Below are 57,671 nucleotides of genomic sequence, written 5' to 3' on the forward strand. Positions count from 1 at the left end.
GAAGCGAAAGCGAGTCTTAACAGGGCGAATAGTTGGACTGCATAGACCCGAAACCACAGTGATCTACCCATGTCCAGGTTGAAGCACAGGTAAAAATGTGTGGAGGACCGAACCTATATCCGTTGAAAAGGGTTAGGATGAGGTGTGGGTAGGGGTGAAATTCCAATCGAACGTGGAGATAGCTGGTTCTCCCCGAAATAGCTTTAGGGCTAGCCTCAGGGTAAAGATTGCAGGCGGTAGAGCACTGATCAGGAGAGGGACCTACCCGGTTACCAAACCCAGTCAAACTACGAATGGCTGCAATTATACCTGGGAGTCAGACTACGACTTATAAGGGCCGTGGTCAAAAGGGAAACAGCCCAGATCATCAGCTAAGGTCCCAAATGCCGTGCTAAGTGGCGAAGGATGTGGCGTTTCATAAACAACCAGGATGTTGGCTCAGAAGCAGCCACCATTTAAAGAGTGCGTAATAGCTCACTGGTCGAGAGACGCTGCGCCGAAAATGTCCGGGGCTCAAGCACGGAACCGAAGCTATGGCATTGCTTAATGCAATGGGTAGGGGAGCGTTCTTATGGGGAAGAAGCATTACCGTAAGGAGATGTGGACACATAAGAAGTGAGAATGCCGGTATGAGTATCGAAAAGAAAGGTGAGAATCCTTTCCACCGAAAGCCCGAGGGTTCCTGAGCAACGATCGTCGTCTCAGGGTAAGTCGGGACCTAAGCCGAGGCACAGACGCATAGGCGATGGACAACAGGTTGAAATTCCTGTACCGGATGGAGTCATTTGAGCAATGGAGTGACGCAGGAGGGCACATGATCGCGCGACTGGAAGAGCGCGTCCAAGTGCGTATGTTGAATCGGAGGCAAATCCCCGATTCTGAAAGCAGAGACATGATGGGGAGTTATAAGCGATTATGACGAACTCATGGATCCCACACTGCCAAGAAAAACTTCTAGCGAGACGAAATCCGCCCGTACCGTAAACCGACACAGGTAGGCGGGGAGAGAATCCTAAGGTGCGCGGGAAAACCCTCGTTAAGGAACTCGGCAAATTGCATCCGTAACTTCGGGAGAAGGATGGCCCTGAGTAGGCGAAGTGCAGAAACGCACGGAACAGAAAAGGGTGGCAGAAAAGAGGCCCAAGCAACTGTTTACCAAAAACACAGGTGCCTGCGAAAGCGAAAGCTGAAGTATAGGTGCTGACGCCTGCCCGGTGCTGGAAGGTTAAGGAGAGAGGTTAGCGCAAGCGAAGCTTTGAACTGAAGCCCCAGTGAACGGCGGCCGTAACTATAACGGTCCTAAGGTAGCGAAATTCCTTGTCGGGTAAGTTCCGACCCGCATGAAAGGCGTAATGATTTGGGCGCTGTCTCAACGAGGGGCCCGGTGAAATTGAAATACCTGTGAAGATGCAGGTTACCCGCGACTGGACAGAAAGACCCCATGGAGCTTTACTGCAGCTTGAGATTGAATCCCGGTGGCAGACGCACAGGATAGGTGGGAGGCTTTGATGTAGTGACTTTGGTTGCTGCGGAGCCAATGTTGGGATACCACCCTTCTGTTGCTGGGATTCTAACGCGAAGATTAACAACCTTGCGGACCATCTCAGGCAGGCGGTTTGACTGGGGCGGTCGCCTCCGAAAGAGTAACGGAGGCGCCCAAAGGTTCCCTCAGGCCGGACAGAAACCGGCCGAAGAGTGCAAAGGCAGAAGGGAGCTTGACTGCGAGACAGACAAGTCGAGCAGAGACGAAAGTCGGGCTTAGTGATCCGGTGGTACTGCGTGGAAAGGCCATCGCTCAACGGATAAAAGCTACCCTGGGGATAACAGGCTAATCTCTCCCAAGAGTTCATATCGACGGGGAGGTTTGGCACCTCGATGTCGGCTCATCACATCCTGGAGCTGGAGTAGGTTCCAAGGGTTGGGCTGTTCGCCCATTAAAGTGGTACGCGAGCTGGGTTCAAAACGTCGTGAGACAGTTTGGTTCATATCCATCGCGGGCGCAAGAAGTTTGAGGGAGGCTGCTCCTAGTACGAGAGGACCGGAGTGGACGGATCGACGGTGTACCAGTTGTCACGCCAATGGCACGGCTGGAAAGCCGCATCCGGAAAGGATAAACGCTGAAAGCATCTAAGCGTGAAGCCCGTCCCAAGATGAGACTTCTCATCAGCAATGAGTAAGACCCCTTAAAGACGATGAGGTTGATAGGCTGTGAGTGGAAGAGCCGCGAGGCTTGGAGCGACGCAGTACTAATAGGTCGAGGTCTTAACTTAAATTTCACAAAAGCACGACCGGCTTGAAAGAGCCTTCGGAACTTCTTCTGTATAGTTTTGAGAGAACAGACTCTCAGATTCAGTGGCGATAGCTGTGAGGATACACCCGTACCCATGCCGAACACGGTAGTTAAGCTCACAAACGTCGAAAGTACTTGGCTGGAAGCGGCCTGGGAGGATAGGAAGCTGCTGATTAACCTAGAAGCATCAACCTTTACTGGTTGGTGCTTCTTACATTCTGTCAACAAGGGATATTCCCTTCACTGGAAATATCCCTTTCATATATATGCGAAGCCGAAAGGCATTCTCCATTCGCAAAATGGGGGACCTCTCGCGAGGACCCCATTCCATATATGTAAAAAGACCGGCATAGCCGATCGATGGCAACACGGACTTCCATAGGAACTCCGTTTGGCATAAAGATTCAGTGACGATAGCTGTGAGGATACACCCGTACCCATGCCGAACACGGTAGTTAAGCTCACAAACGCTGAAAGTACTTGGCTGGAAGCGGCCTGGGAGGATAAGAAGTTGCTGATTAATAAGGAAGGACACCAATCATTGCGATTGATGTCCTTTTTGCTTTGTATGAATACCTACTGCCGTTTCTTGGCCGGAATGGCTGAGAGGAACAAGTAGAGCTGATTAATAAAGAGGACACCAATCCATGCGATTGATGTCCTTTTTGCTTGCCTTTTTCGAGCGCAGCGAGGTTTAAGGGTGTCAGAGCTCGCCCCGTAGGAGGAGCTGGAGGCCTTTGACCTTGCCCTGGAAGGGAAGGTGCGCCGTATACCAGTTGATATAAGCGGTAGCAACACAAATGTCTCATAAGTTAGTGTGCGGGGCGGATGAGTTGCATTTCCACGGACGAAGTCTGGTTGTATGGTTTTAAAGGTTCATCTCCCAGCCTGCAAGGCGGCTGTATGGTTTTTATCATGCTTTTACTTACCGCTCCCGCAACACCGCCAAAATGCCAAGGTACGCTTTCTTATCAAAAGGCTCTTTCTTATCACACCTTCACAACCGCCAAGTATGGCGAATCGGAAAACATGCCAACCGAAAGGCTTCCCCACGGGGGAGCTGGCGCCGGAGGCGACTGAAACAGCAGTTCCTCAGCCGAAGGCTGGTTTAAGGGTGTTGACCTTGCGCCGAAGGAGAAGGTACCGGCGAAGCCGGGGAATACAGTAGTCCCTAGGCCATGGGCTGGCTGTGTGGTGTTATCATGTTTTACCACCGCTGCTACAGCACCGCTAAAGGGCTAAGGTATACTTTCTTATCAATAGGCTCTTTACAAGAATACCGTACAACCTCGCTGCGCTCGAAGAACCTTTTATAAAAGCCAATGAATAATCAACCCTATCCGCCCGGCATAAGAATGTGAGGCCGGGCACCTTCCCCGTCTGGGAAGGCGAGTATCGTTCCCCGACACTTCACGGTGGGCATAAGCTGCCGTCTTATTCTCATTTACTGTTATAAGTGCTCATCTCTTCATACATTTTGTTTAATTTTATACTAATATTAAAGATTTTCAATCACGCGTTTAAAAATATACCAAGGGCTGCATACATATCTAGAAAATCTCATTTGAGACTGTTTGGTTTCATTTGATACACTTAAGTCTTTCGTATAAGAGAAATAAAACCATACTTTTTTCATATGGCTCAAAGGAAATCAGGATAATTTCACGAAAAGATGACAATAAATTGCGTTTATTTGTAAGTTTCTGAACATTCCGTAAAACTGCCAGATTTCGACCTTGAGTTACATAGTATACATGCCTAAATTGATAATTTCTATAGATAATTTCGGATGATTTGAAAGAAAGAATGTATAAACATAGGATGAAGGGTATACTTTTTGCCACGTATGAATTTTGAGGTATGTATATACTATACAGATAGCATATACATCGCTAATACGCCATATGATAGAAAGTATTGAGCTTATCGAGGTCTTCTATTATAATTTAAGTATAGATAAATATCTCGATTTCCAGTCGAGAGGGTCGTTGATTTAGGCAGGAGTGTGGTAAGGCATTAGATATATATTTAACTTTTCTGCAGTAGTTGATCGTAACGGGGGAGCCGCTTCCGGGTGTCGGGGGACGCCGCGGAGGGGCTGAGCAAGAGTTTCTTGCATAAGGAATCATAGATGATCAAGCTGCGGGCTGAGTAGTCCCGGTGGGGGCCGGGATGATCTCTGGCAGTCAGGTAATTCAGTTTACCGTAAAAGCAGGTCTGACAGAACGGGGGAGCTGCTTCCGGGTGTCGGGGGACGCCGCGGAAGGGCTTGCAGGGTCTCTATCTTGCATAAGGGAATTATAATAATTGATCAGACTTGCGACTTGGGCAGATTTCGGCGGGGGCCGGGATCCGCCCAGTTTTTATTTCCGATTGCGGATCGGCATAAGGACCTATGATTCCTGAAAAATAAAGAATAACGGATTTTAACGGATTATGATTTTCATGCCTTCCCACATTTTTATATACCACTCAGGACAATCAGCCATCTTCACTCCCAGGAGATGGCTGATTGCCTTTTTAGGTGGAGACAAGGACGGAAGTTAAGGAAATCAGGACGCAGGACGGCGGAGTTGTAGGGGATGCAATGGATGAAAGGAGAAAGTGAGAACATGAAAAGATGAAAAGGTGGAAAGATGAAAAGATGATAAAACCACACAACCGGCTTGCAGCCTAGGAGATGAACCTCCTCAGGCGCTTCCGCGCCAGCTCCCCCTACGGGGCGAGCTCAAACACCCTTAGACCGAACTTCGTTCGAGGGAAAAGTAAAACCATACAACCGGACTTCGTCCGAGGAAATGCTGTATCCGTTTACACCTTCCCTTCCAGGGCAAGGTCAAGACCGGCCTACGGCCCTACTTCCCCGTCTGGGAAGGCGAGGGTTAGCGATGCCCGGAAAATGCCTATTTCCTCTTATATTGCTTTTACATAATTACTCGCAAAGGTTTGGATATCTTTGCGGGGTTCTTTTGCATATTCTGCATGCTTTTCCGTATGGATGATTATTTTAACGGACGAATTCTGCTTTCTTGTATACTATCTCTCTAGCTTATCATTTCTTTTGAAGTACCTATCATTATTGATTATATCTTGAAATCAATACAGATATTTAGATATGTTGTTTAAGTTGGCTGTATATACTATGATTTAGTTATAAAGACATATTTAGATATAGGCGGTAAGTATTGTCTGAAAGAAGGTACAGCCGCAGCGAATGGGCGTGGTTCTCCCGATGGACTGGGGGGTCTGCATGACGGGTGATGGAGCGCAGCGCTGCGGGATCGACGTTATTTCAGGCGTCTTCGGGCGTCGGAAACGGGGGAACGTATGAGAAAATGGAATAGAAAGACTATGTATGCCGCCTTTTGCGCGTTGGCACTGACCGGGGGGTCTGTCTTCGCGCAGACGGCTGTGAATCCTGCTGGCACGGCGGCGGATGCGTCGGGGGTTGCCATCGGGACGGGAAGTTATTCGCAGAATATCGGGGTGGCAATCGGGCAGAATGCGAGTGCAGTGACATCCAGTTCTGTGGCGATTGGTCCGAATACGAAGGCTGGCCGTGCGAATATGGATGATCCGTAGGATCCGCGTAACCGCACGACGGTGGGAAAGATGGCGAATGTGGCTATCGGCTCGGGGGCCGAGGCTGAAGGCGGCCGTATTATTTCCATCGGCGAGAATGCGGGCAAGGGTGTCCCGGATAACTGGAACATCCACAATGTCAATATCGGCACGCAGGCCGGCGGCGCTTCGAAGGAAAGCAACAGTGTAGCCATCGGCTATCAGGCAGGTTTCATGGAAAGCGCTGGAGCCAAGCAGGCACAGGCGGATAGGGCGGACGGTACGCGCGCGGCGAATCTGTATATCGGAAGCCAGGCGGGCCATAATTCGTATTCGTATGGAAATATCGCCCTTGGCACGCAGGCCGGAGATAATGTCAATGATACGCGCTCGAACAATAATATTTCCATCGGTTCCAATGCCGGTCAGTACATGAAGAGCAACGACGGCGTGAACGAGAAGTTCATAGGCTACGGGCCTGGTGGAAATATTGCCATCGGCGCGGCTGCTGCGCAGAGTCTTGCCGGCGACGACAATGTTGCTATCGGGGGCCTGGCAGGAAGAAATTCTAAGGGCGACAACAATGTGTTCATGGGCCATCTTGCCGGGTACCAATCTACGTACCATGCCTCGGTCGTTCTTGGCGGCCAGACGGGCGGCGGTGATCCGAACGCTGTCCATGACAAGGATGTCATGATCGGCAACTATGCGAATGGAGCGGCGACGGGAAATACAAGAAATGTCATTTCCATCGGCTCTTCTCCTATCGCAGAGGGATATGAATCCATTGCCATCGGCTTCAATGCGAAGGCAAAAGCAAACAATGCGAATGCCATGGGCCGCATGGCTACGGCCACAGCCCTCGACTCGATTGCCGTCGGCACAGCCACAGAAACGTCCGGTGAAAAGGGCATTGCCATCGGTTATCAGTCCAATGTATCCGGCGAGAATTCGATTGCCATCGGGCGCGAGCTCAAGGTCAGCGGCGCGAATTCCGGCGCGTTTGGCGATCCGAGCACGGTTTCAGGAAACGGGTCTTACTCGTTCGGTAACAATAATACGATTTCCAAAGATGGTACATTTGTCCTTGGAAGTAATGTAACAGCGTCTCAGGCAAACAGTGTCATCCTGGGGCAGAATTCGACAGACCGCGCAGCGACATCTGTCAATCAGGCAAAGGTAGGAAGCGTTACTTACGGCGGATTTGCAGGTGTTGGCAGCGAGGCGAATGGCGTCGTCAGTGTGGGCGCAGCCGGCAAGGAACGCCAGGTCATCCATGTGGCAGCTGGTGAAATCAGCGCATCGAGCACGGATGGTATCAACGGCAGCCAGCTCTACAGTGTGGCTTCAAAAGTCAGCGAAAACGCAGATGCGATTACTAATATCAACACGAAGATCGATAACGTGGCTGCCGCTTCTACCCATTACTACAGTGTCAAGAGCAGTGAGCAGGGCGATGGCTCCAACTACAATAATGACGGTGCCAAAGGCAGGAATTCACTGGCAGCCGGCGTGAATGCTTCGGCGAAAGGATTCGAATCCACAGCCATCGGTTATGGCGCCAAAACGACGCAGGATAATGCAATCGCTGTCGGCAACGGAAGCCAGTCCATCGGCAAGAATGGTATTGCCATCGGAACCGGAGCTGTAGCAGGCTCGACTGGCAGCAACTATATCTATGGCAATATCGCCATCGGTACAGGCGCCAATTCTGCTGGCGGCGTTGCTATCGGCGATAATTCCAAGGCCGGAAGTCTCAGCCTGGCAGCCGGGATTGGATCAGAAGCCGGTGACCGCGCGGCGGCTGTGGGCTATTCCAATAATGCGTCGGGCCAGTGGTCCACTGCTGTGGGCGTAGGCAATGAAGCTACGGCTCTTTCCTCTACGGCTGTGGGCAGCGGCAACAATGTATCCGGAGAAAACTCTGCTGCCGTAGGCGTGACAAATGTGGTGGCGCAGAAGGATACCTTCGTCCTGGGCAGCAATGTAACGACGACCCAGGAAAACAGCGTCGTTCTCGGTGCGAATTCCACCGACCGCGCTGCAACGAGTGAAACGAAGGGAACCATCACACTTTCTGATGGAACGACCCGTGAATATGGAAACTTTGCAGGTACGAGCCCGACCGGCGTAGTCAGCGTAGGTGATACAGGTAAGGAACGTCAGATCATCAACGTGGCTGCCGGCAAGATCAGCGCAGACAGCACGGATGCTGTCAACGGAAGCCAGCTCTACAGCCTGGCCGGTGAAGTCGGCAAGAATGCTGATACCATCAACAATATCAATACACAGATCGATACGATCAATACGCAGATTACGAATGTCACCAGCGAAGCAGGAAAGCATACCACCGTCAAGGCTGGCAATAACAAGAACCTGACTGTCACCGAAGGCACGAATGCAGCCGGCGGCAAGGAATACACCGTGGACCTTTCCGAAAATATCAATATCGGCGGACCTGGCAAAGACGGCAAGGATGGTCAGGACGGCCATATGGGCATTAATGGCAAGGACGGCGTTTCCGGTGTAGGCATCGACGGCAAGGATGGCATTTCTGTCAAAGGCGATAAAGGTGAAGTCGGCATCAATGGCAACGATGGCATCTCCATCAAAGGCGCTGACGGCAAAGATGCCGTATCCATCAACGGCAAAGACGGTGTCGGTCATATCGGACTCACCGGACCTGCCGGGACGAACGGCAAAGATGGCACGAATGCGGTAGATATTTCCGTCAAGAACGGTTATAACGGCGCAGACGGCGTCAATGGCGCAACGGGCGTAGACGGCAAGGACGGCATCACTCGTATCGTTTATGAAGACAAGACCGGTGAACATCAGGTTGCAACCCTCGACGACGGCATGAAGTACGGCGGCGATTCCGGTGACGTCATCGCCAAGAAACTGAACAACCAGGTCAACGTCATCGGCGGCATCAAAGATGAATCGAAACTGACCTCTGCTGATAATATCGGCGTCGTTTCTGACGGCAAAGACAACCTGAAGGTCCGTCTGGCCAAAGACATCGACCTTGGCAAGGACGGCAGCGTCAAGATGGGCGATACCGTTATCAAAGAAGGCAGCATCACGACCGGGGACACCACCATCAACAACAATGGCGTCACGATCAATAACGGCCCGTCCATCACGAAAAACGGCATCGACGGCGGCGGAACGACCATCACTAATATCAATGGCGGCAGCGTCGCACCGGGCTCCACGGATGCCGTGAACGGCGGACAGCTCTATAACGTAACAAGAAAAGTCGGAGACCTCGGAAACCGCATCAACAAAGTCGGTGCAGGTGCAGCTGCACTCGCTGCCCTCCATCCGCTCGATTTCGACCCGGATGATAAGTGGGACGTCGCTGTCGGCTACGGCAATTACAGAAATGCCAATGCGGCCGCTGTCGGCGTATTCTACCGTCCGAACGAAGACACCATGGTCAGCGTCGGCGGATCCATGGGCAATGGGGAGAACATGGTCAATGCAGGCTTCAGCGTCAAACTCGGCCAGGGCAACCACGTTTCCACATCCAGAGTCGCCATGGCCAAGGAAATCCTCGCACTCCGCGAAGAAAACAAGCAGCTGAAGAACCGCCTCGACGATATGGACAGGAAACTCAATGCCGTCCTCGGCATCTTCGATCCGTCCAAGGAAAAGACATTCCCGGACGTTCCGGCCAACCACTGGGCATACAAGTACGTCACCACCCTGGCTGGCAACGGTCTCCTCGAAGGCTATCCGGACGGCAACTTCGACGGCGACAGAACCATGACCAGGTACGAATGGGCCGCTCTCTTCTATAGAGCCCTCGAAAAAGGCGCTCCTGTCGATGAAAATATGAAGAAAGCCATGACCGAATTCGCTCCTGAAATGGCAGCCATCGGCGCAGGCCGCTTCAGAGTCGACCGGATCAGCGGCAAGGACAACGACAGAAACAAAGTCGAACGCGTCAGAGTCAACAACGAAGACAACCCGAAGGATAATGACTACAGAGACATCTACGGGGGAAGAATAGAAAAGAAATAAAAGGCCTGAATAAGGGGCGAACGTAAAAAACCGCGGCAGAATGGGAAAAATTCTGCCGCGGTTTTTGCGTGGGGGATGATGAAGAAAACCATACAACCGCAACTGTGCTGCGTGGTAATTAACCCCTTTCGGCGCATGCGCGCCACTTTCCCCTGACGGGGACAGCTTCTGCCGCTCGCACCGCTCAACTTTTTCGTCACTTTCGATGCTTGCCTATGTGAAGGATATGGTTTTCAGCGCAATTAGGCGTCCCCGTTAGGGGAAGCTGTCGAACCTTTAACTCTGATGTTCGACTGAAGGGGTTCAGTATTCATTGCACTTTCCAATCTAAAAAGGTTCATCGAGCAGAGCGAGGTTGTGTGGTGTCTTACATAACAGCTTTCTAAGATTTCCAATCTGAGAGCGAACCTTGGCTTTTTAGCAGAGATGGTGGAGCGGTGGTGAAAACATGATTAAAACCGCACAGCCGGCCCATGGTCTGGGAACTACTGTATTCCCGGTCTCCGACCGGACCTCCCCCTACGGGGCGAGCTCAAACACCCTTAAACCAGCCGTTGGCTGAGGAAAATCGCTAAATCGCTCTTTTCTCCGTATCAAATCCCTCTTTCTGGATCATATTTCCTATCTTGCCAGTCTCCTTTATCGAAGTATTTGAGTATACATCGCACGGCCTGAAACCTTATAAAAAAATCATATAAGAAGATAGAAGTATGCGTTAACGGTAAATATTTGCATTGACGCATACTTTTTTCGGTGATAGAATGCCATGTTAGTTAGTACAGGCTAACTAGTTTCATTAGTACCTGAAACATTGCATAAGGATATCTAAATTATTCGAATTAGGTGAGGTGTAATTTATTTTGAAGAAGTGGTTGATATTTATCCTGGCGTGCTGTCTTCTTGTGACTGCAGGATGCGGGGGAGATAAGGATGGCCGCTCCGCGAAGTCCGATTCAGAGATTGTTCTTGCCTATCCGGAGAGTATGAAGAAGATGGGATTCACGGAGAGTGTGGTGCTGCCGAAGGAGCCACAGCGTGTGGTGTCGCTGGCAAATACGCCGGTGCTTGCTCTGTATGAGCTGGGGGTTCCGCAGGTGGGAATCCCGGATACGAAGATTCTCCAGTGGCCTGAGGGGCTGAAGAAGGAGGCGAAGCTTTTCCAGACGGGGATGCGGTCTTCCATCGATATGGAATCGATATTGACGCTGAAGCCTGACCTGGTGCTTGTCGGCGCGCATGCAAAGGATACGTACGGGAAGATTTTCGAAAGGGAGAAGATTCCTGTGTACTACGTGGCAGCCGGTCCGACGGTTTCTTATCAGGATGTGAAGGATCTGACGCTGATCCTTGCGGATTCTTTGGGGAAGAACAGTCCGAATGCGGAGAAGATCAGGAAGGATTTCTCTTCGATGGAAGAAAGGATGCAGGCAGAGAGGAGCAGGAATCAGGGGAAGAAGGTCATGGTTCTCCAGTCGGCTCCGCCGCAGTTCTATATCCAGAATAAGAACGGGACTGTGGGTTCGATGTTTGATCTCCTGGGTTACACGAATGTGGCACCTTCTGCCGGCGGGACGATGGTTCCTATGAATCAGGAAGCGGCTCTTTCTTATGATCCGGACCTCATCGTCTGCGTGGGCGCGATGAATGGGGAATCGGAGCAGCGGGCGCTGATCGAGGGTGAATTCAAGGATCATGCGGATTACTGGAATCATTTCAAGGCGGTCCGCGAAGGGCATGTCATTTATCTTCCGAAGTGGTTTGCGGTTTCCGGCGGGCTCGATGAGCTCCAGCAGCTGGATGCATTGATGAAGACGCTGAAGGAGGCTGAAGGGAAAGCATGACAGGTCTGATGGAGAGGCGGAGTGCGGCGCTCCTTCTGATCCTTTTTCTGGCGCTGGCGGGTTTGTCTCTCCTGGCTCTGGGCATCGGAAGCGCGTGGTTTTCGCCAAAGGAAATCGTGGAAGGGCTGTGGAATGGTGACAGTACGATTCATCTGGTAGTGCTGAACCTCCGTCTGCCGCGGATTCTGATTGCGATCCTGACGGGCGCTGCACTCTCTATTTCCGGGGCGTTGCTGCAGGCAGTGATGAGGAATCCTCTGGCGGATCCAGGGATCATCGGTGTGTCTGCCGGGGCTGTAACAGCGGCGACGACGGTGATGCTCCTTGTGCCCGGCCTGCTTCTCCTGCTTCCGCTCTTTGCTTTCGGAGGCGCGCTTCTGGCCTGTGTGATTATTTACATTCTGGCATGGAAGGAGGGCGTGGATCCGGTGCGGATCGTTCTTGCCGGGGTGGCGGTGAATGCGGTGCTGGGGTCGTACACGTCTTTCCTGCAGCTTTTGAATTCGGATAACTTGGCCGGTGTCCTTGGTTTCCTGAACGGAAGTCTTTCAGGACGCGGCTGGGATCAGCTCTGGCTGGTAGCAGGATATGCGGGGATCGGCCTTTTCCTGGCGTTCCTCTGCATCAAGGGCGCGAATATCCTGCAGCTCGGGGATGAGATGGCGCTGAGCCTTGGCGTCAATGTGAATGCGTGGCGCATCATCATTTCAGCTGTGGCGGCCTTCCTCGCAGCGGCGACGGTCGCTGTGGCGGGGATGATCGGCTTTGTGGGGCTTGTCGTGCCGCACATGGCGCGCATGATGGCAGGGGCGGATTACCGCTCGCTGATCCCTGTTTCCGCTCTCCTTGGAAGTCTCATCCTTCTGGCGGCGGATACGGCGGGGCGCGTGCTGATTCCGGGCATGGAAATCCCGGTGGGCCTTGTGATGGCGATGACGGGCGGGCCGTTTTTCCTGTACATGCTTCGTAAGAAAGGATATGTGTGATGGAACTGTATGGCGCAAAGCTTGGCATCGGCTACGAAAGGAAACTGGTGCTGAGGGATTTCGACATTTCTGTAAAGAAGGGTGAAATCACGACGCTGATCGGGCCGAACGGGAGCGGCAAGTCTACGGTCCTAAAGACGCTGACGAGGCTGATCGGTGCAAGGAGCGGGACGGTCTTCCTGGACGGCAGGGATCTCAAGGAAATTCCTTCCAAGGAGTTTGCCCGCCATGTGGGCGTCCTTCCGCAGCAGCATCTGGCGCCGCCCAGTTTCAAAGTGAAGGATCTGGTGAGTTATGGCCGCGTGCCTTACCAGCGCTGGTATCAGGGAAATTCCCCGGAAGATGAGGCGGCGGTGGAGCATGCGATGCGCGCGACGGGCGTCTGGGAGCTCCGCGACAAGACGGTGTATGACTGCTCCGGCGGAGAGGCCCAGCGCGTCTGGATCGCGGCGGTGCTGGCACAGGAGCCTGAAATCCTCTTTCTCGATGAGCCGACGACGTTCCTGGATATTTCTTACCAGTACGAAATCATGAGCCTCGTGAAGCGGCTCAACCGGGAGCGTGGCATCGGCGTCGTGATGGTGCTCCATGACCTGGGTCAGGCGATGGAGGTAAGCGACCGGGTCATCGTCATCAAGGACGGCAGGAAGTATGCGGAAGGCCCTCCCGAAAAAGTGATCACATCAGAAATGATGCGGGAGGTCTACCGAGTGGATTGCGACGTGGTGAGCCTGCCGGACAGAAAAAAGCCTGTCCTTGTTTACCGGGAAATCCTGTAATCATCATCGCTTGAAGTCTCAGATTTCCTCTTTTGACAAGCGATGGTTTCCAGAGGAAATCGGGAATTGAACATAAAAGGAGTCGAAAATGAATTTGTTTGCAGCAGGTCTGGATTATTTCGTGAAAGGCGGCTGGGTCATGTACCCCCTGCTCCTCTGTTCGATAGCTGCTGTAGCGATCGGTGTGGAGCGTTTCCTTTTCTTCAAGAAAGCCGACAGCGGCAGGGCCTTCACCAAGGAGTTCTGCCATTACGTGGAAAAGAGTGACTGGAACCATGCCAAAGAGCTCGCGGACAGCACGCAGGGCGAAATCGCAAAGCTGGCGACGATTGTCATGGAGCGTCATGGAAATTATGAGTACCTGGAAAATTTCATCAGCTACCGCGCAGAGCGTGCGATGGATAAGTTCAGCAAGAATCTTTCTTATTTAAGTATGATTGTCACCCTGGCTCCGGTGCTTGGACTTCTGGGGACGGTCACGGGCATGATGGGCGCTTTCAATAACCTGACGCAGCGCATGGCCAATCCGTCGGCAGTCACAGGCGGCCTTGCCGAAGCGATGATCACGACGGTCTTCGGTCTCTGCATTTCCATCGTGGCGGTCTGCTTCCAGTGCTACTTCGGGCGCCGCATGAAGATCATCATGCTGAATCTGGAGGAAATGGGAAATACGCTTCTGGAAGCGGTCCAGAAGAAGTCGGAGCGAAAGACGCTGGGGTTTATGCAAAGAGGTAAGGAAGCATGATCAAGCTCGAAAGACGCAGGCACCATCATGTGGGAATCATGATCAGCCCGATGATCGATATGAGTTTCCTGCTCCTGGTGTTCTTCGTGGTGAATACCATGACGATGAGTGAAGTGAATACGGTGCCGGTCCAGCTGCCATCCGCTTCTTCGGCGCAGCTCGAGGAAAGCACGCCCTTTGCCGTTACGGTGAAAGAGGACGGGAGTCTCTACCTTGGAAAGACGCCTGTTACGAGGGATGTACTTCTGGCAAGGGCCAAGGAAAGGGCTTCGAAGGATCCGAGTTTCTCCATCGTCATTTACGGGGACGGGAAAGTCTCTTATGAGTCCATCGTCAAGCTCCTGGATGACTGCAAGGAAGCCGGCATCACCCGGGTGGGGCTTGCGGTAGAACAGGCGGCGCCGCATGAATCTTAATGATACGGAGAAGGGGATGGCCATCTCTCTGGCGGCGCATTTCCTGGCGTTTCTTCTGATCGGGATTGCGGGATTTCAGACGATGTCGAAGTGGCATGATGAGAGGGTCTATACGGTGGCCGTTGTTTCAGGGCGCCCCGCATCGGCCAAGAAATCATCGGCAAAACCCGCACCGGCGAAGGCCAGGGGAAGCCCGAAGAACTTGGAGAATACGGCTCCGCTTCCGGATGCGCCGGCCATGGCATCAGACATATCGGATGCATCTGAACCCGTTGAGGAAAGCAGCGCCTCTTTCAGCGAAAGCGGAGAGTCTGCCGCCACTGAGGCACAGGGCGGCAGTGAAGGAAGCGGAACGGCAGAAGAACCGTCGGGACCAAGCTTTGATACGGAAGCCATTCAGGCTGATGTATCGCCGACGCTTTCCGGTACCGTGCCGGCTGCTTATCCTGAAGCGCTTCGCCGCCGCGGGATCGAAGGCGAGGTCCGGGTGCAGATGGTTGTCGGAAAAGACGGCTCGGTCGAGTCGGCCACCGTCATTTCCAGCTCAGGCTACGGGCTCATGGACAAGGCGGCTGTCAACGCTGCCTATGGCTACACGTTCAGCCCGGCCTATAAAGAAGGGATTCCGGTACGCTGCTATGCAGTGCGGACATTCCGCTGCAGATTGACTTAATTTATTTCCTGCGGCTCGGGAGGCCGCAAGCGGAAGGTATGCAGCAGGGGAACGCTGCGAATATTTTTAAAGGAGAATGAGTGATGATGTATAAGAAAAATATGGCAAGACAGGCGGTAAGAATTTTATGCATGGGAGCGGCCGCAGGCGCTATCCAGATGGGAGCTGTGATGGCTGTCTCTGCAGCAGACGGGATGGATTCCTATGATGTGGGCGATACCGTCGTAACAGCGACGAAGACGAAGCTGGCTGAAAAGACCGTCCCGATGTCGACGCAGGTCATTACGGAAAAGGATATTAAGGAATCGGGCGCTTACAATGTCCGCGATGCATTGAAGACCGTGGCAGGGCTCAACGTCATGGAAGCAGGGATGACAGGAAATAAGGTGTCCATCCGCGGCATGGGCTCCTCCTCGACACTGATCCTCTTAGACGGCATGCGCCTTTCCGGAGAAGATTCGGGCAGCACGATGAATGTATACCAGCTGAACCGTATCAACCTGCAGGATGTGGAACGCATCGAAATCATCCGCGGTTCCAGCTCCGGCCTCTACGGCAGTGATGCAATGGGCGGCGTCATCAATATCACCACGAAGAAGAACAAGGCAAAGGGCGGCTACGTCGGAACGCAGCTCGGATCCCGTGAAAACTCCGTTTACGGCGGATTCTCGACCGGGGATATCGGAAAGCTCAATATGAACTTCAACTACAATCTGACGAAGGTCCGCGCGCAGACGACGAACGGGGAAACAAATATGTACGGGCCGAAGCGTTACTTCGATTTCCAGGGAAATTACAGCTTCAATGACCACAGCGGCCTCGACTTCGGTGCTTCCTTCCTGAAGGAACAGTTCCATGATTTCACGCCAGGTGCTGTTTCGTCCAAGGACATGACGGAATGGTTCGACAACAACCGCTCCGACTACCACGTGAAGTACTGGGGCTTCAACGATAAGAATGACTACGAATTCCAGACCTACTACAGCCGCCTTGGCAAGGAATCCAAGAAGAAGACACCGTCTGCATGGTCCGACTTCGACCACTCCGTATACAAGACTTACGTTGTGGAAGGAAAGAATACGTACAAGGCCAATGACGACCACACCATCACTTACGGCGCTGAATACAGGAAACAGGAAGCAGGCGGAACGAGACTCGGCTCCGGCGCTTTCAATGAATACACTGATACGTACCTGGGCATCAGCAAGCCGTACTCTTCAGCGAGCGTGGAATCCTACGCAGCATACCTGCAGGATGAATGGAAGATATCCGACAAGCTCTTCTTCGTACCGAGCCTCCGCTATGACCACCATGGCAGCTTCGGCGCCGCATGGTCCCCGCGTGCCGGCCTGACGTACAACATTGACGACCATACAAGAATCAAGACGAACTACGGCTATGGCTACCGTGCGCCGAGCATTTTCGAACTCTACTCCCATATGGACCGCAATATGGGCAGAATGCAGGTCCAGGTCTGGGGCAACAGCGATCTCGAGGCAGAAAAGTCCAGAACCTTTGATATCGGCCTTGAATTTGAAAGAGGAAACGGCGCCGGCAAGGTGACCTATTTCCATAACAAGATCAAGAACATGATCAATTCCAAGCTGCTCGGCCGCTTCGGAAGAATCGTCCGCTACCAGTATGTCAATATCGACAATGCTGTCATGGACGGTGTCGAAGGGGAATACAGCTACCGCTTCAACAAGCACTGGGATGCCAAGGTGAACCTGACCTACCTGGATGCGAGAGATAAGACGACGAATGAGCGCATTTCTGAAAACGCGCGCATGAACGGCCTCGTGCAGATTTCCTGGACCGATGCGAAGGAAAATCCGTGGACCGCATCCCTCTACAACCTCTGGTACAAGGATTACCTGGACGGCGAAGGAAAGAACTACACCTACAGCACGACCAATTTCATTGTTACCAAGGATCTTTCCAAGTCGACACAGATCTATGCCGGCGTCGACAACATTTTCGACAAGACATTCTCCGATGATGATGATTACTCCATTTACGGACGCACCTGGAGAACCGGCGTGACATTTAAATTCTAAGGGAGGACTTCATGAAAAGTATCGTTTTATATTCGACAAGGACCGGAAATACGAAGATGGTGGCAGAGGCGATCGCTTCTGCGCTGCCGGAGGGGACGCCCTGCCGCAATATCCGCGAGATGAACGAGTCTCTCTCTGATTATGACTGCGTCTTCATGGGCTTCTGGGTGGACAAGGGCACGGCCGATGATGCTTCCAGAAAGGTTCTGGAAAATCTCCATAACCGCCATGTAGCCGTCTTTGCCACTGCCGGTGTCAATCCGGCCAGCAGCCATGCGCAGGACTGCCTCAAGAACGGCGCTTCCCTTCTTCCTGAAGGAAAGAAGCCGGCAGGCACCTTCATCTGCCAGGGCAAAGTCGATCCTAAGCTGATCGAAGCGATGTACAAGCGCTTCCCGGCGGATAATCCGCATGGCAGAAATCCGGAAAGCGAGGCGCGCCATAAGGAAGCTTCCACTCATCCGGATGCAGCAGACCTTGAAAATGCAGCCGCTTTTGCCAGAAATGTGATGAATTTCATCCAGGCTGAAAAGTAAGGAGAGTGCGATGGATTTAAGACAGTATTTTGACCAGCTCACGCCCGAAAAGAGGGTGATGCAGTTCGGAAGGAAGACGGATGAGCCGCTCCGCCTGGCTTTCGATAGCAAGAGGGTCGTTCATGCCGGGATGGGCGGGAGCATGGTGCCGCCTCCTATGGTGCAGAAGGTCTGGCAGGATATGATGGCAAAGCCCGTGGAAGGGCATCCGACGCAGATGGCTTATATCCATATCCCCTTCTGCAAGACGAAATGCCTCTACTGCCCTTTCTTCCAGAACGGGACGAACCAGGACGAAGAGGACCGCTACATCGACCACCTGGTGAAGGAAATCGAGATGGGAGCCGATTCCCCTCGGCTTTCCAGCTCGCCCATCCATGCCGTATTCATCGGAGGCGGTACTCCGACCTCCCTCTCTCCTGAAAATGCAGGCCGCCTGCTTTCCACGATCCAGAGATGCCTTCCACTTGCCAATGATTACGAACTCACCTTCGAAGGCCGCGTGCATGATCTCGTGCCGGAGAAGATGGATGTATGGTTCAAGAACGGCGTGAACCGCATGTCGCTTGGCGTGCAGTCCTTCGATACGAAGGTGCGCCAGGCCGTGGGCCGCATCGACGATGGGGAGACGGTATTCTCCCGCCTGCAGGAGCTTATGTCCTACAACCAGTGTGCTGTCGTCATCGACCTCATGTACGGGCTGCCGTACCAGACGATGGACGTGTGGCACAAGGACGTGGAAACGCTCGTGGAATCAGGCATCGACGGTGCCGATCTCTACCAGCTGAATGTCTTTGAACACAGTGACCTCAATCTGGCCATCCAGAGGGGGAAACTCCCTCCGGCGGCACCGACACAGGTGCAGTCTGCCATGTTCTCCTATGGCAAGAACTACCTCGACGCACAGGGCTACAAGCGCCTCAGTTTCTGCCACTGGGCAAGGAACAACAGGGAGCGGAGCCTTTACAATACGCAGGCCCGCTTCGGCACGCACCTCTTCCCCTTTGGCTGCGGGGCTGGCGGCCATGTCGACGGTCTTTCCACCATGCTCGACCGCAGGCTTCCGGCCTATGAAAAGGCCATCGACGAAGGAAGAAAGCCGATGATGTTCCTGATGAACCAGTCGCCCAATGCCCATCTGGAAGAAGATATCCAGGGACAGATGAACCAGAGCAGGCTCGACCTTGATAAACTGATCCAGAGGGAAGAAAAACTGGCCAGCATGGAATTCCTGGGACCTCTGTGGGAAGACTATGGCCTTTGGAAGCATAACGGCTACCTGTACCAGCTGACCGAAGCCGGCCAGTTCTGGCAGGTCAATATGACGCAGACACTCCTTGAAAGCGTGAACCATCTCATGGGAGAAGAAACGGAAATCCAGCACAGGAGAATCGCCGCGCAGGGCTGATGCTGTTTCCTGACAAGGCAGTTCGCCTGGAAACATAAAATTGGGGCTGTGGCAAAATGTGCCATCATTTTGCCGCGGTCCTTTTTTGCGGCACTAGGGAACGCGCATTTCCCGGGATTTTCTATGCCCAAGCCCCTTTCCCGCCGGTTTGCTATACAGGGGGCGAAAAGTTATAATAGATACACTGTATGGTAAAATACAGCATGAATGGTAAAATGATTCTTGACGAAGGCAGGTGATCTCATGGAAGTACATGAAGCAACAGAAATGTATATGAAGACGATCCTCGTGTTGAAGAAGCGCCTTGGAACAGCGAGATCCATCGACGTGGCCAATGAAATGGGATATTCCAAGCCCACGATCAGCATTGCCATGAAGAAATTTCGCCAGGAAGGCTTGATTACGGTGGATGAATCTAACTGTATCCATCTGACGGACGCAGGGCAGACGATCGCTGAGCGGATCTATGAAAGGCATCAGGTCCTTTCTTACATTCTGGAATCCATGGGCGTTTCCGAAAAGCACGCCCTCGACGATGCATGCAAGATCGAGCATGATATCAGCGATGAAACCTTTACAGCTTTGAAGAAGGAATATGACAGGCTGAAAAAGGAAGAAACGCAGAAATAAAGATTGGACAATAAAAAGAACTATTGCGAAGCGATTTTTCGTTTCACAATAGTTCTTTTTGCTTTTACTATAGTATTCCTTAGTCTCTGGTAAAGAGGTCTCTTGTATAAACCTTTTCCTTCACATCTTCGAGGTCTTTTTCTTCGCGGTTGGTGAGGATGATGTCGCATTCATCCTTGAGCTGCTGGAGGTCTTTCGTGACGGGGATGCCCATGAAGGAGTCTCCCTTGTAAGACGGTTCGTAGATGAGAAGGGGAATGTCCTTGTTCTTCAGACGCTCGATGACGCCCTGAATGGCGGAGGAGCGGAAGTTGTCGCTGCCGCTCTTCATGATGAGGCGGTAGATGCCGGCTTTCTTCGGATTTCTGGCGGCAATGCGGTCAGCGATGAAGGATTGGTGCGGATTTGTTAATACAGACAAATAAATATCATAAAAAATCTAATCGTACTTTAATCTTAATCATGCAGCCATTGGAGCTGCGTTGAATACTTCCATTGGAGCTAAAAGATGTAATTTGCGCTGAATGCGTTTGTTGTTGTAGAAGTAGATGTAGCCGTTGATCATGCTTACCACTGCTTTACGGCTGGTGAATTTACGTGTGTAGTAACGTTCGCGCTTCAGCATTCCCCAGAACCCTTCCATCAGACCGTTGTCTGCACAGCAGCCTACACGGGACATGCTGTGAACCAGTCCTGCTTTTTCAACAATCTTATGGAATCCGTTGCTTGTATACTGGAATCCGCGGTCGGTATGAATCATTGGATGTTCTCCAGGATTCTCTTTAAGTGCCTTTTCCATTGTCTCAAAAGCCAGTGCAGTATTGTTCCTGTCGCCGATGACATAAGAGACAATCCGGCGATCATGGCCGTCAATAATCGCGCTTAAATATAACTTGTGCAAAACTCCATCAGCAGTTGTGTACTTGAATTCAGTGACATCCGTCATCCATCTTGCATTGGACACGCCGGCATCAAAGTCACGGTTCAGCAGGTTTTCAAAAATGTACTTTGGATCCTTTGCGTTACGAGTGCAACCATCGGTCTTGTACTTGATCACGGACTTAATATTAAGTATCCGCATGATACGAAGAACCAGACTGTCGCTTACATTTATATTGATGTTGTCATCCTTCTTGATCCAATCGTTAATCCGGCGGTATCCCATATCCGGATATTCCTGATGGGTTTTCATGACCTCCTGTGCGACCTTTTCTCTCAGCAGTTCACGGCCGCTCTTAATATGATTCAGCCATCCGTAATAAGCTGCCCGGGAGACCTTTGAGAGTCGGCAGAGACTTTCTATGGAGATGTTGGTTTCTTCATGGACTTCTTTTATGGCTTTAAAATCTCTGAGAAGGTGAGTAAGGCTGAATCCTTCGAGGAACGCAACCTTTCCTCTATCTCCATCTTTTTTTTTAGCAGGGCAATCTCTGCTATAAGATCCTTCTGTTCTTCAAGAAGTCTGGCATTCTCCTGACGCAGCTGTTCTTCTTCGGTCCGGGGCGTTTGGAGCCTGATCGGCTTTCCTCTGTAATCCTCAAGACCAACTTCGCCCATTTCCTTGAACTTTTTTACCCATGTGTAGAGCGTTTGGTAGGACATGTTGTACTTCTTGGCTATCTTGTTATAATCGCATCCACTGGCGATGCACTCCTGAACGATTCTGACTCGCTCTTCCTTGACCGATTGCTGGCGTTTGCCCATAAGATCTCCTCCTTCAGAAACGAGGTCTGTCAACTTATGCTCATTATACGCCTCAATCCATGTTTTAAGGGAGAGTGTGCCGGAAATTCTGTATTTGGCACAGACGGAAAGCATGGAAACACCGCCTTTAAGATATTCCTTTACGGCCTGGATCTTCATCTGATTGGAGTAGTAAGACAAATGCTGCCTGGGCCGCAATCCCTTAAAGCCCTCCTCTTTATACCGGAGGACCCATTTCCTGAATGTTATGCGGCTCATATGAAGATTTTCAGCTGCCTGGGTAATCGTAACACCCTGATAGAGATATGAAGCAATCTGGTCTAACATTTCCTCCGGGGACGCTTTGGTTTTACATGGCATAAGAATGACCTCCTAATATATTTATGATATTATTCTGTCTTTCTTGTTGAATCATACCAGATTTCCTTGTCTCGTTGGAATCGACGACGGCGCGGATCATGGTTTCCGGGATGCCTTCGAAGTTCGAGAGGAGCTGGCGGGTATCCTTTGGCAGGCAGTATCCGCCGTAACTGAAGGACGGGTTGTTGTAGAAGTCGCCGATTCTGGGGTCGTAGCCCATGCCTTTGATGATGTCGGCGGTCTTCAGGCCCTTTTCTTCGGCATAGGTGTCGATTTCATTGAAGTAGGCGACGCGGATGGCGAGGAAGGTGTTGGAGAAGAGTTTGATGGACTCTGCTTCGGAAGATCCTGTGATGAGGACCGGGATATTCTCGCGGACGGCGCCTTCCTGTTCCAGGGCTGCGAATTTTTCTGCTTCGGGGCGGAGGGCTTCTTTGCCTTTCGGGATCCCGACGATGATGCGGGACGGGTAGAGGTTGTCGTAGAGAGCTTTGCCTTCACGGAGGAATTCCGGTGCGAAGAGGATGGAAAGGTCAGGATAGACGGCAGAAATTTCCTGGGTGTATCCGATCGGAATGGTGGATTTGATGATGACGATGGCCTTGGAGCCGACGCGCTGGATCTGGGAGAGGATGGCTTCGACGGCCGATGTGTCGAAGTGGTTCGTCTCCGTGTCGTAGTTCGTCGGAGCGGCGATGACGATCAGGTCCGCGTCCCTGTATGCGCTGTCGCCGTCCATGGTGGCGGTGAGGTCGAGATCCTTATGCGCCAGGTAGTCTTCGATGTAATCGTCGACGATCGGGGATTCCTTCCTGTTGACCATATCCACTTTTTCCTGGATGACGTCCACGGCAGTGACCTTATGGTGCTGGGAAAGGAGGATGGCATTGGAGAGGCCGACGTAGCCTGTGCCTGCAATTGCGATTTTCATGGTGAGCCCTCTTTCTGAAGAAATTATCCCTTTTATTATACACTCTTTTCTGGCCTTTAGTCATGGGAAATCGGGTGGAAATGATTAGGTTTTAATGCTTATGCAAGAAGAGGGGGGACCTTATGAAATACTGCGATTTTATCTAAATAAAAAATTGGTTTATACTATAGATGGCAGGAGATGCAAACAAAGTGCATCTATCAGCGCATCCTTCCCGGGTCAGGCGCCCTGCCGAAGGACCGCCCCGCGGCCGGACAGTTAAACTTACGTTTTCACTCCCCGGTCCGCTGCGGGACCATCCATATTGCCCGTCTGCTCCCTCCCTGGATGAACCTTCCGCCTTGACGGCTGCGTCTCCATACCGTGCAGCCCGTAATCCCGGCTGCAGACGGGTGTGCCATCGTCCCACTCTCCATCATGGACGACGGCGGTGAAAAAGACTTCTGGTTTCCGACTAGGAGTCTTTTTTGCTGGGATTTTTGGAGATGGCACAAAAATCATGCACAAGGATGGAATGCTGTCCTGAAACTTATATAAGTTAGGAAAAACCCTATCGATTCTTACTATTTCTCTTAGGGGTCTTATTTAATTTATACTGATAGCAAGATAGAGAAATTTCCATAAACAGAAAGGCGGAAATTTCCTTCATTCTGTTCAGGCTTTACTTCGGGGGAAGAAAGTCCATTCAAAAATCGGGGGGATTTTTCATGACAAAAGAAACCAGTTCCAGAAAACAGCATTTCCGGAAAGGCGCCGCTGCAGCTTTGGCAGCTCTTCTTCTTTCCACATCGGCCTATGCCATGGCAGCCGCTCCATCTGTTACCGCAGGAAGCGGGGTCAACAGCATCGTCATCGCAACCGAGACAGCCTCTGCGGATGGCCAGGATTCCATTGCGATCGGCAATGATTCCAAGTCTTCCAATGACCAGACCGTCGCTGTCGGCGATACGAGCGAGGCCAGCGGAAGAAAGGCCGTCGCCATTGGCTACAAGGCTTCCGCAACGGACGATCATGCCGTCGCTGTCGGATCCATGGCTGCCGCATCGAGCACCCGTACAACGGCTGTCGGACTTCTGAGCCAAGCGTCGGGAGCCCGCTCTACCGCTCTCGGCTCTCAGGCCCATGCCGATGTGGAGCAGGGCGTGGCTATCGGCTATGCCAGTGTTTCCGACCGGGCAGGAAATTCTTCCAATGGCTATGACCCGGTCACAAATGCTTCTTCTACGAGCAGCAATATGACCTGGAAGGGCACTTACGGGGCAGCGTCCGTGGGTAATTCGGGCGAAACCCGTCAGATCACTTATGTGGCGGCAGGGGAGAAGGATACGGATGCTGTCAACGTGGCACAACTGAAGAAACTCCGCACGTACGCGACCTATCAGGAAGGCGACGGTGTCACCATCACGGATAACTCCGATGGCAGCCATCAGATCTCGGTTGCCAAAGGAACCATGGATCAGATTAATACAAATACGTCTGATATTGCTTCGAACAAGGACAGCATCGACAAGAATACGAAAGACATCGCTGCAAACAAGGACAATATCGACAAGAACACGAAGGACATCGCTTCGAACAAGGACAGCATCGATAAGAACACGAAAGACATTGCGACGAACAAAGACAATATCAGCAAGAATGCCGCTGATATTTCAGTCAATAAGGACAATATCGCACAGAATGCCCGCGACATCCGCGGCCTGAACAGGGAAGTCCGTCAGGTCGGCGCAGGCGCAGCCGCTCTGGCCGGTCTCCATCCGGTCGACTTCGATCCGGACAGCAAGTGGAATGTGGCCGTTTCCGGCGGTTCCTACAAAGACCAGCAGGCCCTTGCTCTCGGCGCATTCTATCATCCAAACGACGATACCCTCTTCTCCGTAGGAAGCACACTCGGCAACGATGACAACATGGTCACCGTGGGCGCCTCCTTCAAACTGGGAAGCAAGGGAAATATCGAAAAGATCAACCCGTCTCAGGCTGCTAAGGAAATCACCAGCCTGAAGAAAGAAGTCGCTGAACTCAAAGCGGAAAATAAGGAACAGAGCGAAACACTCGCCGCACAGCAGAAACAGCTCGCCAGACAGGAAATCCTGATTCAGAAACTCATGGCAAAGACCGGAGTGACGGAATAAGGGAAAACGCCTGAGAGGAAGATTTTTCCAGATTTCCCTTCTCTTGGGCTTTCCATAATATGGACATCCAAAGGCGTTGCCATACGCCGCCCCTCAGCTTACACGTAAAGGATGGACCATATGCAAAGAGAAGAAGGCTCCCGGACAGGGGGTCTTTTTCGTTGGAGTTCTGATACTTCTGATATCCATGAAATTGATGTTACTAATCAGATTCTGTTATAAGTAAGTGAGGAAAGATCATAAGATACGCATATGAAATAACGGACTCATTCACGAATATTTCTATAATCTGCTGAAAGAAGACCGCAAAACGAGTGTCTGTCTTTAGGGAAAACAGGGAATTAGTATCTGATTTTTGGAGAAACAAGTGTATTTTTACAGCTGAAAAGAGGAGACCTATCGCAGGAATGCATAAGAACGGGAAGAGCTAGAACGATTCATCCAACCTATAATAAAAGTATAAACTTCTTATTTCTTATTAGTATTTCTTATAATTTTGCTTTTATTATATATTGAAGTCAAAGAACGGGAGATTTAAATACGCTGATAATTGGTAAAGATCTTTCATCAGGGCAGATCCGAGGAGACTGGGGAGTTTCCAGGGAGCGGCCGAAGGTCCTGCATCAGCATCCCGATCAAGCAGTGGTCCGGGGGACGGACGTGAATTTTCTTTCGGGGGAAAGGGAATCACCGTAACCACTGCGGCGATATACTCGCAAGCCGCCAGGGGGGCTCTTACGATTTTGAAAAGTTTTCAAAGCACCTTTTTTCGCAGCGAACGCCAGGCAAGGAAGTCCGTCTTCTTCCCCGCGTTTGACTGCGATTTTTGTTTTTAACGGCAGAGCGCCAGCCCAGGCTGACCGGCTGCCAGCATGTACCGGGAACTTTCTAAGGAAATTTCCCATTCATCCCATACGGGAATCAGCATCGCATGAGGGGGCACATCTATCTCCAAACTCCAACCTTCCCCTCTCATCGGGCATTCCATATAGTTCGTCATGACCTTCCCAATTAAAGACCGGTCCGACCCCCTTCCCATACTAGTCGGATGGCCGCATGACGGACAGTCGAAAGGCAGAACCTGCTATTCAGGCCTATTCGAGTGAAAAGGACTTCTCTCGTCAAGGAAGTCCTTTTTGCGTGGGAAGGGGAGGCACGTTCGATAATATCCATCAGCATCGCAGCGGAAGGTTTTGACCTGCCCCAGCGGGGTGGATCCAGCCTATCCTTATACTGATGCTGGTGAAAGGGGTGCAGTTCTACGAGCGCAGCGAGGTAGTATGGTTTTGAACTTGACCTTGCCCTGGAAGGGAAGGTGCCCGACCTCAAATTCTGATGTCGGGCGGATGAGTTGCATTTCCTCAGCCGTAGGCTGGTTTTGTGGTTTTTAAAGGTACATTTTCTAAAAGGGTCGGATAGGATTGATTTCTTCAGCCGCAGGCTGGTTGTCTGATGTTTCAATGCACGAATCCCATCCATTTCCTTTATATCCTCTTTTATCTTATCTATTTCCTTTATCACTCCATCGAGGAATCACATAAGATACACGTACAGCGGGGCGAATGTGTCCATGAAGTTTTCTATATGTTCTTAAAAGAAGAGTGCACCTGCTATTGAGTGTTTCTCATGAGACCGGGTTATTTTTCACAAAAAGTGCCTAATCCAATCGCAGAACGATGAGCAGCATATAACGAAATAGAATAGGGCATACAGTTTGCCCTGATTTCCTTGATACCTATAACAAAAGTGCCGACCTCTTATCCCTGACTCGTATTCCTCTTAATATCGTAATTACTATATATTTAAGACAAGAATGGGAGATTTGAAGCGCGCGTTTGAGGGGAATTCTCTATCAACGAATGGGCCGGTCTGGAACCAGGGAATTTCAGGCGGCTCATGGAGCTTATCACTGGCAAACGCGGCGCCCCGATCCGGCAGTACGCCTTGAAAGGACTCTTTCGGGGGAAAGGGTCCATGGCGGCTGCTTAATTTGGAAAGGTATCGTTTGTGGACCGCCGGGGGGATGTATTATGATTTCGAAGAGTAGTTTTAATGCACGTTTTTCGGGACGCAGCAGATGTCAAGGGAAAAAGGTACGCCTTTTCCTTGCTTCTGTCTGCGCCTTTTTGCTTTGTACGAGTGCGGCGCTGCCTGCGCAGGCTGCACCGGCCAATGATATCGTCCAAGGCCAGGGGGCATTTATCTATTATGGCATGGATCCGGATACCCGCCCGAAGGGCATGAGTATCGCCATTGGAAATAATGCGAAGATCGATCTGGGCACACGAACGGAGGAGGCACTCCTTTCCTTCGGATATGGCAAGGAGAGAGGCAAAGATGATGACAGATTTGGTTACACCATAGCTGACAACACGGAAGCGAAGGAAAATCTTCCGGAAGGAATTGCCATCGGCACGAATTCTTTCGCAAGGGCAGGATCGATTGAAATCGGCGCGCATAATCTGGGAGCGGATGTGGAGATCGGGGATACAAAGGGATCGGAATTCAGCACGTACGGCTTCAGTCCTGCAGCCGGCAGGCAGCTAGGCGTGGCCTCGACGACGGTTGGCACGAATTCGTATGCAAACGGCATGTTCACGACGACCTATGGCAGCTACAATGTGCAGTCGAGCTAGTATCAGGAACTCCATATGATTGATACCATTTTTGATGGATATAAGAATGCGTTTGGCACTGTCGTCGGTTCCTTGAACTCCAATGAATCGATGGCTGCCTTTCCTCATTCCGGCGCGGAAAACTCCATCATCGGGACGGGAAACCGTGTCAATAACAGCAGCGGAACCATTACCATCGGCACGGGCAATGAGGTGAAAAATACATGGGGAGTCACTTCGGCAACGATGATTCTGAGTCAGCCGCTTGATTCTCCCAAAGCCATGCAGGATGCAATCATTGACGGAGCCAGGAAATACCCGGGCGGCGCTGTCATGGCCATCGGCAATGGGAACAAGGTCGACAGCGTGTCCTTTGCCAGATCCTTGGTACGGGGAATGAGCTTAAAGGCGTAAACGGCCTCTTTGATGGCGACAAGTATGTCATGATCGACGGATACAACAATAGTTTCACGAGAGCAAACAATACGACGGTCATCGGAACGGGCAGCAAGGGAAGCTATGTAACCAAGACCATCGTATTGGGAGATAATGCCAACGTGACAAACGTTACCGGCGATGTCATGATCGGCGATACAAACAGCGCTTCTTATGTCAATTCCTCTCTGGTGGCAGGCGCTAAGAATACCATCACCGGGGAGGCTGGTAAACCAAGCGCATCCAACATCTTGACCGGTGAAGGAAATACAGCATCCGCCGTGCAGCATGTTTCTGCCATCGGGTCGGGGAATACCGTCAACAATACGGCAACGGCTCAGATTTTCGGCGATACGAACAGCAATAGTTATCAAGTCTATTCACAGATGATTGGCTCAGACAATACACTGACCGGCACGGCAGATGTGAAGGGAGCATACAACCAGCTTATCGGTTCAAGAAATAAAGCTTCCAGTGCGCAGCATCTCCTGGCGGCAGGCACCGGAAATACCATCACCAATACCAGCAGAGTGCAGGTCTTTGGCGACACAAACAGTGCATCGAATACGGATTTGTCGCAGATGATCGGTGCGAATAATGTTTTGTCCAACACGGCTGGCATGGCACAAAACACAAACGATATCCAGATCGGTTATGGTAATTCAGCCATCAATGTGCAGAAGGTTTCCGAAATTGGTTCGTCTAATAAGGTCTATAATGCAACAATGTCACAGGTCATCGGTGACAACAGGTATCTTACCGGCGCTGACCGTTCCGTCGTCATCGGGTCGGCAGACAGCAATGCGACGCAGATGACAAGCGATGATATCGTCGCCATCGGTTACAATTCCTATGCGACCGTTGCAGGCGGTGCAGCCTTCGGTTCGGGCTCCGTAGCAGGTACGGCAGCTGGTTATGCAGGCTATGATCCGCTGACAAATCTTCTTTCCCTGAATACATCCCCGGCCTGGAAATCGACAAGGGGCGCCGTTTCCGTCGGCGACGTTTCCAAAGGCATCACCCGTCAGATCACGGGCGTGGCAGCCGGCACGCAGGATACCGATGCCGTCAACGTGGCACAGCTGAAGAAGGTCGTCTTCGCCCAGCAGAATGCGACGCAGCCAAATATCAAGGCAGGGAACGGCATCCAGGTCATCAAGACATCTGACGGCACGTACACCATCAGCGCGAATATCACCGGTACCACATCTGAGACGGGCCATACATCTGCCAGCGTAGGAAATACGACTGCCGCAGGCACGAATACGAAAACAGCAGTCACGACGCATTCCAACCTGGCTGCTCAAGACACAGCAGGCACTGCAGGTACAGGAAATACAGGAACGTCGAGTGCCAATTCCGGCGGAACGACGATTCTTCCAATTACCCCGGACAGCAATACGAGCGTCGAGAATGGTGAAGTCGTCGTGATCAAGAACGTTACGGACCCGACTAATTTCAAGGCAGACGACGGGAACAGCGCATCGATTTCCCCGAAGGGCACACTCTCGATTCTTGGGGACAGCACGAATACGGAAACCAGTATTTCCGGCGATTCGCTGAAAGTAACGCTCAAGAAAGACATCACCGTCGACAGCGTCAAAGCAGGAAACACTACCATCAATAACGATGGCGTCACCATAAAAGGCGGCCCGTCCATGACAGCAGGCGGCATCAATGCAGGCGGCAGGAAAGTGACAAACGTCGCACCTGGAGAGATTTCCGCATCGTCCACGGACGCCGTCAACGGCTCGCAGATTCATGAACTCAAGGGCAGCATTACCAATAACACGACCCACCTGACCCAGCTCGACAACCGCGTGGGCGACCTCGATCACCGCGTCAACGAAGTCGGCGCAGGTGCAGCCGCTCTGGCGGGCCTCCATCCGGTCGACTATGATCCGGACAGCAAGTGGAACGTCGCCGTCTCCGGTGGTTCCTACAAAGACCAGCAGGCCCTCGCCCTCGGCGCTTTCTATCATCCAAATGACGACACGCTCCTCTCCTTGGGAACGACCGTAGGTTACAACGACAACATGGTTACCGTCGGCGCCTCCTTCAAAGTAGGAAGCAAAGGAAATATCAGAAAGATCAATCCATTTCAGGCCGCTAAGGAAATTACCAGCCCGAAGAAAGAAGTCGCCGCGCAGAATGTAAGACTTGCTGAGCAGGATGAGAAACTCGCTGCCCAGGACGAGAAAATCACAGCGCAGGACCGCAGAATCGAAAAACTCGAGGCCATGCTTGAAAAACAGCAGACCCTCATCCAGGAACTTTCCGAGAAAGTCTCCCGCTGATCCCGCAAGGGAATCCGCTTCGCTGAGAGGGCACTTATACAAACTCCAACCTTCCCCTCTCACCGGGCATTCCATATAGTCCGTCATGACCTTCCCAATTCATCCACTCCGACCCCTTCCCATACCAGTCGGATGGCTGCATGACGGGCACGAAGGCTCACCTGTCCTTCGGGCAAAAAAGGACTTCTATCGTCAGAGAAGTCCTTTTTGCGTGGGGGAATGGGGGAAGATGGGAAAGATGTGCGATGATGCTTCGTCTTTTTAGAGAATGCACCTCTTTCGGCTGGCTTGGTTTCTTCATTCGGGAAGGGGGATTAACGCCCTTGAATAATCCTCCTTCCTCATTTACTCATGCATATTCATTTATGCATGACTTTTTTACTTTTGCCCTTTTACCGGAATAAAGAAGAAGGAGGCAAAAAAGACGAAATATACTCGATAAATACGTAGTATATTCATTGATTTTACGCGAAACGTCTTAAAAACGGCTGATTTTTTTGAAAAAAGTTTCGGTACTCTTTTTCTGAAAAGGCACGATGGGGGCTATGCTGCATTTATGATTTATCCAAGTCTATCCGAATTCTAAAATGTCTAAAGTCTGCAGTTATCAAACATAATTTTTTCGCTGAGTAATAAAACACCCGTCTTATTGAGAAAAATAGATGATTTTGGACGGTGGTATTGAGAAAAGTTAAACGCCAGGAAATGATTTTTTGATTTTATTTCAAACCATGCTTATAAATTATAAAATCATCATCAATAAGCATAATTGATAAGTTTTAAAGCATATCGAAGAAAATATAGATATAAAGTATACTCTATTGACTTATTTTGCCGAAAAATATATACTAAATGCAAGGAAAGGATTTGAAGCATAGTAAACGTATCGAATTGTGAGGCTGGGGAGCCTCGCAATGGGGATGAATCATCGTTTGATTTTCAACAGCGGGGGCTGCGTCGAAAAGGAGAGTCATTGAAGATGCCGCTCAAATTCTAAGTTTCCAGAAAGGAAGGTATCTCGCCTGATTGGGCGGACCGGGGGTAGAAAAATGAAGACGGGGAAGGACGCAAAGGTTAGTGCATCCGGGGGATGCAGGTATTTTCACGGGGGAAGCCGTTTGCGCCGGGCAGGAATGAGAGCAGCTCTGGCGGTTGCTCTCATTTTGTGTGCCGGAGGATGGAATATGGCAGAGGCCGCACCGGCCAATGATATCCTTCAAGGCAACGGGACATTTATCTATTATGGCATGGATCCGTATAATATCCGCCCGAAGGGCATGAGTATCGCCATTGGTAATAATGCGAAGATCCATCTGGACGCAGGAACGGAAGATGCACTCCTTTCCTTCGGATATGAAGCGGTGAAAGGCAAAGATGATGACAGATTTGGTTACACCATAGCTGACAACACGGAAGCAAAGGAAAATCTGCCGGAAGGAATTGCCATCGGCACGAATTCTTTCGCAAGAACAGGATCGATTGAAATCGGCGCGCATAATCTGGGAGCAGATGTGGAGATCGGGGATACGAAGGGATCGGATTTCAGCACGTACGGCTTCCGCCCTGCAGCCGGCAGGCAGCTAGGCGTGGCTTCGACGACGGTCGGCACGAATTCATATGCAAACGGCATGTTCACGACGACATATGGCAGCTACAATGTGCAGTCTAGCCAGTACCAGGAACTCCATGAGATCGATACCATTTTTAATGGATATAAGAATGCGTTTGGCACTGTCGTCGGTTCCTTGAACTCCAATGAATCGATTACTGCCTTCCCTCATTCCGGCGCTGAAAACTCCATCATCGGGACAGGAAACCGTGTCAATAACAGCAGCGGTTCCATTGCCATCGGTACGGGCAATGAGGTGAAAAATACATGGGGAGCAACTGCGGTAACGAATATTCTGAGTAAGCCGCTTGAATCTCCCAAAGCTATGCAGGATGCGATCATCGCAGGAACCAAGGAAAATCCAGGCGGCGCTGTCATGGCCATCGGCAATGGGAACAAGGTCGACAGCGTGTCGTTTGCCCAGATTCTTGGTACGGGGAATGAACTGAAAGGCAAAGTCGATTTCTTTAGCGGTGACAAGTATGTCATGATCGACGGGTACAACAATAGTTTCACGAGAGCAGACAATACGACGGTCATCGGAACGGCAAACAAGGGAAGCTATGTAACCAAGACCATTGTGATGGGAGATAATGCCAATGTGGAGAACGTTACCGGCGATGTCATGATCGGCGATACGAACAGCGCTTCTTATGTCAATTCCTCTCTGGTGGCAGGTGCTAAGAATACCATCACCGGGACATCAGGAACGCCAAGCGCATCCAATATCCTGGCCGGCGTGGGAAATACGGCCTCTGCTGTGCAGCATGTCTCTGCCATCGGCTCTGGAAATACGGTAACGAATGTGCAGCATGCTTCTGCCATCGGTTCCGGGAATATTGTCACCAATGCAAGCGCTGCGCAGGTTTTCGGGGATGATAACAAGAACAGTTATACAAATACATCCCTGGTGACAGGCGTGAAGAATACGCTTTCCGGCACCGAAGAAACGACGAGCACTTACAATATCGTAAGCGGCGCGGAAAATACAGCGACGAGCGTGCAGCATGTTTCTGCTATCGGTTCTGGCAATACCGTCAATACGACTCTGTCGACGCAGATCCTTGGTGATACGAACAGCGTCAGTCTTACGAACTTATCCCAGGTGATCGGCAACAATAATAAGGTCTCCGGGTCAGCAGAAAAGCAGAGCGCATTCAATCTGATCGCCGGCGGGACAAATACAGCTTCCAATGTGCTGTATACGACAGTGCTTGGCACGATAAACACGGCTTCTAATACAAGTATGTCGCAGGTTTCCGGTTACTCGAACCGCGTAACGAATGCGGACTTCTCTCAGGTAAGCGGCGCAAATAATATACTCCTGGGACTTGCCACTAAGCAGAGTGCCAATAACGTCCTGAACGGCTACAAAAATACAGCCGTCAATATCCAGCATGTTTCTGCCATCGGTTCACTGAATACAGTTTACAATTCGACAGCGACTCAGCTGATCGGCGATAACCGTTATCTCTCCGGCGCTGATCGTTCCGTCGTCATCGGATCGGCAGACAGCAATGAAGTGCATATGACAAGCGATGATATCGTCGCTGTCGGTTACAATTCCTATGCGACCGTCGCAGGCGGTGCAGCCTTCGGCTCGGAATCTGTCGCAAACACAGTGGCCGGTTACGCAGGCTATGATCCGCTGACAAATCTCGTTTCCATGAACACCACTCCGACCTGGAAAGCAACGAGGAGTGCTGTTTCCGTCGGCGATGCAGCGAACGGCATCACCCGTCAGATCACTGGCGTCGCTGCCGGCACGCAGGATACCGATGCCGTCAACGTAGCACAGCTGAAGAAAGTCGTCTTCGCGCAGCAGAATGCGAACTAGACAGAAATCAAGGCAGGCAACGGCATCCAGGTCATCAAGACAGCTGATGGCGTCTATACCATCAGCGCAAACATTACAGGCAGTGCCTCCACGACGGGCCAGACAACGACCAGCGTGGGAACAGCAGCCGCGGCTTCCACAAGTGAAAGCACAGAAGGGACTGGCTCAGGTACAGCATCTCCTGTTTCCAGAATGGCCCTGACCACGAGCAGTACATCTGCAGCAGGGACTCGGAACACCAATAGCAGAAACTTTGGCACGACGGTCCTTCCGACGACTCCCGATAATGAAGCAGGTGTCCAGAACGGCGATGTCATCGTTATCCAGAACGAAACAGAAGCCACCAACTTCACGGCCGACGACGGAAACACAGCAGCAGTTTCCCCGAACGGCACACTCTCCATCTTAGGGGACAGCAAGAATACAACTACCACAGTTTCCGGAACGACCTTAAGCGTCGCTCTGAAAGATGATATTTCCGTAACAAGCGTTACGACTGGAAATACGAAGATTGATACGACGGGCGTCACTATCCAGAACGGGCCGTCCATGACAAGTACAGGCATCGATGCCGGCAGCAAAGTCGTCAAGAACGTTGCCAATGGCGAAGTGTCCGAATCTTCCACAGACGCTGTCAACGGCTCCCAGCTCTATGCCGTCAAGAATGATATCAGCAATCAGGGAAATCATCTGACCCAGATTGATAACCGCATCGGCAAACTCGACAGCCGCATCAATAAGGCAGGCGCCAATGCAGCAGCGCTCGCCGCTCTCCATCCGCTCGACTTCGATCCGGACGACAAATGGAACTTTGCGGCCGGCGTAGGCCACTACCATGACGCCAACGCCGCAGCCGTCGGAGCCTTCTACCGCCCGAACGAAGACGTCATGCTCAGCATCGGCGCAGGCTTCGGCAACGGAGAGAACATGCTGAACGCAGGCATTCCCTTCCATGTAGGACAGGGAAAGAACAGCTACCCGACCTCCAGGAAAGCCATGGCAAAGACCATTGATAACCTGAACAAGACCGTCGCAGCACAGAATGAAAAGATCGAAAAACTCGAGGCCATGCTCGAAAAACAGCAGGCCATGATCGACAAGATGGCTGAAAAAATCGGCCAGTAAATCAGAGGAATGAGTCCGGAGCCAAATCTTCCATATCTATCTCCACTCAATCCTCCGGACCTTCCATATAGTTCATCCGCACTTCCCGACTTTGCTGAAACCCATCATCCTTCCAAATACTACGGTAAAGCATACGGATGAACAGAAGCGCCCACAGCACTTCAGCGCAAAAAGGACTTCCGACGCCTAAGGAAGTCCTTTTTGCGTGGGGGGATTTAGGAAGCGGCGATAGCGGTGAAGGCCGCCCCTGTCAGGGGAAGGTCCGGCCGGATGGCCGGGAAAGGGGTTCATCTCTGGCGGATGAAGTCCGGTTGTTTGGTTTTTAATCCTGACCTGGGCTTAGTGATATTGCAGCGCTGTTCACCTCTAAGACACCGTTTTTCCTGAATCTATTGGGATTCTTAAGGTCAACATTACTCATTTCTTCATGCATGGGCGTTTATATATGACTTTTTTACCAATGACGTTTTAGCGAACGAAAGGTACGGAATGTGCCGATGGCAGCATATATGCGGCAGGAGCGGAAGAAATTCAGCGATTTTATGCGAAATATCGTCTGGTTGAGGAAATTTTTTCAAAAAAGTTCTGGTACTCTTTTTCTCAGAGAGGGGCATGCAGGGTATGCCCTATTTATATTTCGACAAAATATATCGAAATTATAAAATATCTAAAATTCGAAGTTATTAAACATAATATTTTCCAGGAGTAAGAAAATAGTGCCTTATTGAGAAAATTAGATACTTTTGGAGGGGCGTAATTGAGAAAAGTTAAACATACAAAATTGAATTTTTGATTCTATTGAGAATGCAGCCAATCAATTCTAACATCGTCAACGATAAGCAAAAGCGATAAGTTTAAGGCCAAATCAAAGAAAATATCGATATATCTCATAGATGATTGACTTTATTCGATAGAGTTCTATATAATATAGACATGAAAGGGGTTAAATGCATGTAGGACAAGTTCGATCATGAGACTGGGGAGTCTCGTGATGGGATGGATGGTTGTTTAACTTTTCACAGCGGGGGCTGCGTCGAGAGGGAGAGTTAGTATGACAGGGGCTCCGCTCAAATTCTAAATTCCAAGACGGAAGGTGATCTGCCTGATTGGGCAGACCGGGGGTAGAAAAATGAAAACGGGGAAAGACGCAAGAGTTAGTGTTTCCGGGGGACATTGTTTCCACGGGGGAAGTTGTTTACGCCGGGCAGGAATGAGGGCAGCGATGGCTGTTGCTCTTATTCTGTGCGCCGGAGGATGGATTCCAGCGCAAGCTGCAAGTACCAATGACATCGTCCAGGGTGAAGGGGCCAAAGTGGCCTATGATATCAGTCCTGGCAATGATGGGGCAAACATCGCGGTCGGAAACGACGCGCATGTATTCATTGGCGGCGGCACGCAGGAATCCGTTTTGTCTTTTGGCTATGAAGCAGATACGACTTACACAGATTTTGGATTTTTTAAACTTCCGACCGGTTTGAATATTCATTCAAATACCGCCGCTAAGGAAGCGCTGCCAGAAGGAATCGCTGTCGGCACCAATGCGTATGCAAGAACGGGATCGATTGAAATCGGTGCGCATACGCTGGGCGATGTTGCCATCGGGGATACGACCGGATCCAGTTTCCTTGGAAATGTGCAGAATACAGGAACGGCAGCGGCTAAACAGCTTGGCGTCGCATCTACGACAGTCGGCACGAATTCTTATTCCAATGGCATGTTCACGACGACGTATGGCAGCTACAACGTGCAGTCCAGCCCATATGAAGCTGGCGGCGGAATTGATACCATTACGAACGGCAGCAAGAATGCCTTTGCGACTGTCGTCGGTACATTGAACTCCAATGAATCATGGGCGGGCGATACCTATTCCGGAGTGGCGAACTCGATTGTCGGTGTCGCAAACCGCGTCAATAACAGCAACGGCGCCATTGTCATGGGATCCGGCAACCAGGTACAGAATTCAGTTGGCAGTGTCTACTCGATGGACTCAACAACGAAATTTGATTCTGTAAAGGCGATGCAGGATGCCATCATCAACGGCACAACTGAAACAGCCGGCGGTGCCACGCTGGCCCTGGGCGGTGCAAACAGTGCGAATTATACAGCTTCGTCCCAGCTGATTGGCGTTAGGAACGTGCTGACCGGCACGGAAGATACAGCGAGCGCGTACAATATGCTCGATGGCGTAGGAAATACGGCTTCCAATGTACAGCATGTGTCCGCTATCGGTTCGGAAAACACCATTACCGGTACAACGACGGCTCAGATTTTCGGTGATACGAATACGGTTTCCTATTCACAGGAGGTTTCCTCCGTCGGCTCAGAAAATACCTTCAACATTGCAACTGCCACTCAGGTCCTTGGCGATACGAACAGTGTAAGTTATGCCAGCCTATCGCAGGTCATCGGCAACAATAATACGCTCACCGGGACGACAGAAAAGCAGAGTTCATTCAACCTGATCGCCGGCGAGACAAATACAGCTTCCAATGTGCAGTATGTTACATTGACCGGCTCAGTCAATAAGCTGGAGAATACAGATAAATCAGTGATTTCTGGCTATTCGAACAATGTAAAGTATGCAAGCCTGTCTCAGGTGACCGGCGCGAACAATGCGCTCCTTGGTTTAGCAACCACGCAAAGCTCCAATAATATCGTGAGCGGTTATAGAAATATAGCATCTGGTGTGCAGAATGTCACTTCCGTAGGTTCAGCTAATACTGTTATTTCTTCAAAAATGACACAGGTCATCGGCGACAACAGGTACCTCTTAGGTGCTGATCATGCTGTCGTCATCGGTTCGGCAGACAGCAATGCAACGCAAATGAAGAGTGATGACATCGTCGCTGTCGGTTACAATTCTTATGCGACTGTCGCAGGCGGCGCAGCTTTCGGCTCGGAATCTGTCGCAAACACAGTGGCCGGTTATGCAGGCTATGATCCGCTGACAAATCTTGTTTCCATGAATACCACTCCGACCTGGAAAGCAACGAGGGGTGCTGTTTCCGTCGGTGATGCAGCGAACGGCATCACTCGTCAGATCACAGGCGTCGCTGCCGGCACGCAGGATACCGATGCCGTCAACGTAGCACAGCTGAAGAAAGTCGTCTTCGCGCAGCAGAATGCGAACCAGAACCAGACCGAAATCAAGGCTGGCAACGGCATCCAGGTCATCAAGACCGCTGACGGCACGTATACGATCAGCGCGAACATTACCGGCTGCGTATCCCCGACGGGCCAGACATCGGCCAGCGTGGGAACGACTGATACGACGAGTGCAGCAACAGAATCCACGACAGATTCCACAAGCAGTTCCACCAGCACGACACCGGTTTCCAAACTGGCTGTCTCGAAACTGGCAGTCACAACACTGGCAGCGGATGAGACGAGCTCCGGCACTTCAGAAGGCTCTGGTACGTCTTCTGGCACGAATGCAGGCGGATCGACAATTCTTCCGGTGACTCCGGATGAAAATACCACCGTTCTGAACGGTGACGCTGTCGTCATCAGAAACGTAACAGATGCGACCAATTTCACGGCTGATGACGGAAATACCGCAGCGATTTCCCCGACCGGCACCCTCTCCATTCTGGGAGATGGAACCAATACAGAAACTTCTATTTCCGGCGATACCGTCAAAGTGGCGTTGAAAGATGACATCACTGTCAATAGCGTCACCATCAAGAACGGTCCGTCCATGACGACGAGCGGCATCGATGCAGGAAGTAAGAAGATCACCAACGTAGCCAATGGCACCGTGGCAGAAGGCTCGACGGATGCCGTCAACGGCGGCCAGCTCTATGAAGTGAAGAACATGGTCAGCGATAATGACAGCCGTATTGCTCAGATGGACAACCGCATCGGCAGCCTTGGCCACCGCATCAACAAGGCCGGCGCGAATGCAGCCGCACTTGCCGCACTCCATCCTATCGATTATGATCCGGATGATAAATGGAATTTTGCAGCCGGCGTAGGCCACTACCATGACGCCAACGCCGCAGCCATCGGCGCCTTCTACCGTCCGAATGAAGATATCATGTTCAGCGTCGGAGCCGGCTTCGGCAATGGCGAGAACATGCTGAACGCAGGCATTTCCTTCCATGTAGGACAGGGCAAGAACACCTATCCGACATCCAGGAAAATCATGGCAAAGACCATCGACAGCCTGAACAAGACCGTCGCAGCCCAGAGCGAAAAACTGGCCGCTCAGGATGCGAAGATCATATCCCAGGATGAAAAGATTGAAAAACTCGAGGCTATGCTTGAAAAACAGCAGGCCATGATCGAGAATATGGCAAAACAGCTCGGTCAGTAAAACAGGGAAAGAGTCCGGAGTCAAAATCTTCCATGTCTATCTCCACACGACCCTCCGGACCTTCCATATATTCCATCCGCACCTTCCCAAAACCAGCCCGTCGCCGTCTTCCTTCCATACACGGCAAGGCAGTTTACGGATGGACAGAAGCGCCCACAGCACTTCAAAAAAGGACTTCCAACGCCTACGGAAGTCCTTTTTGCGTGGGGAAATGGGGGATTTCCATCCAGATGCGTCCCATATTCTTCTAATTTCCTCTATCCAAATCGAACTTATACAATTTAAACAAATTCTTATTGTATAAGAATATTTCTATTTCGAATTAATTAAAATTATAATTTAGGCATACAATTTTGAAAATGCATATATGTTTCCTAAAAGGAAGTCCGGGAGGCCGCAGCAGGCGGCCGGGGAAAAGGAAGCCCGTGGCCTGGCATTTTCAGAAGTTTCAGCTCTGCGATGCCTTCGGGGGAAGGCGTTGCATGAAGGTATTTTTTTACGGGGGAAAAAGAATATGGCAAATTGGAAATTCAGTCAGATTTCAGCAAAGAGACAGGCAAAGAAACCGGGTCTCCTTTTAAAGGCTGCTGTCACAGCGGCTCTGGCGGCAGGGGTACTTTTCTCTGCGCCGTCTTTCGCATCTGCGGCTCCGGCTGTGACAAGCGGCAATGGGGACAGCAGCATCAGCATCGGAAACAACGTGACGACACCGAGCGGCGTGGGTAATGTTACCGTCGTTGGCGAAGGAGCTGTCGACAGCACCGAGCACGGCGACGGATCGAATGCGACGGCTTTCGGTGCGAATACGACAACATCCGAGAACGGCACGGCTGTCGGCAATAAGGCAGCTGCCACCTGGCAGGGGACGACGGCCATCGGCGCTGAATCGACAACAGCTTCCACCAATGCAACGGCTATCGGCTATCAGGCCAACGCAGAATATTCAGGTTCTGTCGCAGCCGGATACAAGGCGCATGCAGGAAACTCCATGACGGTCGCAGTAGGCCAGGAATCGACGGCTTCCGGTTCATTCGCTACAGCAGTCGGCTATCAGGCAAGTGCAACAGGCGGCTATTCGCAGGCCACCGGATTCATGTCTCAGGCAACAGGAGGGGGATCTGCCGCGTATGGTTACAATGCACAGGCAACCGGGGCTTCTTCCGCTGCGTATGGTTACAATGCAAAGGCAGCCGGCATGAGTTCCTCAGCGTATGGCGAGAGCGCGCAGGCAGCAGAAGGAGGATCCTCTGCGTTTGGCACTTCTTCAGCGGCACTGGCTCAGGATAGCACAGCAATCGGCCGTGCTTCCCACGCTACGGTCATTGGCGGCGTTGCCATCGGAGCCGGCAGTACGGCAAGTACAGAAGCTGGAGCAATAGGTTATGATGCAGCAACAGGAAGCGCTTCCACGAAATCCACCGCAGCATGGAAAAGCGGACGCGGCGCTGTATCCGTAGGCGATGCATACGTCACCCGTCAGATTACGGGTCTTGCTGCCGGCACGCAGGATACGGATGCTGTCAACGTAGCCCAGCTCAAGAGCCTTCGCACCTATTCCACTTACAGCGAAGGCGACGGCGTCACTATCACGGATAACGCCGACGGCAGTCATAAGATCTCGATTGCCAAAGGCACCATGGATCAGATCAATAAAAACACGTCTGACATTGCAACGAACAAGGGCAATATCGACAAGAATACGAAAGACATTGCGACGAACAAAGACAGCATCGACAAGAACACGAAAGACATCGAAACAAACAAGGATAATATCGACAAGAACGCATCCAATATTGAAACGAACAAAAACAATATTGCAACGAACGCTGCCAACATCGAGACGAACAGAAGCAACATCGCAACGAATGCGGCTAACATTGAAACCAACAGACAGAACATCAGCCGCTTAGGCCATGAAGTTCGTCAGGTCGGTGCAGGTGCCGCCGCTCTGGCAGGCCTCCATCCGGTCGACTTCGATCCGGACAGCAAGTGGAATGTCGCCGTTTCCGGCGGTTCCTACAAAGACCAGCAGGCCCTCGCCCTCGGTGCCTTCTACCATCCGAACGATGACACCCTCCTCTCCGTAGGAAGCACGCTTGGCAACAACGACAACATGGTCACCGTAGGTGCCTCCTTCAAACTGGGAAGCAAGGGAAATATTGAAAAGATCAATCCGTCTGAAGCTGCCAAGGAAATCACCGAGCTGAAGAAACAGGTCGCTGAACTGAAAGCAGACTACCAGCAGCAGAAGGAAATCAACGAACAGCAGCAGAAACTCATCGAAAAACTCGTCGCAAAAGTCGGCGTATAACAATAAAAAAGCCTGACTCTGAACAAAGGAAAAGCAGAAAGGCCTCCCAAGTGCGCGGGAGGCTTTTTTGCGTGGTATTTATCTATTTACCATTTCCAAAAACTTATCAAATCCGGGCAGAAAACCTATAGTATACATGTATTTCTGTTTCGAATGTTCTAAAACTATAATTATTATAAGAAATCGAAAACAAGCATATACTTCTGCCAAAGCGGCAGAAGATTGATGTAGGCGGCAGGAAAGGCTGCCGTGTTTTCGTCTTTTGCAGGCAGCGGCGTCCTTCGGGGGAAGGCAAGACCGCATTTATTTTTCGGGGGAAAATTAAATATGATGAACTGGAGAACGAATCAGGTTTCCGAAAAGAGACCGGCCAAAAAGCCGGGTCTCCTTTTAAAGACGGCTGTTGTCGCAGCTCTTCTTTTTTCTACAGCGGCTGTGTCCATGGCGGCTGATCCGGCTGTGACAGCAGGGAAAGGATCGGGCAGTATCGTTATTTCTGCGGGAACGGCGACGGCGGATGGATCGAATGCCATTGCCATCGGCACGAATGCCAGGGCTCCGGGCGCGAACAGCACTGTCATCGGAAACGGAGCCAGCACGATTTCTTCGTATTCGACGGTTGTAGGTTCCGGCGCATCTGTAACGGGCCAGAATGGTTCTGCTTTTGGTGATGGAAGCAGCGCAGTCAGCTGGGCGACAGCCCTTGGTAATTCGGCCAATGCATCAGGACGCGGCGCTATTGCCATCGGTAATGGTGCCAGTGCATCCGGCATCGATTCCCTGGCGACCAATATCCATTCTTCGGCAAAAGGAGATCATTCCATTGCTATCGGCTATGCATCTAAAACGGATGCTTCCTTTACTTCTTCTGTCGGACCTTATGCCTCTACCTCTGGCTATTGTGCCACCGCTCTGGGCGCAGTCAGCGAAGCAAGCGGCGCAGACTCCACGGCTTTGGGACGGGCTGCTAATGCTTCCGTTGAAAGCGGCGTTGCCATCGGAAGCTACAGCAAAGCTGACAGGGAAGGCGGCTCTTCCATTGGTTATGATCCCGTCACTGGAACAAATTCTACGGAAACAAGTGAGACGTGGCAGGGCGTCCTTGGCGCGGCTTCCATCGGCTCGGCGAGAAGAGGCACCCGTCAGCTCACTTATGTAGCAGCCGGTGAGAAGGATACTGATGCCGTCAACGTTGCCCAGCTCAAGAATCTCCGCACGTATGCGACCTATACGGAAGGCAATGGCATCATCATCACCGATCAGGCAGACGGAAGCCATCAGGTAGCCGTCAAGAAAGACGTCCTCGATCAGATCGACACCAATAAAAACAACATTGCTATCAATACGACGAATATCGCGCAGAATGCGCAGGACATCCGGAGTCTGAACAGGGAAGTCCGCAAGGTAGGTGCAGGAGCAGCCGCTCTGGCAGGCCTCCACCCGGTCGACTTCGATCCGGACAGCAAGTGGAATGTCGCCGTTTCCGGCGGTTCCTACAAAGACCAGCAGGCTCTTGCCCTCGGCGCTTTCTACCATCCAAATGACGATACACTCCTTTCCCTCGGTACGACCGTAGGCTACAACGACAACATGGTCACCATCGGCGCTTCCTTCAAAGTCGGTGAAAGAGGAAATGTAAAGAAGGTCTACCCACGTGAAGCAGCCAAAGAACTGACAAGCCTCAAAAAACACGTCGCTGAACAGGACAAGGAACTGGCCTCTCAGGATCAGAGGATCGGCCAGCTCGAAACCATGCTCAAAGAACAGAAGGAAATCAACGAAAAACAGCAGCAGATCATCGCAAAGCTCGCTGCGAAAGCTGGGATTTGATAGTAAAGAGAAAAGCCTCCTGAATAAGGGGGCTTTTTGCGTGGGAAATGAGGAAGATTCAGGAAGCGGCACTAGCGGTGGAGGCCGTCCCCGTCTGGGAAGGCGAGTCTAAAAGAATGCAGTTTCCTCCATCTTCCCCTCCCATTCCCAATATCGTTTGCTTTTTTCATAGGTCCGTGATTTCTTCTATCAATCCCTCTCGTTTCATAGGTTGCAGGATATACATGAGTTTTAGTCGATGGTATTCACCTAAATGAAAATGGGGACTTTGGCCTGATTTTTTGATGAAGCCCGGTAAAGACGAGCCTAAGATACATAGACTTTACGCGAAATGTCTAATTCTAATTGAGATTTCTATAAAAATGGTTCGGTACTCTTATTTTTATAAATACGCATATAGAATATGCTGCATTTAGAAATATCAAGGAAATCTTTCAAACTATAACGTGGATGCTGGTTTTTATTCTAAAACATAATTTCAAAATAGATTTAAAAAGCCGTGTCATTTTGATAAAGCCGTATACTTTCCGACCGTTTATCCAGAATAAAGTCAAACAAAATAATTCAAATTTTTGACTTTATTGAGAATGGAGATTTTATTTCTAACATGCGTATTCTTGCATGGAAATGATGAAAAAGGGGCAGATTTAAATCAAATATTAATGTAAGGTATATCATATTGACTGTTTTTGTAAAGAAAATGTATACTTAGTATCAACGAAGTGTCAAAACATGGCCTTGCTGCTTATCCCGGGGGAAAGCGGCGGGGGCGGGCCGTGTCAAGCAAAGACATGCCGACTGTTTCCTGCCAGCGGGTTTCGTTAGTCAGCAGGAGAACATCCACAAATCGTCCGCGGCGTGCATCGGGGGATGCGCCGCGCGGGGGACGGTTCCTGCAGAATGAGAGCACCTGTCATGGAAGCTCTTGTTCTATGCAGCGGATGGAAGATGACATGATGAAATGGCGAAAGCGCATTTCTTGAAATAGAAAAACTGGTACAGGGAATGAGTCCAATGAACCCAGCGGCGATCCTCGCTGGATTTAACGGGCATTCCATAAAGTCCATCCCTATCTGCCGGGCGGGGTCTTCGCTTCACTTCCCTTCTCGAAGGCGGAGACGCGGCCGGGAGAACCTCCCCCAGGGCTGGACAGCAAAGGTGCCTGCAACACACCTTAAAAAGGACTTCCTACGCCTGCGGAAGTCCTTTTTACATGGCGTCTTTTTTGCATCCCTGCACATGCGTTTTAGTTATTTTGTTAATATCGCACATTCAAACACCTTGACAAAAGAGTCCTGCTACTATTAAATAATAGAAAGAAATAAAGTGGATATATGGAACCGGAGCGATGCTTCGGCATATTTTTTACCCATAAGGTTGACAATAATAACAATGCAAGTTGACAAAGGAGACCGTAAATGTTGTACAGTGTGAAGATGCGTTCGAGCCTGGGCGGGACCCATGGCAAGGGCGGGCGCCACATTTCTGGAGCGGAGCGGATTGTTTCTGAGGATCTGGTAGATGAGACGGTGATTTCCATGATGCGCCGGGCAAGGGAGCATGAGAGGGGATGCGCGGATTTCATTCAGGTGAAAGTGGAAGAGGTGCCGGATGCGGCGGTTTCGTACTGCCCGATGCTTCCGCTTTACCAGATCGACACGAGCGAGAAGAGCGAGGGACACAGGGCGGCGGAGGCTGAACTCATCCGCGCGGGCGTTTCTCCTCTGGCGGCCAGGCGTGGCATCGCTTCTCTGGAAGCACTGGAAGACAGCATGAGGGGAGCGATCGTGATGGATGCGGAGACGGGCGAAAGGCTCGACGGCCGCGGAGAGCGCGGGGTCCGCTGCAGCAATATGGACAGCGCAGACACGGCCGAGTATGAAGCAAAGATGCGCGGCAAGGGCCTTGGCGGCGATCATCCGCGTGAAGCGCTCGTCCTGGCATCGAAGGTGGCGCATGGGCCCGGCACGGTGGCGGAGCTTTGCTGGTCGGATGATCCGGACTATGTGACGGGCTACGTCGGTTCGCCGCTCCACGGCTATGGCCGCATTACGGTGATGAAAGACAAGGGCGATCCGGTCGGCGGGCGCGTTTTCTTCGTGAAGCACGGGACAGATGTCGCTCTTTATGAAGACTATATGCAGAATCAGACGGTATTGGTGAGGTTATCAAATGAGACTTGAAAATATGGGAAAAGCGCTGGATGAAATCCGTGAAGAAGGGCGCTTCCGCAGGGTGCAGGATCTTCGCATGGTGACGGCGTCGAAAGGTGTCCGCCGGGATGGATCGGAGTGCATTGTCTTTAATTCGAATGATTACCTTGGCATGACGCATGAACCGGAGGTCCAGGAAGCGGCCAGGGATGCCGTACGCTGGGGCACGGGCTCGGGCGGTGCGCGTCTGACATCGGGCGCTGTCTTTGAGCTCTCAGATCTGGAAAAGGAGCTCGCTTCTTTCAAGCATGCAGAAGATGCTGTCATTTTCAATACAGGCTACATGACGAACCTGGGCGTCCTCTATGCCCTCGGCGGCAAGGACGATGTCATTTTCTCGGACGCACTGAATCACGCCTCCATTGTCGACGGATGCAGGATTTCCCGCGCCCGCACGGTCATTTATCCGCATTCGGATATGGCTGCTCTGGAAGAACTCTTGAAAAATACGCCTGTGAGCGGGCAGCGTTTCATCGTGACAGACGGGGTGTTCTCGATGGACGGTGACATCGCGCCGGTCCCGGACCTGATCCGCCTCAAGGAAAAATACAATGCCTGCCTCATCGTCGATGATGCGCACGGTGTCGGCGTGATCGGTGAGACCGGAAGGGGCTCTGCGGAGCATTTCCACGTCTCTGGCATAGATATCCAGGTGGGGACGCTGTCCAAAGCGCTCGGCGCTGAGGGCGGCTATGCTGCTGCGACAAGGGAAATCTGTGATTACCTGAGGAACGTTTCAAGGCCGTTCATTTTCTCTACGTCCATCTCGGCCGTGACCGGGATGACGGCGCTGGCAGCTTTACGTCTTCTGGAGCGCGAGCCGGAGCGCTTCGTGGGACGCTTGATGGAGAATACCCGGTACATGAAGGAGAAGCTGGCAGAAGCGGGGATTCCCGTAGAGCCAAGTGACACTCCGATCATTCCCATCATACTGGGCGAAGAGGAAAAGACGCTCGCATACGCCTCCCGCTGCATTGAGGAGGGCATCCTTCTCTCTGCCATCCGTCCACCGACGGTGCCTGCCGGGACGAGCCGCATCCGCCTGACCGTGACCGCGGCTCACACGAAAGTAGAACTGGACCGCGCTGCTGCGGTCATGAAAGCGCATTTCCCCCTGCCCTAGCCATCGAAAGGAGCACCTTATGACCGTGACAGGAGAGAGACAATGGATCGTGGATATCTGTGAGACAGCGATGCTTTCCGTTCTCATAGCCGTCAGCGGAGTCTTCCGCATCCCGGGCCTTGTCCCGGGGACTGAGTTCCAGCTCTCAGCCCCGATTGCCGTCGCCATCTGCGGCGTCTTTGGATTTAAGAAATACCTGATCGCAGGGATTATTGCATCCCTCCTCAGCATGACGATGGGGACAGCGACCATCCTGAACGTCGCCGTCGCCATGACATTCCGCGTCGTCGTCGGCCTTGTGTGGCTGGCACTTGGAGACAGCCGCGTATTCTACGTGATTTCCGGGCCCATGGGAAGCGCCGCTGCCCGCGTCCTCATGTACTTCCTCCTTGGGAAGGGGCTCGAAGTCATGCTCATCGCAGCCGCTCCCGGCATGATCTATACAGCCGCGACCGCATGGCTTTTCGGGAAAATTTTCATGCGCTGCCGCCTGGGAAGACGATAAATACAGTAATGCACAGTACTTCCATTTCTGTAAGGAAAAAGCAAAATAGATGGGCAATTTTCATGCCATCTCCACGCTTTGACAAAAAAGAATTTGCCGAAACGCCGGATAGACAGTAAAATGGGGAAAGAATTCCCCCCAAGGAGGCAAATTATGATTACACCAATGGACATCCATAATAAGCAGTTCACGAAAGCCACCGTCCGTGGTTACAGCGAAGAGGAAGTCAATGATTTCCTGAACCAGATTGTCGCTGACTACGAACGCATCTATCGTGAACACCGCGAAATGGAAGAAAAACTTGACCAGATGAAAGCAAAACTGGCCAATTATGAAAAGATCTCCGAAACAATGACTGCCACCCTGCAGCTCGCCAAAGACACCGCTGAAAACGTGAAGAAGAACGCGCGCAGAAACGCAGATATCCTCGTCGCCAACGCCAAGGCCGACAGCGAAAAGCAGATCAAAGACGCGCAGGACTACCGCCGCACCCTCATCCACAACATGATGCAGACCGAAGGCAATATGAAATCCTACGTAGGCAAGATCAGAAAAGACCTCGAACTCGCCCTCGCAGCGATCGATGAACTCGACCGCATGAAAGCCCTTCTCGGCGATGGCGCAGCACAGGAATCCTTCGCAGAAGCTGAAACAGAAGCATCTGAAGAAGAAAAATAAAAAGAAAAGCAAAAAAAGACCGCAGAGATGTGGTCTTTTTTTCGTGGGAAATATAGGGACACGGTTTTAAGCGCAATGGGGCGTCCCCGTCAGGGGAAGAATTGCCTTTGGCCTTGCCTCGTAGAGGAAGGTGGTCCCGGAGGGACCGAATGAAGTTCATTTCTTCGAGCGACAGCTCGGTTGTATGGTTTTTCTCTTTCTCTTTTTTATTCCCTCCGATTCCATGCCTCACAGGCATATATTTTTAAAATCAATAGGTATTTGCTATCAAATATATATGGAAGATATACTATATGTCAAAAGGGGGTATTTATGAAACAGCTTCGTGTTTTTCTTTTCATACTGGCTGTCGGTGTGTTCGGAATTCTGAATACGGAGATGGGCGTGATCGGGATTCTTCCGGCGATTTCGGAGACGTTCGGTGTGACGGTTTCGAAGGCCGGACTTCTGGTGAGTCTTTTTGCTCTTGTCGTGGCAGGGGCGGGACCTACGATGCCGCTGCTTTTCTCGCGGTTCAACCGGAAGTATGTGATGCTCTTCGTGCTGGCGGTTTTCGTCATTGCCAATTTGATTTCCGCTTTCACGACTTCGTTTGATGTCCTTCTGGCTGCCAGGATCATTCCTGCTTTCTTCCATCCTGTCTACTGCTCGCTGGCGTTTGCGGCGGCAGCGGATGCGGCGCCTCCCGGAGAGGGGCCTGATGCGGTGGGGAAGGTCATGATCGGTACGGCGGCAGGCATGGTTGTCGGGGTCCCGGTCAGCAATTTCCTGGCTTCGGCGTTCTCGCTGGAAGCATCGCTGCTCTTCTTTGCGGCGGTGACGGCTCTGGCTTTCGTGGCCACCGTGTTCTGGATTCCTTCGATGCCGGTTGCACATGTACCGGGGTACGGGAGCCAGCTTTCTGTACTGAAGAAACCTGTCGTCTGGCAGGCGCTTCTGGCGGTCGTCTTCATGAATGGTTCGGTATTCGGCGTATTCTCTTACCTCGCTGATTATCTGGGCCGCGTGACGATGCTGGACGGCGCGATGGTTTCCGCGCTTCTCTTCGTGTACGGGATCGCCAATGTCATCGGAAGCTATTTCTCAGGCAGAATCATCATCCGCTGGCCGGTTTCTTCCGTACAGGCATTTCCTTTTGTGATTCTTGCGATTTATGCGGTGATGCTTTTTGCCGGGCATTCCGCGATTCTCATGCCGGCTCTCATCCTTTTCTGGGGGATTGCGGGCGGCGTGAACGCCAATATGAACCAGTACTGGCTGACAACAGCGGCTCCGGAGGCGAAGGCTTTTGCCAACGGGCTTTTCCTGACGGCGGCCAATATCGGGACGATGGCGGCTTCGATGTTCTGCGGACTCTTGATCGACCGCGCGGGAACAGCTTCAATCGTCTGGGGCGGCATGGCTTTTGCCGTCATCAGCGCATTTTGTATATTCTGGCGGACGGCCAATTCTGAAAGCCGTTTCGCATTGCTCCAGGGAGGGGTAGTCAATTAAAATGAATAAGATGAAATTTTTGATTTGCTGCGGTACTGCCGCATTTCTTCTCGGTCTTGGCGGACAGGCACAGGCCGCAGATTTCTTTGCACCATTGCCGAAGGTAACGCCGGAAGCGACAGATACAGCCGGTCATCCGGACAATTTCTACAAGAGTGACAAGGTCACGAAGACGACCGTTTTCTTCAACAATATCTATGACATGAAGGTCGCAGGAAATCTTTTCGTGCCGAAGAATCTGAAAGCAGGCGAAAAGCTGCCGGCTATCGTCGTCGGACATCCGATGGGCGCTGTCAAGGAACAGAGCTCGGATCTTTACGCACAGAAAATGGCAGAGAAGGGCTTCGTCACTCTCGCCATCGACCTTTCTTACTGGGGACAGAGCGCAGGAACACCGAGAAACAGCGTCAATCCTGACACCTATGCTGAAGACTTCAGTGCCGCTGTCGATTACCTGGGGACACAGGGCTTCGTCAATCGTGACAAGATCGGCGTCCTTGGCATCTGCGGAAGCGGCAGCTTCGTTATCAGCGCAGCCAAGATCGATCCGCGCATCAAGGCCGTTGCGACCGTCAGCATGTACAACATGGGCAATGCCAACCGCTGGGGCCTGAATAAATCCCAGAGTATCGAGCAGAGAAAGGCAGTGCTTGAGGCAGCAGCCAAGGAACGCTGGGCAGAAGTCGATGGTGCACCGACCGCGTATACCAGCGGCACGACCCATGCCATCGATGCGGATACGAATCCGATCCAGAAGGAATTCTATGATTTCTACCGCACCACCCGCGGCTCCTACACCACCCCCGGCGAAGATCCGGAACACACCACGCATCCGACACTCGTCAGCAACGTGAAGTTCATGAACTTCTACCCGTTTGAAGACATTGACACCATTTCTCCTCGTCCGATGCTCTTCATCACAGGCGACAAAGCGCATTCCAAGGAATTCAGCGAAGACGCATACAGAAGAGCCAAGGAACCGAAGGAACTCTACTACGTCAAAGGCGCAGGCCACGTCGACCTCTACGACAAGACCGACCTTATCCCGTGGAACAAACTGACCGAATTCTTCACCAAGTACCTGAAGGACTGAGGAAATAGGATTTTAAGCAGACCAATAAAAAACGCCGTGAAATCGAATCGTGATTTCGAAAGGCGCCCCCACGGGGGAGCTGATGCGGAGCAGCTGAAGGGGTGAAGTTCCATCGGCTGCAAGCCGGTTGTGTGGTTTTGCGTATGAACCTAATAAAAAACGCTGTGAAATCGAATCGTGATTTCACAGCGTTTTTATTATTTCTCCCCTGCTTCCCGGATCTTTGCGAGGAAGGCTTCTGCCGGGGCGGATAGGATCTGATGCTTTTTCCAGACAAGGGAAAGGGGCGAGGTGAGGAGCGGCGAGAGAGGACGGAAGGCGAAGGGACTGTCCTTTCCTGACGGTGCTATGTGGTCGAAGCAGAGGGCATAGCCCAGGCCCGAGCGGACCATGAGGGAGCCGTTGAAAAGGAGCGTGTACGTCGCGGCGATGTGGAGGCGGCTCATGGGAAATCCGAGCCAGCCGGAAAGCTCGTCGCGGGAGAGCGACTGGGAGGAAAGGATGAGCGGGATATCCAGAAGATCTTCTGCCGTGATGGCCTTCTTTTGTGCCATCGTATCATCCTTGCTCATGAGAAGGCCCCATGTGTCATGGTTGGGAAGAGGGAGGGAGTAGTACCGCTCAGTATTTTCCGCGCCCATGAGGACGGCGAAATCGAGAAGGCCCTTGTCGAGGCGGTCCATGACGATTTCTCCGTTTCCGCTGAAGAAGTGAGGAATGATCAGCGGATGCTCATCCTGCAGTGACTTCAGTGCATCTGTCACGAAGGACAGCGCTTTGCTTTCCCCACAGCCGATCGAAAGGTCGCCGCTTACTGTCTTCTCGCCAAGGGAACGGAATTCCTTCTCCGTGATCTCGGCCAGGCCCACGATTTCCTCAGCCCGCTGCCGGAGGAGCAGTCCTTCGCGTGTCAAAGACAGCTCGCGCCCGCCTCTTGAGAAAAGCGTCTGCCCGAGTTCTTCTTCGAGCTCCCTGATCTGGCGGGAAAGCGTCGGCTGCGTCAGGTGCAGTGCCTGCGCCGCCCTCGTCACGCTTCCTTCCTGCGCGACGGCAAGAAAATAACGGAGTACACGGATTTCCAAAATATCAGATCCTTTTTGATAAAAGACTAACACAAAAGGAGCTGTGAATGACGATCACTCGTTTTCACGGCTCCTTTCTTTGATTTCTTATTTCGTCTTCACGTACCTTGGAAGTTCTTCGACGGGTACGGTGTGGAGGAAGCCTTCTCCGATTCTCTTGAGGAGTGTCAGCTGGATTTTTCCTTCGGTGATGCGTTTGTCTTTGTACATCTGGGCAGTGAGGATTTCATCCGGGATGTTGACGGTCGTCGGAAGGGAGAGGGATTTCAGGACGTATTCAAGGCGTTCTGAGGTGCCCTGTTCTGTGAGGCCCAGGAGTTCAGAGCGGCGGGTCATGAGGTTCATGCCGATGGCTGTGGCTTCGCCGTGGGTGATTTTGGCATCATCATAGCGGTAGCAGCGTTCGATGGCGCCTCCGATAGTGTGGCCGAAGTCAAGGATGCGGCGTTCGCCTTTCGCACCCGGGTCGATTTCTACATAGTGGGCTTTGATGGCTACGCATCTCTGGATGATTTCCGGAAGGACGCGGAGGATGTCCATGTCAGAGCCTGCTTTTTCGAAGAGTTCGAAGAGGTCCTTGTCAGCGACGCAGCCCAGTTTCACGGCTTCGCCAAGCCCGTTGTGGAGGTAGCGGCGCGGGAGGGATTTCGCCATGGAGGGGTCGATGTAGACGGCAGCAGGCTGGTAGAACATGCCTACGAGGTTCTTGCCGGCTGTGATGTCCAGTGTGACCTTTCCGCCGATGGCGCTTCCGATCTGCGAGAGGACGGATGTCGGGAACTGGATGTAGCGCACGCCCCTGTGCCAGGTAGCTGCTGCAAATCCGGTGACGTCGCCGACGATGCGGCCGCCCAATGCAATCAGGATATCGTCATTTCCAAGGCCGAAGTCTGCCAGCGCTCCGTAGATGCTGTTGACGATCGGAAGGGAGCGGGATTTTTCCGTCCCGGGCACGACGATCATTTTCGCCTTGATGCCTGCTTTTTCCAGTGAGCTGACGAGACGCATGCCGTACAGCTTGTCGATAGTGTCTTCTGTGATGACGGCTGCTTTTTCAGCGCCGGTCAGGTCCGCGATGGCGGAGCCTGCTTTGTCGATCAGTCCGTTTTCAATGTGGACGTCGTAGGAATCGCTTCCCAGATTGATGTGGATTTTTTCCATAATCCGTTCCTCCTTCAAGTATGCTCTCTTTGCTTTCATTATAGCATGAAGAAAGAAAAAACGCCCATGAAATGGGCGTAAATGCTGTGCCATATTAAGCCATGTCGGCGAGGATCCTGTCCCAGCCGCGGGCTTTGAGTTTCCTCATGAAATAGCCTGCGCAGGTGGCGCGGATCATCTGGTCGAGGACGAGTGCCATCCATACGCCGGTGAGGCCGAGGCCGAAGCCGTAGAGGAAGAGGCCGGTCATGATTGGGCGCAGGAGCGTCACGGAGAAGAAGGAGTAAGCAGCGACTTCCGCCGTCCTTCCGCTGCCGCGCAGGATAGAAGATCCGATGATGCCGTAGGCTTCCGGGAAGGAAACGAAGGCGACGAAGATCATGATGATGGAAGCGGCTTCAGGCGCGATGCCGTCGCCGGAGTAGATGGTGAAGATTTCATTCCTGAAAATGAGCGTCAGGAGAAAAACAGCACAGGACATGTAGAAGGAAAGGCGCATGCCACTCTTCTTGTAGGCTTTCCAGTCTTCTTCACTGCCGCGGCCGCAGGACTGTCCGGCGGTGACCATGCTTGCCTTGCCGAAGCCCGTGATGAAGTCCCAGTAAATGTCGCAGATATTCATGCAGACGCTGTGGATGGCAAAAGGAATGGGGCCGAGGCCTGCCGCCATGCGGGAGAAGATGACCATGCCGGCTCTTTCGCTGCCCTGTTCGCTTAAGATACTGCCGAAGATCGGAAGGATCTGGCGGAAATAATCTTTGTCAGGGACATAGGATCCTTCTGCGAAGAACTGATCGTTCTTCAGGACCAGTGTTGTCGCAATGAGAGTAAAGAGGGTGGCAAAGACAGTGCCGATCGCCGCACCGGCGACTCCCATGGCCGGGACGGGGCCGATGCCGAAGATCAGGACGAAGTTCAGCATGACATTGATGATATTTCCTGCCACGTTCGTATTCATGATGACAGCCGTCTTGCCATAGCCGAGCTGCACGGCCTGAAGGATCAGCGTCAGCGAGGTGAAGTATGTCGCAATGAGGGCCGGGACGCTGTAGTCCATGGCCAGAGAAATGTAATCCGATGTCGCTCCCATGAGGTAGAGGATATCTTCCAGGAAAAGGAAGAAAAGGATGTGGAGCAGGCCAAGAAGGAGCGCGCAGACAGTGAGGGATTTCTTCATGATGGAAGAAGATGCCTCTTTTCCTGCTTCGTCTGCTTTCCTTGAGACAAGGAGCGTCACAGAGGAGGCCAGCGATCTTGAGAAGCATAGGAGCACGAGTCTTGGCTGGGCGAAAATGCTGACTGCTGCGATCGGGAGAGCTCCGAGCGTGCCGACCATGATGAGGTCTGTCGAAGCGAGAAGGATCATGAAGAGCCCTTCAAAGGCGGCAGGCAGCGCGATTTTCAAGTAAGTTTTGTTATATGAATTCGTCATGAGGTTCTTGTTCCTTTTGCTTGTTCAGCAAAAAGCCCGGTCTCCTTTGAGAAATCGGGCAATTTCCTTTAATAATATTCTAACTTAAATGAGTCATTTTTTCAATCTAAAACGGTCGATATACGTGGGCGAGAACTCGACGTCCCGTAGGAAACAATCCGTTCAGGAAACTGATTTCCATGCCTTGTGCGGCATATGATAAATATTTCATGCGATTTATGCATACTATTTGACAGGATTTCCCAAATCAGCCTATACTAAGCCAACATCTAAGAAGGGAGGGGTCATCATGAGACAGGCAGCTATGGCAGCAGCATACGTTTATTACCGCGGTTATTACTTTACCCGCGGCTATTTAGCGTACCCGTCTCATGAGCCATAACCCTACCCTTTACCGGACGATCAGGACAGACTCAGGAGAGCCTGTCCTTTTTTTATTACCCGGAAGCAGGATGGAAGCATAGAGCAAGACCAAAGAAACCGCAGAAGCGGATGGAGCGCCCAAGGGGCAAGGAGGATTATTATGATTATCGTTATGAAGGAAAACACACTGGCACTGGAAATTGAACGTATGGTGAAATCTCTCGAGGACAGAGGATTCCAGATCGACAAGAGCACCGGGTCAAGAAAAGTCGTACTGGGACTTGTGGGAGACACATCGGCCCTGGATGAGAGGGATTTCATGGGCCACGAATGGGTCGACCGCGTCATGCGCGTGCAGGAGCCGTACAAGAGAGCGAGCCGCGCTTTCCATCCGGAGGACACGATCGTCGATGTCTCCGGCGTCAAGGTCGGCGGAAAGAAGCTCGTCGTCATGGCAGGACCCTGCTCGATTGAAACGCCCGAGCAGATCCACGGCATTGCGAAAGAAGTGAAGAAATCCGGCGCAGCCATCCTTCGCGGCGGCGCATTCAAGCCAAGGACCTCCCCGTACTCTTTCCAGGGACTCGGTGAAAAAGGTCTCGACCTTCTCCTCTCGGCCGCCCGTGACAATGACCTTCCTGTCGTCACTGAGCTCATGAGCGCAGACAAGATCGGCACCTTCCTTGAAAAGAAGATCGATCTCATCCAGATCGGCGCCAGAAACATGCAGAACTTCGACCTTCTGAAAGCCGTCGGCCGTCTGAATGTGCCGGTCCTCCTGAAGAGAGGGATGTCAGCCACGATCGAGGAATGGCTGATGAGCGCCGAATACATCATGAGCGAGGGCAACCACAATGTCATCCTCTGTGAAAGAGGCATCCGCACCTTCGAAAAGGCGACAAGAAATACGCTCGACCTTTCCGCCATCGCCGCCGTGAAGCGCATGAGCCACCTGCCGATCATCGTCGATCCCAGCCATGCGACGGGCAAGAGATGGATGGTCGAATCCATGGCCATGGCAGCCATTGCAGCCGGCGCAGACGGCATCATGTGCGAAGTCCACAACGATCCGGAAAATGCATGGTGCGACGGCGCTGAATCCATCACGCCGGAGACCTTCGACCATATGATGAAGAAGCTCCGCGAAATCGCACCGATCGTCGGACGTGAACTGTAAGAAGAAAATCCATAGCAGAAGGAAATCCGCAGTATATATAGTATAAAAATAAATATAGAAGCAGAGCAGAACAGGAAAAAATACTATTTCCACGGATTTTCATTTTCGTATACAATAGAGTAAGAATCAGTGAATTTCATAGTCAGGCAGAAAGAAAAGGGAGAATATGAGTACAAGTGACTTCAGCAAGATTACCGTCGGCGTCATCGGGCTGGGCCTTATGGGAGGTTCTTTCGCCAAACGGTTCAAGGAAATCGGAAACAGGGTTATCGGGATCAACCGCACGAAGAGTGCGGAAGAAGCGCTCCGGATGGGAATCATCGATTCCGCAGATCCAAAGGATCTCAAAGAGTGCAGGATCATCGTCTTCTGCACGCCGGAGAAAGCGACGAAAGCATTCCTGGAAGAGAATCTTTCTCTTCTTGCCAGGGATGCCATCCTGACCGATATCGCAGGCGTCAAGGACGGCTTTGCAGACATTGCAGAGTCTTTGATCCTTCCGACGCAGGATTTCATTTCCGGACACCCCATGTGCGGCAGGGAAGGCGCAGGCCTTTCACAGGCATCGGCAGATATTTTCAAGGGCGCGAATTACATCGTGATCCCCAGGCGATCAAACAGGAAGGAAAATGTCGCACTCATCGAAGAGATGATCAGGGCGCTTGGATGCGCGCATGCTCCGGCCGTGACGGCCCATGAGCATGATGAGATCATCGCATACACGAGCGACCTGCCCCACGCAGCGGCAGCGGCTCTGATGAACAGCGCCTCCTACAGGAAGGACACGAACCGCTTCACCGGCGGCTCCTTCAGGGACGAGACGCGCGTGGCAGATATCAATGAAGAACTCTGGACATCGCTTTTCCTGTCGAACAGGGAAAATGTCCTTACAGAAATCGAACGGTTCGAGGCAGCGCTTGAAACGCTGCGGCGTGCCATCGAAGAAAAGAATGAAGACAGCATACGGACCTTCCTTTCGGAAGCGGGCCGGAGAAGAAGGGAATGGGACAGCCATGGCAGTAGTAAATATGGATCTAGGGAAAGAATCGTACAAGATTGAAATCGAAAGAGGGCTTCTTCCTCATATCGGGGAAAAGATCAGGAAACTGACGAAGGCGCAGAAGATCGCCGTCATCACGGACAACCATGTCCAGGCGATTTACGGGGACAAGATCCGCGAATCCCTGCAGCAGGGCGATTTTCACGTGCGCATCATTGAAATGCCGGCCGGCGAGGAGAATAAGAATATCCACGTCCTCGAAGGCGTCTACAATGAGCTCTGCGACTTCAACCTTTCCAGGGACGATGCGATCGTCACCTTCTCGGGCGGCGTCCCGGGCGATCTTGGCGGATTTGCGGCGGCCTCCTACATGAGGGGCGTACCCTTCTTCCAGGTGCCGACGACGATTCTTGCGCAGATCGACAGCTCGGTCGGCGGAAAAGTCGCCATCGACCTTCCCGGCGGCAAGAATCTGGCGGGTGCTTTCTACCAGCCAAAGGGCGTCTTCATCGACCCCGATCTCCTCGATACACTTCCCACGCGCTACGTCCATGACGGCCTCGCAGAAGCCCTGAAATACGGATGCATCGGCGATCCCGAACTCTTCGAGCTTCTGGAAAATATCGGAAGCGAAGAAGATCTCCGGAATCATATGGAGGAAATCATCCTTAGGAGCGTCCTTCAGAAGAAGAAATTCGTCGAGGAAGACCGCTACGACAATGGCAGCCGTCAGATGCTGAACTTCGGCCATACGATCGGCCATGCCATCGAAAGGTATTTCAACTACTCGACCTACACCCACGGCGAAGGCGTTGCGATCGGCATGTGCCTTCTGACTGAGCAGACGGAAAAGCTGGGCATCACGGAGAAGGGAACGGCAGAACGCGTCATCCGCGCC

General features: G+C 51.8%; 37 protein-coding genes, 3 rRNA genes and 3 pseudogenes (2 of these 43 running past the window's edge). 36 read left to right on the forward strand and 7 right to left on the reverse strand.

The features are described from left to right. The 17 genes and pseudogenes from OIM03_01695 to OIM03_01775 all read left to right on the forward strand — a co-directional run. Positions 1-2,270 (forward strand): 23S ribosomal RNA (locus OIM03_01695) (it extends 656 nt beyond the left edge of the window). Positions 2,271-2,348: 78 nt separating this feature from the next. Then, positions 2,349-2,465: ribosomal RNA gene (rrf, locus tag OIM03_01700) — 5S ribosomal RNA — on the forward strand. A gap of 228 nt (positions 2,466-2,693) precedes the next feature. Further along, a 5S ribosomal RNA gene (rrf, locus tag OIM03_01705) occupies positions 2,694-2,810 on the forward strand. A 2,807-nt stretch (positions 2,811-5,617) separates the two neighbouring features. Continuing rightward, positions 5,618-5,872, forward strand: a complete 255-nt coding sequence (locus tag OIM03_01710; protein HJI72991.1) for a hypothetical protein — start codon at positions 5,618-5,620, stop codon at positions 5,870-5,872. A gap of 672 nt (positions 5,873-6,544) precedes the next feature. Then, positions 6,545-7,444, forward strand: a pseudogene (locus OIM03_01715) (hypothetical protein). A 540-nt stretch (positions 7,445-7,984) separates the two neighbouring features. Further along, a pseudogene (locus OIM03_01720) lies at positions 7,985-8,134 on the forward strand (hypothetical protein). A gap of 768 nt (positions 8,135-8,902) precedes the next feature. Further along, positions 8,903-9,880: a YadA-like family protein gene (locus OIM03_01725; GenBank protein HJI72992.1), complete on the forward strand. Its 978-nt coding sequence runs from the start codon at positions 8,903-8,905 to the stop codon at positions 9,878-9,880. An 860-nt stretch (positions 9,881-10,740) separates the two neighbouring features. Then, positions 10,741-11,721: an ABC transporter substrate-binding protein gene (locus OIM03_01730; GenBank protein ID HJI72993.1), complete on the forward strand. Its 981-nt coding sequence runs from the start codon at positions 10,741-10,743 to the stop codon at positions 11,719-11,721. After that, positions 11,718-12,707, forward strand: coding sequence for an iron ABC transporter permease (locus OIM03_01735; protein ID HJI72994.1), 990 nt, complete (start codon positions 11,718-11,720; stop codon positions 12,705-12,707). The genes OIM03_01730 and OIM03_01735 overlap by 4 nt, the downstream gene beginning before the upstream one ends. Next, positions 12,707-13,486, forward strand: a complete 780-nt coding sequence (locus tag OIM03_01740) for an ABC transporter ATP-binding protein (protein ID HJI72995.1) — start codon at positions 12,707-12,709, stop codon at positions 13,484-13,486. The genes OIM03_01735 and OIM03_01740 overlap by 1 nt, the downstream gene beginning before the upstream one ends. Before the next feature lie 88 nt (positions 13,487-13,574). Then, the gene (locus tag OIM03_01745) at positions 13,575-14,231 is read left to right on the forward strand and encodes a MotA/TolQ/ExbB proton channel family protein (protein ID HJI72996.1); all 657 of its coding nucleotides are present in this window, start codon (positions 13,575-13,577) and stop codon (positions 14,229-14,231) included. Next, positions 14,228-14,647: a biopolymer transporter ExbD gene (locus OIM03_01750; GenBank protein HJI72997.1), complete on the forward strand. Its 420-nt coding sequence runs from the start codon at positions 14,228-14,230 to the stop codon at positions 14,645-14,647. The genes OIM03_01745 and OIM03_01750 overlap by 4 nt, the downstream gene beginning before the upstream one ends. Next, positions 14,637-15,320, forward strand: coding sequence for a TonB family protein (locus OIM03_01755; protein ID HJI72998.1), 684 nt, complete (start codon positions 14,637-14,639; stop codon positions 15,318-15,320). Before OIM03_01750 ends, OIM03_01755 begins: the two co-directional genes overlap by 11 nt. Before the next feature lie 83 nt (positions 15,321-15,403). After that, positions 15,404-17,377 (forward strand): TonB-dependent receptor, encoded by a 1,974-nt coding sequence (locus OIM03_01760; protein ID HJI72999.1) that lies wholly within the window; start codon positions 15,404-15,406, stop codon positions 17,375-17,377. Between the two features lie 11 nt (positions 17,378-17,388). Next, entirely contained in the window at positions 17,389-17,913 is a 525-nt protein-coding gene (locus OIM03_01765) for a flavodoxin family protein (protein ID HJI73000.1), read from the forward strand. Between the two features lie 10 nt (positions 17,914-17,923). Next, the gene (hutW, locus tag OIM03_01770) at positions 17,924-19,321 is read left to right on the forward strand and encodes a heme anaerobic degradation radical SAM methyltransferase ChuW/HutW (GenBank protein ID HJI73001.1); all 1,398 of its coding nucleotides are present in this window, start codon (positions 17,924-17,926) and stop codon (positions 19,319-19,321) included. 243 nt (positions 19,322-19,564) lie between these two features. Then, complete coding sequence (locus OIM03_01775) at positions 19,565-19,951, forward strand: metal-dependent transcriptional regulator (protein ID HJI73002.1); 387 nt, start codon at positions 19,565-19,567, stop codon at positions 19,949-19,951. Between the two features lie 79 nt (positions 19,952-20,030). On the opposite strand, the gene OIM03_01780 is transcribed toward OIM03_01775, so the two are convergent. Genes OIM03_01780 through OIM03_01795 form a run of 4 tightly spaced genes read right to left on the reverse strand, consistent with a single transcriptional unit; the run spans position 20,031 to position 22,946 of the window. Next, the gene (locus tag OIM03_01780; GenBank protein ID HJI73003.1) at positions 20,031-20,372 is read right to left on the reverse strand and encodes a hypothetical protein; all 342 of its coding nucleotides are present in this window, start codon (positions 20,370-20,372) and stop codon (positions 20,031-20,033) included. 39 nt (positions 20,373-20,411) lie between these two features. Next, entirely contained in the window at positions 20,412-21,254 is an 843-nt protein-coding gene (locus OIM03_01785; GenBank protein ID HJI73004.1) for an IS3 family transposase, read from the reverse strand. Between the two features lie 29 nt (positions 21,255-21,283). Beyond that, the gene (locus OIM03_01790; GenBank protein HJI73005.1) at positions 21,284-21,982 is read right to left on the reverse strand and encodes a helix-turn-helix domain-containing protein; all 699 of its coding nucleotides are present in this window, start codon (positions 21,980-21,982) and stop codon (positions 21,284-21,286) included. A gap of 22 nt (positions 21,983-22,004) precedes the next feature. Next, positions 22,005-22,946 (reverse strand): nucleotide sugar dehydrogenase, encoded by a 942-nt coding sequence (locus tag OIM03_01795; protein HJI73006.1) that lies wholly within the window; start codon positions 22,944-22,946, stop codon positions 22,005-22,007. Between the two features lie 707 nt (positions 22,947-23,653). Between OIM03_01795 and OIM03_01800 the strand changes: the two genes are divergently transcribed. From OIM03_01800 to OIM03_01875, 16 genes and pseudogenes are all read left to right on the forward strand, one after another. Then, positions 23,654-25,078, forward strand: coding sequence for a YadA-like family protein (locus OIM03_01800; protein ID HJI73007.1), 1,425 nt, complete (start codon positions 23,654-23,656; stop codon positions 25,076-25,078). A 2,126-nt stretch (positions 25,079-27,204) separates the two neighbouring features. Beyond that, on the forward strand, positions 27,205-27,714 hold the full coding sequence (locus OIM03_01805) for a hypothetical protein (protein HJI73008.1): 510 nt from the start codon (positions 27,205-27,207) through the stop codon (positions 27,712-27,714). 15 nt (positions 27,715-27,729) lie between these two features. Next, complete coding sequence (locus OIM03_01810; protein ID HJI73009.1) at positions 27,730-28,107, forward strand: hypothetical protein; 378 nt, start codon at positions 27,730-27,732, stop codon at positions 28,105-28,107. Positions 28,108-29,003: 896 nt separating this feature from the next. Beyond that, positions 29,004-29,258: pseudogene (locus tag OIM03_01815) on the forward strand (S-layer protein). Positions 29,259-29,786: 528 nt separating this feature from the next. Continuing rightward, on the forward strand, positions 29,787-30,425 hold the full coding sequence (locus OIM03_01820) for a YadA-like family protein (GenBank protein ID HJI73010.1): 639 nt from the start codon (positions 29,787-29,789) through the stop codon (positions 30,423-30,425). 1,184 nt (positions 30,426-31,609) lie between these two features. Next, positions 31,610-33,871, forward strand: a complete 2,262-nt coding sequence (locus OIM03_01825; GenBank protein HJI73011.1) for a hypothetical protein — start codon at positions 31,610-31,612, stop codon at positions 33,869-33,871. A gap of 114 nt (positions 33,872-33,985) precedes the next feature. Continuing rightward, positions 33,986-34,996, forward strand: a complete 1,011-nt coding sequence (locus tag OIM03_01830; protein HJI73012.1) for a YadA-like family protein — start codon at positions 33,986-33,988, stop codon at positions 34,994-34,996. Positions 34,997-36,218: 1,222 nt separating this feature from the next. Beyond that, positions 36,219-39,311, forward strand: coding sequence for a YadA-like family protein (locus OIM03_01835; GenBank protein HJI73013.1), 3,093 nt, complete (start codon positions 36,219-36,221; stop codon positions 39,309-39,311). A gap of 514 nt (positions 39,312-39,825) precedes the next feature. After that, entirely contained in the window at positions 39,826-41,622 is a 1,797-nt protein-coding gene (locus tag OIM03_01840; GenBank protein HJI73014.1) for a YadA-like family protein, read from the forward strand. Between the two features lie 327 nt (positions 41,623-41,949). Further along, the gene (locus OIM03_01845) at positions 41,950-43,452 is read left to right on the forward strand and encodes a YadA-like family protein (GenBank protein ID HJI73015.1); all 1,503 of its coding nucleotides are present in this window, start codon (positions 41,950-41,952) and stop codon (positions 43,450-43,452) included. 1,418 nt (positions 43,453-44,870) lie between these two features. Further along, complete coding sequence (locus tag OIM03_01850; protein HJI73016.1) at positions 44,871-45,635, forward strand: 6-carboxyhexanoate--CoA ligase; 765 nt, start codon at positions 44,871-44,873, stop codon at positions 45,633-45,635. Then, a complete protein-coding gene (gene bioF, locus OIM03_01855) occupies positions 45,625-46,788 on the forward strand; it encodes an 8-amino-7-oxononanoate synthase (protein HJI73017.1) in 1,164 nt (387 codons plus the stop codon). The genes OIM03_01850 and bioF overlap by 11 nt, the downstream gene beginning before the upstream one ends. A 19-nt stretch (positions 46,789-46,807) precedes the next feature. Next, the gene (locus OIM03_01860; GenBank protein HJI73018.1) at positions 46,808-47,293 is read left to right on the forward strand and encodes a hypothetical protein; all 486 of its coding nucleotides are present in this window, start codon (positions 46,808-46,810) and stop codon (positions 47,291-47,293) included. Positions 47,294-47,446: 153 nt separating this feature from the next. Then, positions 47,447-47,971, forward strand: a complete 525-nt coding sequence (locus OIM03_01865; protein HJI73019.1) for a DivIVA domain-containing protein — start codon at positions 47,447-47,449, stop codon at positions 47,969-47,971. Between the two features lie 312 nt (positions 47,972-48,283). Then, on the forward strand, positions 48,284-49,465 hold the full coding sequence (locus tag OIM03_01870; GenBank protein HJI73020.1) for an MFS transporter: 1,182 nt from the start codon (positions 48,284-48,286) through the stop codon (positions 49,463-49,465). 10 nt (positions 49,466-49,475) lie between these two features. After that, the gene (locus OIM03_01875; protein HJI73021.1) at positions 49,476-50,558 is read left to right on the forward strand and encodes an alpha/beta hydrolase; all 1,083 of its coding nucleotides are present in this window, start codon (positions 49,476-49,478) and stop codon (positions 50,556-50,558) included. A 197-nt stretch (positions 50,559-50,755) separates the two neighbouring features. On the opposite strand, the gene OIM03_01880 is transcribed toward OIM03_01875, so the two are convergent. The 3 genes from OIM03_01880 to OIM03_01890 form a co-directional block, all read right to left on the reverse strand. Further along, entirely contained in the window at positions 50,756-51,640 is an 885-nt protein-coding gene (locus OIM03_01880; GenBank protein HJI73022.1) for a LysR family transcriptional regulator, read from the reverse strand. A gap of 87 nt (positions 51,641-51,727) precedes the next feature. Next, positions 51,728-52,801, reverse strand: a complete 1,074-nt coding sequence (locus OIM03_01885; protein ID HJI73023.1) for a 3-dehydroquinate synthase — start codon at positions 52,799-52,801, stop codon at positions 51,728-51,730. Between the two features lie 94 nt (positions 52,802-52,895). Then, the gene (locus OIM03_01890) at positions 52,896-54,233 is read right to left on the reverse strand and encodes an MATE family efflux transporter (GenBank protein HJI73024.1); all 1,338 of its coding nucleotides are present in this window, start codon (positions 54,231-54,233) and stop codon (positions 52,896-52,898) included. 523 nt (positions 54,234-54,756) lie between these two features. Here OIM03_01890 and aroF point away from each other — a divergent pair. From aroF to aroB, 3 genes are all read left to right on the forward strand, one after another. Then, positions 54,757-55,773, forward strand: a complete 1,017-nt coding sequence (gene aroF, locus OIM03_01895) for a 3-deoxy-7-phosphoheptulonate synthase (protein HJI73025.1) — start codon at positions 54,757-54,759, stop codon at positions 55,771-55,773. A 166-nt stretch (positions 55,774-55,939) separates the two neighbouring features. Next, complete coding sequence (locus OIM03_01900; protein HJI73026.1) at positions 55,940-56,833, forward strand: prephenate dehydrogenase; 894 nt, start codon at positions 55,940-55,942, stop codon at positions 56,831-56,833. After that, positions 56,787-57,671: the 5' portion of a 3-dehydroquinate synthase gene (aroB, locus tag OIM03_01905; GenBank protein ID HJI73027.1), read on the forward strand. 183 nt of this gene lie beyond the right edge of the window; only the first 885 of its 1,068 coding nucleotides appear in the window; its start codon is at positions 56,787-56,789; its stop codon lies off the right edge, out of view. The genes OIM03_01900 and aroB overlap by 47 nt, the downstream gene beginning before the upstream one ends.

It is taken from the genome of Veillonellaceae bacterium (assembly GCA_025992895.1).
Taxonomy (GTDB): Bacteria; Bacillota; Negativicutes; order Veillonellales; family Dialisteraceae; genus Dialister.

Coding starts and splice junctions, on each gene's coding strand:
- OIM03_01710 (HJI72991.1), top strand. CDS start 5,618: ATGAGAAAATGGAATAGAAAGACTATGTATGCCGCCTTTTGCGCGTTG.
- OIM03_01725 (HJI72992.1), top strand. CDS start 8,903: ATGGGCGATACCGTTATCAAAGAAGGCAGCATCACGACCGGGGACACC.
- OIM03_01735 (HJI72994.1), top strand. CDS start 11,718: ATGACAGGTCTGATGGAGAGGCGGAGTGCGGCGCTCCTTCTGATCCTT.
- OIM03_01740 (HJI72995.1), top strand. CDS start 12,707: ATGGAACTGTATGGCGCAAAGCTTGGCATCGGCTACGAAAGGAAACTG.
- OIM03_01745 (HJI72996.1), top strand. CDS start 13,575: ATGAATTTGTTTGCAGCAGGTCTGGATTATTTCGTGAAAGGCGGCTGG.
- OIM03_01750 (HJI72997.1), top strand. CDS start 14,228: ATGATCAAGCTCGAAAGACGCAGGCACCATCATGTGGGAATCATGATC.
- OIM03_01755 (HJI72998.1), top strand. CDS start 14,637: ATGAATCTTAATGATACGGAGAAGGGGATGGCCATCTCTCTGGCGGCG.
- OIM03_01760 (HJI72999.1), top strand. CDS start 15,404: ATGATGTATAAGAAAAATATGGCAAGACAGGCGGTAAGAATTTTATGC.
- OIM03_01765 (HJI73000.1), top strand. CDS start 17,389: ATGAAAAGTATCGTTTTATATTCGACAAGGACCGGAAATACGAAGATG.
- hutW (HJI73001.1), top strand. CDS start 17,924: ATGGATTTAAGACAGTATTTTGACCAGCTCACGCCCGAAAAGAGGGTG.
- OIM03_01775 (HJI73002.1), top strand. CDS start 19,565: ATGGAAGTACATGAAGCAACAGAAATGTATATGAAGACGATCCTCGTG.
- OIM03_01790 (HJI73005.1), bottom strand. CDS start 21,982: ATGTTAGACCAGATTGCTTCATATCTCTATCAGGGTGTTACGATTACC.
- OIM03_01795 (HJI73006.1), bottom strand. CDS start 22,946: ATGAAAATCGCAATTGCAGGCACAGGCTACGTCGGCCTCTCCAATGCC.
- OIM03_01800 (HJI73007.1), top strand. CDS start 23,654: ATGACAAAAGAAACCAGTTCCAGAAAACAGCATTTCCGGAAAGGCGCC.
- OIM03_01810 (HJI73009.1), top strand. CDS start 27,730: ATGATTGATACCATTTTTGATGGATATAAGAATGCGTTTGGCACTGTC.
- OIM03_01820 (HJI73010.1), top strand. CDS start 29,787: ATGACAGCAGGCGGCATCAATGCAGGCGGCAGGAAAGTGACAAACGTC.
- OIM03_01825 (HJI73011.1), top strand. CDS start 31,610: ATGGCAGAGGCCGCACCGGCCAATGATATCCTTCAAGGCAACGGGACA.
- OIM03_01835 (HJI73013.1), top strand. CDS start 36,219: ATGGCTGTTGCTCTTATTCTGTGCGCCGGAGGATGGATTCCAGCGCAA.
- OIM03_01840 (HJI73014.1), top strand. CDS start 39,826: ATGGCAAATTGGAAATTCAGTCAGATTTCAGCAAAGAGACAGGCAAAG.
- OIM03_01845 (HJI73015.1), top strand. CDS start 41,950: ATGATGAACTGGAGAACGAATCAGGTTTCCGAAAAGAGACCGGCCAAA.
- OIM03_01850 (HJI73016.1), top strand. CDS start 44,871: ATGTTGTACAGTGTGAAGATGCGTTCGAGCCTGGGCGGGACCCATGGC.
- bioF (HJI73017.1), top strand. CDS start 45,625: ATGAGACTTGAAAATATGGGAAAAGCGCTGGATGAAATCCGTGAAGAA.
- OIM03_01860 (HJI73018.1), top strand. CDS start 46,808: ATGACCGTGACAGGAGAGAGACAATGGATCGTGGATATCTGTGAGACA.
- OIM03_01865 (HJI73019.1), top strand. CDS start 47,447: ATGATTACACCAATGGACATCCATAATAAGCAGTTCACGAAAGCCACC.
- OIM03_01870 (HJI73020.1), top strand. CDS start 48,284: ATGAAACAGCTTCGTGTTTTTCTTTTCATACTGGCTGTCGGTGTGTTC.
- OIM03_01875 (HJI73021.1), top strand. CDS start 49,476: ATGAAATTTTTGATTTGCTGCGGTACTGCCGCATTTCTTCTCGGTCTT.
- OIM03_01885 (HJI73023.1), bottom strand. CDS start 52,801: ATGGAAAAAATCCACATCAATCTGGGAAGCGATTCCTACGACGTCCAC.
- OIM03_01890 (HJI73024.1), bottom strand. CDS start 54,233: ATGACGAATTCATATAACAAAACTTACTTGAAAATCGCGCTGCCTGCC.
- aroF (HJI73025.1), top strand. CDS start 54,757: ATGATTATCGTTATGAAGGAAAACACACTGGCACTGGAAATTGAACGT.
- OIM03_01900 (HJI73026.1), top strand. CDS start 55,940: ATGAGTACAAGTGACTTCAGCAAGATTACCGTCGGCGTCATCGGGCTG.